Below are 48,775 nucleotides of genomic sequence, written 5' to 3'. Positions count from 1 at the left end.
GACCATAGCGAGCTGGTCCCACCCCTTCCCATCCCGAACAGGACCGTGAAACAGCTCCACGCCGATGATAGTGCGGATTGCCCGTGTGAAAGTAGGTAATCGTCAGGCTCCCTATGCAGTACGTCCAGAACCCCGGTGGCTCCGAAAGAGCGCCGGGGTTCTGGCGTTTACGCGCGTGGGAAATAGCAGGAAAAAACAGCCGTCACATGGACGGCTGCTTTGTATTCGGTATCCGAACAACTGTACCGAACGACGGCGCGTCAATGCACGGCTTTGGCCTGAGGCGCAGCGGTGTCATCTGACGTTGATATCGCGGACGCATCGGCAAGCTGCTCCTGCGTGAGCTCCTCGAGCAACGCCATATCGCGAGCGATCACCTGCGGGAGATGCGCGCGCAGGAATTCCACCCAGGTCTTTGTCTTTGCATCCACGAATTTGCGCGACGGATACAGCGCATACACGTGGTTTTTCTGCAGGATGTGCTGAGGCAGCACGCGCACGAGCGAGCCGTTACGTAGGCCTTCTATAGCCGCATACACCGGCAGCATGCCAATGCCCATTCCCTCACGAATCGCCACCGCAAGCGACTCGGCGATATTTACCTGAACCGGCCCATCTACCTGCATCTCGACGCTGCCCTCCGGGCCTTCGAGCACCCATTCATGCGCCGGCGCGGTCGGCGTCTTGAGAATCAGACAATCGTGGTGCGCGAGATCCGCCGGCGTACGTGGTGCACCGTGCGTATGCACATAAGCGGGCGACGCACACAGGATGCTGCACGACGAACCCAGTTGGTGCGAGACGAGATCGGAGTTCGGCAGCGAAGCCGCGGTCACCACCGACACATCACTGCTACCCTCGAACAGATCGGGCATGCGCTGCGAAAGCGTAAGCTCGACTGTCACTTCAGGATGCAAAGCGCGATAGCGCGAGATCGCGGGCAGCACGTACTGTTGCCCGATGCTCGCGAAACTGTGCATACGCAATGCGCCAGCAGGACGCTCGTGGGCGCAGCTAGCTTCTTCCTCGGCGCTGTCGACGTCCGCGAGAATCTGCGAACAGCGTTTCAGATAGCGTTCGCCGGCGGGAGTGAGGGCGAGTCGGCGCGTCGAGCGGTTCAGCAGACGCGTGCGCAAATGCGCTTCCAGCTCCGAGACCGCGCGCGACATCGCACCGGTGGTCGAATCGAGCGACTGGGCCGCGGCGGTGAAACTGCCGGCTTCGACAACGCGGATAAACACCCGCATATTTTGTAGCGTATCCATCAGACCTTCTTTGAGAACTTCTTGTTCGGCACGAAAACAATATTGTCCGCCTCGCGGACTCCAACATTGTTGAGTGATCTGGAACGGACGTTCCCCGCCCGCACCGTTAATTCGCTCAACTGAGACTCCTACAATCGGCGCCTGCCGACCCGATTCGCGACGGCATTCTTCGTAACAATCCGAGCGTAGCGCGCTGTTTTAAATGAACCGCCAGCCAGCGATACATCGAGCGATTGGCCCGCGTCGTCGCGGCGAAATCATGTGGCGAGCCGCACGGCGCGGCCTGAGAGAGTGGCAGGCTAGCAATGGCGCGATCTGGCTGCATCTGCTGAAAACAGTCATGGCGGGATTGCTTGCCTTGGGCATAGCGATGCGGCTCGATCTGCCCCAACCGCGCATTGCGATGACGACGGTGTTCGTGCTGATGCAACCGCTTTCCGGCATGGTGTTCGCGAAGAGCGTTTACCGCATCGTGGGCACCGCCGTGGGCATGGTCGCGGCAGTGGTGTTGGGGGCCGTCTTTATCCAGCAACCCGAGCTTTACATACTCGGGATGACGGGGTGGGTGGCCGCGTGTACCGCGGCCGCCATGCGAAATCGCCATTTTCGTTGGTACGCTTTCGTGCTGGCTGGCTATACCGCTGCGCTGATCGGCATTCCGCTCGTGACGCAGCCTGATGGGCTCTTTCTCGCCGCGCTCGGGCGCGGGGCCGAAGTGGCCGTGGGGATCCTGTGCTCGGGGGTGGTCAGTGCCGTTATCGTGCCCCGGCAATCGGGCTCGCTGCTCGAGCGCACTTTACGCGCCCGCTATATCGATTTTACTGCGTTCGCTGCGCTTGTGCTGTCCGACAGGCTGGAAAGAGGCGCGTTTGAAGGGCGATTCGCGAAGCTCGTCGATGAGATCGTTGGCTTCGAGGCCACGCGCGCTTTCTCATTTTTCGAGGATCCGACGATGCGCGCGCGCAGCCAGCTGCTTGCGCGCCTGAACGGCGAGTTCATGGACGTCTGCGCGCGCCTGCACGCGCTGCGTCAGTTGAAAAGGCGTCTGCGCAGGCATAACGAAGCCATCGCGCCGCTTGTGCCATATTTCAGCGAGCTTGCGGCGCTGCTCGCGCAACGTCCTCGTCAGAACGAAGCCGATCGGGCGTACGCATTGCGTATCGCGCAAGACCTGGCGTCGTTCATGCGCACACTGCCGCACCGTGTGCGCGAAACGCGCCGGCCGCTCGAAGCGGGCGCACCCGATTCGCTGCAAGACTTCGACACCTCCGCTGAACTGCTCTACCGCTTCACGGCTGAAATAGCGCGTTATAGCGGTACGTGGGCGTCGCTCACGCAGGCGGGGCTGCCGCCCGAGCCGCGCATGACACGCTATGTGCCGCGCACGAGCTGGTACGTGGTGGGGTTCACTTTCATGCGCACGGCCGTGGTGGTGGCTGCGCTCGGCTGGTTCTGGGTGGAGACCGACTGGCCGAGCGGCGGCCTCGCGATGATCGCTGCCGCGCTGACCTGCGCGCTTACCTCGTCCGCGCCACGGGCCACGCGCATGGCGTTTCAGATGGCGGCGGGTGCGGGCTGCGCGGCGCTCGTCGGCTATCTGCTCACCTGCTACGTGTATCCGAACGTCGACGGCTTCCCGCTGCTCTGCGTGGCGCTCGCGCCGTTGCTCGCAATGGGTGCGTTTTTCGCGACGCGTCCACGCATCGCCGGCTTCGGTGTCGGATTCTCGGTGTTTCTCTGCCTGCTCGCTGGCCCCGACAACGTGATCGTCTACACGCCCGATCTACTGATCAATAACGGTATCGCGGTCGTGGTGGCGATGATGGTGGCCGCGCTTGCGTTCGCCGTGGTGTTCCCTCCGCACATGAACTGGCTCGTCGAGCGCATGTGCGTGGCGTTGCGCGCTCAGGTCGAGCTTGCCTGCCGTGGCGAGCCGCAAGGACTCAGCCAGCATTTCCAGTCAGGCACGCACGACCTCATGCACCAACTGCGGTTGCTGCTCAATGGCCGCAAGCAGGCACACCGGCGCGCGTTGCGCTGGATGCTGATCACGCTCGAGGTGGGGCATGCCGTGATCGACTTGCGCCATGAGGCGCAGGCTGCCACGTGGCTTGGCATTGCCGAGCGCGGATGGCTGGCAGGTCTCGATCAGGTGCTCGACGATATCGCGCGGCTTTTCGAGGATCCCGGCGCCGCGCCGCTGGAGCGTGCGCTTGTATCGGTGCGGGCGGCCACCCGGATCGCTCAGGAAGCGCTTCCCGGCGTTCGGCACGACCGTGAGCGCAGGCACGACGTGCAGCGGATCCTGAGCCATCTGCATTTCATTCACAGCGCACTCATCGACCGCGATGCCCCGCTGGCCGCGCTTGCGCGTCGCCCGCGCGAGCGCAGTTCCCGTCGTTCGTGATGCCCGGAAGCCGCCCCGAATCTGCAATCCGGGCTGGCATGTGCGCGATCTTGCTGCGGCCTGGAAATATGCCTTCCATCTCGCCGTCTTAATCGTTCCGGGTCCGGGTCATATAGTCACACCACTGCTTCGCAGTAACCATTAGCACTGGAGAGTGAAATGAAGTCCCTGAAGTTCGCTGTTGTTGCCTGTTCGTTGTTTGCCGCCGCCTCCGCCTTTGCACAGAATGAAGCATCGGAGCCGAGCGTCCCTCAGCAGGTCGCGCAAAGCGCAGCGCAGCCTGTCAATCAGACCGCAAAGCCGGCAAAGAAAGACGAATGCGTCGGCCCGGCCAGCTTTTGCACCCTCTATTTCGGTAGCTGAGATCGAGTGACCGCCCGCCATGAATGAGCGAGGCGCCAGCTTGAATTCCTTGCCGCGGCGCCTTCGCATGAGGCCCCGCGGCTTTGCGCATGATGGCTGCAAAACCGTATTGCAGAAACCGTAATGCAACGCCACCGAAGCGAGACCTGAAAAGGGCATTTGGCATTTCCGGTAGTTAGTGGAGACTTTGATGTACGAAGACCGTATTCGCTGTGCCGCATTGCGCGGGAAAATCACTTCGGCTGCCGAGGCGGCAAAACTCGTGCGCAACGGCATGCGTGTCGGCGCGAGCGGTTTCACGCGCGCGGGCGACACGAAGGCCGTGCCCATCGAACTGGCGCGCCGTGCGCGCGAAGAGCAGGAGCCGCTGCGGATCACGCTGATGACGGGCGCCTCGCTTGGCCATGACGTCGACCGCATGCTGACCGAAGCCGGCGTACTTGAGCGACGCTTGCCGTTCCAGGTGGACACCACGTTGCGCCGCGCCATCAATCGCGGCGAAGTCATGTTCGTCGATCAGCACCTCTCCGAGACCGTCGAGATGTTGCGCGCGAACCTGCTCGGCAAGCTCGACCTCGCGATCATCGAGGCCGCTGCGATCACCGAAACGGGCGGCATCGTTCCCACGACCTCGGTGGGCAATTCGGCGAGCTTCGCGATTCTCGCCGAGAAGGTGATCGTCGAACTCAACCTCGCGCAGCCGCTTGCGCTCGAAGGCCTGCACGACGTGTGGATTCCGGGCCGCCGCCCGCACCGCGACCCGCTGCCCATCCTGCATCCGCACGATCGCGTGGGCACGTCCATCATCGACATCCCGCCCGAGAAGATCGCCGCCATCGTCATCACCAACGAAGCGGACAGCCCTTCGACCGTGCTGCCCGCCGACGAAGAAACCGCGTGCATCGCCGGACACCTCATCGAGTTCCTGCAGCACGAAGTGAAGCACGGTCGCATGAGTGCGCAGTTGCCGCCGCTGCAGGCGGGTATCGGCACGATCGCGAACGCGGTGCTCTCGGGTTTCGTGAATTCGCCATTCGAAGCACTTACGATGTACTCCGAAGTACTTCAGGATTCCACCTTCGACCTGATCGACGCAGGCAAGATGGTGTTCGCCTCGGGGGCATCCATGACGCTCTCCGCCTCACGCCAGGCCCAGGTGCTCGCCGATCTCGACCGCTATCGCGACAAGCTCGTGCTGCGTCCGCAGGAAGTGAGCAACCATCCGGAAGTGATTCGCCGCCTCGGGCTCATCGCGCTGAACACGGCGCTCGAATGCGACATCTACGGCAACGTGAATTCGACACACGTGGGCGGCACGCACATGATGAACGGCATTGGCGGCTCGGGCGATTTCGCGCGCAATGCCTCGTGCGCGATCTTCGCGACCAAGGCCATCGCGAAGGACGGCCGCATCTCCAGCATCGTGCCGATGGTGCCGCACGTCGACCACAATGAGCACGACGTGGACGTGATCGTCACCGAGCAGGGCCTTGCGGACCTGCGCGGCCTCGCGCCGCGCGAGCGCGCGAAGCTGATTATCGATCGCTGCGCGCATCCGCTCTACCGCGACCTGCTGCGCGACTACTATGACGACGCGCTGAAGATCGGCGGCCAGACGCCTCACAATCTCGCCCGGGCGTATGAAATGCATCTGCGTTTCAACGAGACCGGCTCGATGCTTCCTGAGCGCGCGGGCGGCCTCGTGGCCAACGGCGCATAAGCCTCAACGCAAAAAAAAGCGGGAGCACCAGCGATGGTGCTCCCGTTTTTCGTTAACGGCTGCGAATCGCTACGCTCTTCGGAACAGCCTGATGATGAAGAGCAGGATGACCGCGCCGACAATGGCCGTGATGATCGAGCTGATCATGCCGCTGCCGATGTGGATCCCGAGCAGGCCCGCGAGCCAGCCACCGATGAAAGCCCCGACGATCCCGACAATGATATCGACGATCAAACCGAAGCCGCCGCCCTTGACGAGCAGCCCGGCAAGCCAGCCAGCGACTGCGCCGATGATGAGCCACGCGATGATGCCGTGTTGCATATGGAGGACCCCTCTCGTTGGTGTGAACAATTAAACACAACGAACTGGAGCTTAGTCCATGGATGGGGTCGAGTCCATGAAACGTGGCTAGAATTGACAGTTCTTGTCGTCAGCGGGGGGAACGTTTCAAAAACTGCAACGAAGTCGAAATGTATTCGTAAGGAATGCGTGCCGATGGTGCTTCGATGATGTATGCAGCTCACTTACTCGGGGGCGACCTCGGTTTCCGCGGCAGTCCAGCTCACGCTCGAAACGCCTTTTTCCATGCTCAGGCGGCTCGCCATCAATTCGAGCTTGGGCTGATATTTCGGGTGCAGGCGCAAGGTCGCGGTGACGCGCAGGCGCTGCGGCTCGCCAGGCCTCTCCGCGCCGGGCACGTCTTCGCTCGTGAGGCTCTGAAACGAGAGCGGCGTGGAATACATCGAGTTCGAGAGCACGGTGCGAATGTGGATCTCGTCTTCTTCGCGGCACACCACTGTGAGCACGTAGACACTCATGAGGTCGGCGTTGGAAAGCGGCGCCTGATTGATGATGCGGCTCACCTCGCGTAGCAAGGTATTGGTGATCAGCACGACGCCCGTGCCGGCGAGCGCCGGGACGTAGTGACCCGCGCCGCACAGCACGCCCACGGCGGCGGAGCACCACAACGTGGCTGCCGTGTTGATGCCCTGGATGGAGCCCTTGTCGCGCATGATCACGCCGCCGCCGAGAAAGCCCACGCCTGAGACCACATAGGCCGCGATCTGCGTTACGCCGCTGGTGCCGTTGCCCGTGAGCACGCCGAGCGTGACGAACAGGCATGCGCCGCTTGCAACGAGCGTGATGGTGCGCAGGCCAGCAGTGCGCTGGCGCATCTGGCGTTCCAGTCCGATGGCGACGCCGCAGGCGAACGCCGCGAGAAGGCGCAAGGCGAATTCGTAAGTCATCGTTCTGTCATGAAGGCTGCGCGCGCAATGCCTCGCGGCACGCATGCGTGGGGCGCTCCGCAGTGCGGAGGGGGCGCCGTGGATCATACGCGGGACAGCAAGGCTCGCCAAGCTGGCGTGGCTGCCATGTACGGGTCAGCATGGGGTCACGGCCTGGCAGCGAGACTGGCGGTATCGATGATGGAATGGGCCAGGAGCCGCTGATGGATACGCTGCGCAATATGCGGGTCTTCGTGAGGGTGGTGGAATCGGGCAGCTTTACGCGCGCTGCCGTGAGCGAGTCGATGACGACTGCACAGGTTTCGCGCGCCGTCACGGACCTGGAGTCGCGGTTGCGCGCGCGCCTGTTGAACCGCACCACGCGGCGCATGTCGCTGACCGAGGCGGGCGAGCGCTATCTGCAAAGTTGCAAGCGCATTCTTGCCGATATCGAACAAGCGGAATCCGAAGCGGCCGCCGCGCAGGGCAATCCGGTGGGCAAGCTGCGCGTCTATGGCGGCACGAGTTTTGGTCAGCATTATGTAATGCCGTTGATTGCGCGCTATCAGCAGCATTTGCCCGATGTCGCCGTCGATCTGACCATTGCGCAGCAGATGCCCGACATCATCGAAGAAGGCTTCGACGTGGCCGTGGTGGTGGCCGCCGAGCTTGGGGATTCCGCGCTGATTTCGCAGCAACTGGGCAGCACCGCGGCCATTCTCTGCGCGTCGCCGGCGTATTTGCAAATTCGCGGCGAGCCGCGCTCGTTCGACGATCTCGAGGCGCACACCTGCCTGCATCTGACCGATGCGAGCCTGCCCGCGGGCCAATGGGTTTCCGAGGGGCCGCATGGAGAAACATTCCGCCATACCGGCGTGACGCCTTTCCAGGTGAACAATCCCGAAGCGCTCGCGCTCGCCATACGCGAGGGCATGGGCATCGGCCCGCTGCCGGTGCCGGTGGCGCTGCCGGGTCTCGCGGACGGCTCGCTCGTGCGCGTGCTGCCCACGCATCGTCTGCAAACGCTCAACATCTACGCGCTCTATGCTTCGCGCCGCTATCTGGATGCGAAGATCCGCACGTTCGTGGAGTTCCTGCGCGAAAAGGTTCCAGCGGTGCTGGCCGAGCAGGAAGCCTCGCTTGCGGCCTGCGATGTGCCGCAACGACAGCGCGCTACGGCGCGCGCGCGACTGCGCGAAGCGCGCCAGGCCCACGGTGTGCACGAAGGGCATGAAGTCGAACATTTGCGGCTGGTGAACTAGGTACAACGCTCCACTTGAAGAATAAATGAGCCAATCAGAGCAGCATTCGTCCCCCGGCATCTCCGTGAATGGCGAGCACCCCATCGATCTGCCCGGGTATGCGCGGGTCGGCAAGCGTGCGCGCGTCGCGGCGATTGTCGTCGCATTGGTGCTGGGCGTCGGCGCGACCCGCACGATCGTCTCGAACGCGATGGATGCGGTGAACGCACGCCATCTCGCCAGCCTCACGAAGCCGCAACGGCTTGCCAGCGAGCGCGAGGAGGTGCAGATTCATGGTCAGCAGCCTGCCACGGTGGTTTATCTGGCGCGGGTGCCCGGCGGCGCCTGTCGCGCGGGCCCTTGCCGCGAGGCGCCGTCCGGCGCCGCGCGAAGAGGAGGATGACGATGAAAGTATTGGTGATCGAAGATGAGCGCAAGGTCGTGGAGTACCTGCGCAGCGGATTGAGCGAGCAAGGCTGGGTCGTCGACGTGGCGATGGACGGCGAAGAGGGCGCGTGGATGGCGACCGAGTACGACTTCGACGTGATCGTGCTCGACGTGATGCTGCCGAAGCTCGACGGCTTCGGTGTGCTGCGCGCGGTGCGCGCGAAGAAGGACACGCCGGTGATCATGCTGACCGCGCGCGACCGCGTGGACGACCGTGTACATGGCTTGCGCGACGGCGCCGACGACTATCTGACCAAGCCGTTCTCGTTTCTCGAACTCGTCGAGCGCCTGCGCGCGCTTACGCGCCGCGCGCGGGTTCAGGAGTCCACGCTCGTCTCCGTGGGCGATCTTCAGGTCGACCTCATCAGCCGCCGCGCGACGCGCGACGGCGTGCGGCTCGATCTCACCGCGAAGGAGTTTCAACTGCTTTCGGTGCTTGCGCGGCGGCGCGGCGAGATTCTTTCGAAGACGCTCATCACCGAACTCGTGTGGGACGTGAACTTCGAGAGCAATGCCAATGTGGTGGAAACCGCCATCAAGCGGCTGCGTGCGAAGCTCGACGGCCCGCACGCGTCCAAGCTGCTGCACACGATACGCGGCATGGGTTACGTGCTCGAAATGCGCGAGGCGCGCGAGGACGGAGGCCAGCCGTCATGAAGCGCTCGATCTCGCTGCGGCTTTCGGCGATGTTCGCAGCGGTCTCGCTGATCGTGTTCACGCTCACCGGCACGGGGCTGTTCTTGCTGATGCAGCATCAGCTTTTCAACGAGTTGCGCGAAACGCTCGACGCGCGGGCGCGCATCGCGGGTTTGATCGTTGCGCACGCATCGGATGTCAAAAAATGGGCGTTTGTGCAGGAGAAACTGCATGATCTCTCGCCGGCGGACAGCCGCATGCACTACTACGTGGAAGCTGCCGATCCACGCTTTCGCTTCGGCGCGCCCATCGCGGGCAAGATCACCGGAGAGGTCGGGCCGGATTATCGGCTCGTGCGGCCGGCGGGCTACAACTACGACTTGATCGTCACGAGCATGACGCTGCCCGCGAACGGCGAGCGCCCCGAAGTGAAACTCGTGGTGGCGAGCGATTGCATGCGCACCGAAAGCATGTTGCGGCGCTTCGGCATTGCGCTTGGCGTGCTGATCGTGCTTTCGACCATCGCAGTGGCGCTGCTGAGCCGCGCCGTCACGCGCTTCGGCCTTGCGCCGCTTACACGACTCTCGCGCGAGGCGGCGCAACTGAGCCCCTCGAACCGCCGCCAGCGGCTACACGCCGGCGAGCTGCCCGAAGAGCTGCATGAACTGGCGACCTCGTTCAATGGCGCGTTGGAGCGCCTCGACAAGGCCTATGAACGCCTCGAATCGTTCAACGCCGACGTCGCACACGAACTGCGCACGCCCGTGAGCATCCTGATCGGCCAGACCCAGGTGGCGCTCACGCGTGACCGCTCGGTTGTGCAGTTGCAGCAAACGCTGCAATCGAATCTTGAGGAATTCGAACGATTGCGCGTGATCATCAACGACATGTTGTTCCTTTCGCGCAGCGATCGGGGCGAGCGCGCGACCGAGCTTACGGAGGTTTCGCTGCGCGCCGAAGTCGAGCGCATGCTGGAGTTTCTGGAGATCCCGCTGGAAGAGGCGCAGTTGAGCGTGCAGGTGCGCGGCGACGCGCGCGCGTGGGTCAATACCTCGCTGATTGGCCGAGCAATGAGCAATCTGTTCGTGAACGCGATTCAGCACTCGCCGCCCGGAACCGTTTTGCAGTCGACCATTGCGCCGCAGGACGGTCATGTCGAAATCGCCGTGTCGAACCCTGGCGAGCCGCTGGATCCCGTGGTGCGCGAGCATATTTTCGACCGCTTCTACCGTATTCAGGAAGCGCGCTCGAATAGCCACGAGAACCACGGCCTCGGGCTTTCCATCGTCAAGGCGGTGGCCGAGATGCACGGCGGCACGGTATTCGTGCGCAGTGCGAACGGTGTCAATACGGTTGGTTTCTCGGTGGCCGCAGGATTGGGCGAAGCAGTGGGGAGTGCGTTCGTTGCGCCCGACGCCGCGCGCCAGGGGCGCGCGGGGCTGCCGTTGCACGTATCTTCGTGAGCAAGCAAGCGGTGCGCGGTCTTCGCGCCGCCAGCCGCTGGTCGCTGGACGTTAGACCCGATCGTCGTCCGCCGGATGGCTGGCGACGCCGTCGTGATGGTGCTGGTCGCGGCGCAGCAGGTCCCAGCAACTGATGAAGAGCGCGGCAATCAGCGGTCCGATCACGAAGCCGTTGATGCCCATCAGCGAGATACCGCCCAGCGTCGAAATCAGCACGACCCAGTCTGGCAAGCGCGTGTCCTTGCCCACCAGCAGGGGCCGCAGCACATTGTCCACGGTGCCGATCACGAGCGCGCCGAACAGCGTGAGGCCGATGCCCTTGGCGAGCGCGCCCGTCGAGATGAAGTAAAGCGCGATGGGCACCCACACGAGCGCCGCGCCCACCGCGGGCAGCAGCGAAAGCAGCATCATCACGAAGCCCCACAGCAGCGCGCCCTGAATCCCCAGCACCCAGAGCGCGATGCCGCCCAGCGCGCCCTGCACGAACGCTACGGCCACATTGCCCTTCACGGTCGCGCGGATCACGGTCGTGAACTTGCGGATCAGATGCTGCTTGTGCGATTCGTCGAGCGGGATCGCATCGCGCACGAGCCGGGAAATTTCGCGGCCGTCACGCACGAGGAAGAAGAACATGTAGAGCATCACACAGAAGCTCACCATGAACTGAACCGTGATTTGCCCGACACTCAGCGCGCGCGTGGCGATGAACTGGCTGATTTGCGCCGCGCCCGCGGAAAGGCGCTGCTGGAGGCCCGGCAGATCCATCAGGTCATAGCGCGCGAGCAGATTTTGCAGCGACTGCGGCAGCGCATGCACGATCTGGCTGAAGTACGCGCCGAAGTCGAGACTGCCCGAGCGCACTTGTGCGTAGGCGTAGCTCACTTGCTGGATCAGCGTGCCCGCCACGAGCGTGAGCGGGAAGATCACGATCACGAGACAGATCGTCAGCGTGATGAGCGCGGCGAGATTGCGGCGCCGCCCGAGGCGCGCAACGATGCGGCGCTGCACGGGCTGAAAGATCAGCGCGAGTATCGCGCCCCAGAGCACGGTGCTGAAAAATGGCGCGAGCACGAAGCATAGTGCGATGGAGACGACGAAGAGCAGCAGATAGAACGCGGTCTGGTGGAGGTTCTTGTTGCCATCCATGAGCGGTGATTTCCTTTGTGTACCGGCAGGCTCAGCGGGCGCCTACGAGCCGCACGCGCGTGATTTCCGAAGGTGCGCCGAGCCGCTTGGGCGGTCCCCAATAGCCCGTGCCGCGGCTCGTGTAGACCCACAGGCCGCCGAGCTTTTCGAGGCCGGCCGTGAATGGCTGCTGTAGCCGCACGAGAAAATTCCACGGGAAGATTTGCCCCCCATGTGTGTGGCCCGACAACTGCAACGTGTAGCCCGCATCGGCGGCCGCATGCGCGGTGCGCGGCTGATGGGCGAGCAGGACGCGCGTGTTCACTTCGGCCGGCGCGCCGCGCAGGGCGCCTTGCGGATCGCTGCGATGTGCGGGATCGAAGTTGCCGCCGGTGTAGTCAGTCACGCCCGCGAGCACGAGCCGCGCGCCGCCGTGTTCGATCACCACGTGCTGGTTCATCAGCACCGTGAGGCCGATGCGCCGAAACTCGGCAACCCACGCATCGGCGCCCGAGTAGTACTCGTGATTGCCGGTGACGAGATAGACGCCGTGGTTTGCCGCGAGCCGCCCAAGCGGCGCGGTGTGATTCGAAAGATGCTGCACGCTGCCGTCCACGACATCGCCCGTGATGGCCACCACGTCGGCGTCGAGCTGGTTCACGGCGCGCACGATCGCGTCTACGTAATCGTGCTTGATGGTGGGCCCGACGTGGATGTCGCTCAACTGCACGATCGTGAATCCATCGAGCGCGGCGGGAAGCCCGCGGATCGGCACGTCGACGTTGCGCACGCGCGCGCGCCGCCGTGCGTTGAAAAAGCCGAATGCGGTAGAGCAGAACGCGAGCACGACGACGATGGCGGCGCTGCCCGTGCGCCAGCGCGCGAGATCGACGCTGTGCGGCCAGATCGATTCGATGGTCATGAGCGATGCGAGCACGAGATCGCGCGCGAGCGTCAGCATGAGCAGCGACGAGAAAAATCCCATTGCGAGCATGCCGATCCATGCGAGGCGGTCGCCGAGCGGCTGGCGCTTGAAGCGGCGCGCGAGCATGCCGGGCGGAATCGCCGCCACGGAAAGCACGAGCCACAGCGCGGCGAGCCACTTGCCCGTGGTGGGCACGGGCAGGTCGGGAATCAGCCGGAAGCCGACATAGACGTGCAATAGCACGCCTATGGAAATGAAGCGGAGCAGAAACGAAAGTCGGGGCATGTCGGGCCGATGGGTGGCGCGGGTTACCAGCGCAGGTAACCCGCGTTGGCAACCAGGTTGAACAACTCAGTCCCACGGAGCGGGAAGCGCGGACACCGGCTGCGCGGCAGCGCGCGGCTGGCGGAGTGCATCGCATGGCCCGCTACATGGTTTGTGCGGATGCACCGCTCGTGCATTCGCCGCATTTTACCGGCAGCGCACGGTTCGTGCCGGCGCGTGGCGGGGCGCGATGCGACGTATAACAGGGCGCGGCTTCGGCGCGTTGCAGCAACGCGCACCACAGGCGTGCACGGCAATCCGGCGGGGCGAGTGTGGCGCTGCGGCATAACCCTGGATTGCCAACCTCGGGCCGACGTCGCACTATTTTCTCGAGGGCCCGTGAACGCTATTAAACGTTCATTGAAGTGGCCTGATCGATGAACTATGCTCGAATCGAGGCCCGTGCGGTTTCGGGCGCTCTGGGGGGACGGGTCATGAAAATCACCAGGCCAAACGTGCAAGGGCTTCATGGTCGTCATGTGGGTCGCGAGGGTAGCCACGTCATGCTGCCAATGGTCGTGCTGTCGATCATGGCCGTGGCGCTGTATTTCGCGGTGAGGCACGTCGACATCCTCGAACTCGGCCGCAGCGCGTTATTCGACGTCGTGATGCTGTTCGTCGCGCTGGGCATCGCGGGGTTCTTCGGCGTGGCGGGGGCGTGGCTGCGCTCGCGCACGACTGATGAATCGCCCGAAGCCTTTTGTTTCGTCGGCGCGCTCATTGGCGCGGTGGTGTTCTATATCGCGCTACTGACCTGAGGCGATAGCTTCTGTCCCATGCCGGCTGGATCGCCGGATCGCGACGCCGCAGCGAGCGCTGCGCTCCGGCCGCGCGCAATAGGCGCTCGTGCGACACTGCGCGTCTCTCTCCTCGATGCAAGCGCTCCCGATGTTCGACCTCTTCGACGATACCCCGCAACCCGACGTCGACTGGCATCCCGTGTGGCTCGCGCCCACGGCGGCGGCCGAGTGGCTGGCGCGCATCGTCGCCGAAACGGACTGGCGCCAGGAGCGTATTCGCACGCCGGGCGGCTGGGTCGACCAGCCGCGTTTGACCGCATGGCAGGGCGACCCCGGCGCCGTCTATATCTATTCGGGAATCCGCAATGTGCCACAGCCGTGGACGCCGGCCGTGGCCGAACTGCGCGACGCGATTGCCGCGCTTTGCGGTGTCCGCTTCAACAGCGTGCTGCTCAACCGTTACCGCAGCGGCACGGACAGCATGGGCTGGCACGCCGACCACGAACCCGAACTCGGCCCGGAGCCCGTGATTGCCTCGCTGAGCCTCGGCGCAACGCGGCGCTTCGACTTGCGCCACAACGCGACCGGCGTGACGCGCTCATTCCCGCTTTCGGGCGGCAGCCTGCTGGTGATGCGCGGCAAGACGCAGGCGCAGTGGCGTCATCGGGTGCCCAAGGAGCCTGCGGTGAGCGGCGAGCGGGTGAATCTGACGTTTCGCGTGGTGATGCCGGAATTGCGTAAAAAGTAGGGGTGTTGGCGGATTTTGCGGCGAATTGGGTGCTGATTCGCCGAAATTTTGCGCCGTCAGGAGATGTTGCGCTAAAAATCTAATTCAACTTTATGCGCATAAATATTTTATTCGCGGGCTTGCGGTGACAGACAGTCTGATCGCCATTAATCCACGCCGAGACGCCGCCGCACGGTGGCCGCGAGCCGGTCGAGCGGCAGCGTGGCCGCGCTCAATGCCGCGACTTCCGGGTAGTGCTCGCGGGCGATGTCGGTGAGCACCTGGCCGGGCGGCGCTTCGACCAGCACGGTCGCGCCCGACTCGATCATGACCGTGAGCGCGTCGTACCAGCGTACCGTGTAGCGCATGTTGGTGGCGAGGTCGGCGCGAATCGCATCGCCGTCATGGAGCGGGCGGCCGCCGCGATTGTCGATGTAGACGCCTTCGGGTGAGCGAAACGGAATGTCGCGCGACCACGCCACGAGTTGCTCCGTGGCGTCGGTTAATAGTTCGCAATGCGAAGGAACGGAAACCGCTAGCCGCTGCACTTTGCGTGCGCCGGCCGCGAGCGCGCGAGTGGCGAAGGCTTCGAGCGCTGCATCGGCTCCCGCCACGACGATCTGGCGCGGTGCGTTGACGTTGGCCACGTAGACGCGCGCGGCGCCGTCCTGCGTGTGTACGTTTATGTCTGCAAGCGCCTCCACCTGCGTCTCACTGAGCCCAGAGACGGCCGCGAGGCCATAGCCCGATGGCCACGCGGATTCCATCAGCTCGGCGCGCTTTTTCACCATGCGCAGGGCATCGGCGAAGTCGAGCGCGCCGCAGCACACGGCGGCCGGATACGCGCCCACCGAGAGTCCGGCGCTGAACTGCGGCGTCAGCCCCACCTGGGCGAGTGCGCGAGCGTGCGCCACGCCGGCCACCACGAGGCCGATTTGCACCGCAACCGTGGATTGCAGCGCCTGCGCGCTATCGAGCGCGAGAATGTCGATACCGAGCGTTGCCGCGGCTTCGTCGAGCGTAGCGCGCACGACCTCGTGCTCGGGCAGCCGGTGCAGGAAGCCGGGGCTTTGCGCACCCTGGCCGGGAAAAAGGCAGGCGAGACTCATGACGTTTGCCACGGATCGGCGACGAGGCGAGCGCCGTCGCTCGCGCGCGCGAGCACGCGTGTCTTGCCGGTCGCCCACTGTAAGAGTTCGGCGAGCGCGACACTGCCCGCCGGTGTTTCCAGTTGAGCGTCTACCCGCGTGCCAGCGTGCTGGGCGGCACGCGCGAGCGTGGCGGCGAGCGCTTGAATCGTCGTGGCGTGGCTGCGTTGGGGCATGCGGATCAGCAGGTCGAGATCGCTGGATTCCGTGAGCGTGGAGACTTGCGTGGCCAATTCGAACCCCGCGCTGCCGGTTGGTCCCCAGACGAAGTCGCGCAGCGGGCCTGGGCTCTCGCGCAGCGACGCGAGCGCCACGAATGCTGTGAGTGCGGTGCGTCCAGACGAGGGCGCCGTCGCGAGCAGCGATTCGGGCGATGCAGATGATTCGATATCCTCAACATCGATCCACGTGCCGAAGCGCTCGCCGCGCGCGCCGCCGCGCAAGCCCGCCGCCACGAAGCCCGATGCAGCCTGGGCGCGGCGCACGACCGCGAACGGTGCGCGGGCGAAGGCTTCGCGCACCCAGGCGGGCTCGTCTGGCACGGGCGTAAGACGTGCGAGCCGCAGCAGATCGTGCGGGCGCCAGCGCACATCGTCCGTGCGTGGCGCGTCCGGTGCGAACGGCGGGGCGGCGCACACTCGCATCAGCTAGCGTCCCACTGTTGCGCGAGCCGCTCGCGAACCTCGATCGACGCCGCGCGCGTGCGTTGCGCCGCTTCACCCTGAAGACGATGCGCGAGACCACTCCGGTCGTGACGCGCTTCGTGCACCCTTCGCGCAAGCACCTCGCGCACGCGCGCGATTTGCGCGTCGTCCGGCGCATCGGCGTCGACGCCCGCGATCAATTCGTCGAGCAGCCCGAGCTTCGCGAACGAGGCCATCGAGTACGACATCGGCACGATCTTCTCGCCGAGTGCGTCGAGGTCCTCGACGCTGCGCCGCGTGACGCGCGCTGCAGCTTCCTTGCCCATCGCGTGCACCATCGTGCCGGGCGCATCGAGCGCGACGATGCGATTGGCCTGATAGCCATGCGCGAGGAACGCGCCCGACATGGCGGGTCCGACGATCAGCGCCACCACAGGATGCCCCGCGAGGCGCGCGCTCGCATAGGCGTCCACAGCCGCCGCACAGGCGAGGTGGATGCCGAGCATCTCTTCGCGATAGCCGTAAGCCTGGCTCTTCACGTCGACGATCGCGATGATCGGACGGCGCGCGCCGCTGGCGGCGTCTGCGGCGATCGCGCCGCGCACGGCCTGCGCGAGACGCCAACCCTGTTCGAGGCCCACCACGTTGTCGCGCGCGCGGGGGAAGCGGTTATCGGGATCGGGCACGACCGTGATGAAACGCGCCGTCTCGCTGTCGAGCGGCGCATCGGCGTATTGCACGCAGGGCGCACTCGCATCGTCCGGCGTACCCGCGAGTGCGCGCAGCCACAGCGCGCCCCGGCTCGAATTCGTATCGCTCATGCGGGTTCTCCGTGTGTTTGGGACGATGGTGTATCGAACATCGCGCCCATCGTGTCGGGCGCGACGCTGGCGGGATCGACCCGTGCGAGTTTCGCGAGCGTGGCGTCGACCTGCTCGGTGCGGTGCGCTTGCGGTATGCCGCGTACGAACGCGGCGCGCACGGCGGCGCGCACATCGTCGACGGCGTCGTCCACGAGCGCATCGGCGTAACCCGTGCGCGCACGCTGCTCGCCGCCGATCAACTGCCACACGTGGCGGCGGTCGCTCGAATCGAACTCCTCGATGCCGGCCTCCTGCTCGATCACTTCGGGGCCGTTCATGCCGAGTCGCCCTTGCTTCGTCATCACGAGAGATGAGCACAGGGCCGCCGCGAGCGACATGCCGCCGAAGCAGCCCACCATGCCCGCGATCACGCCGACCACCGGCACATGGCGGCGCAGCGCGACGATGGCCGACTGGATCTCGGCGATCACGGCGAGGCCGAGATTGGCTTCCTGCAAACGCACTCCGCCGGTCTCGAACAGCACCACGGGGCGCACGATCTTGCCGCGTTCGCAGTCGGCGAGCGCGAGTTCGAGCGCGGCGGCGATCTTGCTGCCCGACACCTCGCCGATGCTGCCGCCCTGGAACGCCGATTCGATCGCGCACACCACGGCGGGCTCGCCGTCGAGCGTGCCGCGCGCGATCACGGCGCCGTCGTCGGCCTGGCAGACGATGCCCTGCAGCGGCAGCCAGGGCGACTCGATGCGATCGAACGGGCCGAGCAGTTCGCGGAAGCTGCCCTTGTCGAGCACAGCGGCGGCGCGCTCACGCGCGGAGAGTTCGATGAAGCTCTCGCGCAGCAGAGTTGGGATGCCTGCGCTCATGCCTTGCCCCCTTGTGCGCTGTCCTGTGCGGCTTCCACGGCTTCGGCGAGGCGCAGCGCCACGACGCCGGGCGTCGCGCCGAAGTCGTTGATCTCGATGAGCGCCGCGCCGTCGTAGCGCGTGAAGAAGCGGTCGAGCACGCTCTTCCAGATGTGGCTGTAGCCGTCCACGCTGGTGTGCACGACCACGTGCGCCTGCATGTCGCCGGCGGGCTGCAGCAACACTTCGAGATCGCCCGAGCCCACCACGCCCACGTGGGCGCGCGTTGTCACGGCGCGCTGCGCCGGATAGTCGAATGTCAGTTGTTCCATGAAACCGTCCTCCCGCCGATGCGGTGGTGAACCAATTTTTCGATGAAGAGCGTCGCGGCAAGCAGATCGGCCGCGCCGCCCGGCGATGCGTTGAGCGCGAGCAGCGCGCGTTCAAGCGCGTCGAACGCGGCGCGGCCCGCGCGCGTGGCGATGCCGCCCGCGTCGCGCACGCGCTTCGCGCCCGTCTGCGCGGCTTCGCGGCCCGCGAGGCCCGCGCGGTGCAGCACGCAGGTGTCGTCGAGCGAGGCCATGATGGCGAGCAGGGCGTCCACGCGCGCCGCCGCTTCGTCGCGCCCTTGCGCGCGCGCCGCGTGGAGCGCGGGCAGGCCCACGCGAATCACGTGCGGAAAGCCGTCTTGAGCCTCGCGCCGTGCGCCGCCTACGTTGTAGCGCTCGCGCACGCGTTCGCCGTTGCTTTGCGTGGGCTGCCGCATCGCGGGCGCGAGCAGGTCGTCGAAACGCGCGATGTGCGCCGCCGTTTCGGCAATCTGCGCGGCATGGGCAAATGGGCTCGCATCATCGGGTGGCGTGTGCGAAATGGTTGCGCCAGCAACCAACAAGCCAACGATCCAGATCGCGCCGCGATGCGCATTGCTGCCGCCGGTCGCACGCAACATCGCGGCTTCGCCGGCGCGGCCGATGCGTGCGAGATCGGTGCGCAGCGCGTGGCCCGGCGTCGCGCCGCGCGAAGCGCGGGCGAGCGCCTCGAAGGTCGGTTCGAGCGCGTGTGCGGAACACAGCATCGTCGCGAGATCGAGATCGACATGGGCGCCGCTGCCGCGCGCATCCACGAGCGCGGGCTTGGGCGTGAGGCGGGCTTCCTCGATCAGCGCGTCGCGCGCGAAGCGCGCGAGTTGCGCGTCGGGCGTCAACGCGGCGTCGCACGCGCCACGCGGCGTCGCGCTATACGAGGCCGCCGCGCCTTCGGCCGGCCTGTCCAGTAAGAGCGTGCGCATCGTGCTCACCAGCTGCGAAAGCGTGCGGGCGGCGTATAGAGCCCGCCCGACCACGTCACGAGATCGTCGATGCTGCGCGCCGCGAGCAGCGAGCGTTTCGCGTCGCCGCGCCGGATGCCGAGATCTTCGGGGAACTGAACGATGCCGCGCCGGCGCAGTTCCTCGGTCTTTTGCGGCTGCGCGCGCAGGCCGATGGGCGTCACGCCCGCGACCGCCGCGAGCGCGGCGCGCCGTTCGTCGATGCCTTCGGCGCGATGCAGGTGCACGATGCCTTCCTCGGTCACGACATGGCTCACGTCGTCGCCGTAAATCATCACGGGCGCGATGGGCATGCCGCTTTTCTCGCCCACGGCGATGGCGTCGAGCTCGTCCACGAAAGTCGGCTCGCCGCCTTTCTTCCACGTTTCCACGAGCTGCACGACCAGCTTGTGGCCGCGCGCAATCGACGCCTGCGGGCCGTCCGACTTGAGCAGCTTGAGCCACGCGTCGCTCGCGTGGCGTCGCCCGCGCGGATCGTGGCCCATGTTCGGCGCGCCGCCGAAGCCGGCCAGCCGCCCGCGCGTGACGGTGGACGAGTTCGCGTCGGCGTCGATCTGCAGCGTCGAGCCGATAAAGAGGTCGACGCCATACTGGCCCGCAAGCTGGCACAGCACGCGGTTCGAGCGCAGGCTGCCGTCGCTGCCGGTGAAGAACACATCGGGGCGCGCGGCGATATACGCTTCCATGCCCACTTCGCTGCCGAAGCAATGCACGCTCTCGACCCAGCCCGATTCGATGGCGGGAATCAGCGTGGGATGCGGATTGAGTGTCCAGTTGCGGCAGATCTTGCCCTTCAGGCCAAGCGACTCGCCGTAGGTGGGCAGCAGCAGTTCGATCGCGGCGGTGTCGAAGCCAATGCCGTGATTGAGCGAGGTGATGTTGTACGGTGCGTAGATGCCCTTGATGGCCATCATCGCGGTGAGCACCTGCAAGTCGCCGATATGGCGCGGATCGCGCGTGAACAGCGGCTCGACCGCGAAGGGCCGGTCGGCTTGCACGACCACGTCCACCCACGAGCCGGGGATGTCCACGCGCGGCAGTTCGTCGACAATTTCGTTAACCTGAACGATCACGATGCCCTGGCTGAACGCGGCGGCCTCGGCAATCGTGGGCGTGTCCTCGGTGTTCGGGCCCGTATACAGATTGCCGTGACGGTCGGCCTTTTCCGCGCACAGCAGCGCGACCTGCGGAATCAGGTCGACGAACATGCGCGCGTAAAGCTCCACATAGGTGTGGATCGCGCCCACTTCGAGCCGGCCGTCTTCGAGCAGTTGCGCGACGCGCAGGCTCTGCGGTCCCGCGAACGAGAAGTCCACGCGGTGAGCGATGCCGCGCTCGAACAGCGTCAGATGTTCCGGGCGGTTGATGGTCGAAATCAGCAGATGGACGTTGTTGAGCTTCGCGGGATCGGCTTTGGCGAACGAGCGCGAGAGAAAGTCGGCCTGCTTCTGGTTGTCGCCTTCGAGGGCGACGCGGTCGCCAGGGCGGATCAGCAGTTCCAGCGCCTCGGTCGTGCGCGCGGCGGGCAGGATGCCGTCTTCGAGCCAGCCGGCAATGGCGGCGAGGCGGCGGGCCTTTTCATCGCGGCGCGTGGTCCACGAGCGCGGCGCCAGGTTGGCAAGGTCGGGCGAAGTGGGCGTTTCAGCTTGAGGCTTCATCGGGAGTTCGGCTCCGTGAGCGGGGTGTTGCGGGAGAGGCGGAAGAAGCCGCGCCGGCGCGCCTTTTTTTGGCGGCGGGCTGCGCCGCTGCGCGCTCGGTCAGGAAACGGTAGATCAATTCGCCGGTGCCGAGCAGATGCGCGGCCACCAGCGCCTGCGCGGCGGGGATGTCGCGGCGCTGCACGGCGTCGAGGATCTCGGTGTGCTCGGCATCCGATTCGCCTTTGTAGGCGGGAAAGCCGAATTTCAGGCGCAAATAGCGTTCGCCACGGCGATGCAGGGTGGCGAGCATTTCCATCAGTTGAGGGCGGCCGGCGGGCGCGTAGAGGCTCATATGGAAGGCCTCGTTGCGCGCCACATAGAGCGACGGATCGCGCTCACGTGAGGCCGCGGCGGCCAGCGCGCGCACTTCGCGCAGCGTGGCCTCGGTGTGATGCTCAATCGCGAGCCCGAGCGCGAGGCTCTCCAGCGCCGAGCGGATCTCGTAGATCTCGCGCGCTTCGTCGCGCGAGAGCGAGGCGACGCACGCGCCCTTGTTGACCTCGATTCTTGCCCAGCCTTCGCTCGCGAGCTGGCGCAGCGCTTCGCGCACGGGAATCGCGCTCACCGAGAAATGGCGCGCGATCGCGTCCTGGCGCAGCGGCGCGTCGGGCGCGAGCGTGCCTTCGACGATGGCGGTGCGCAAGGCATCCGCGATCATGCGCGAGGTGCTGGTGCGCGGCGCCGCTGCGCCCGGCAGGCCCGGCAATCCTTGCGGGGCGGGCTGTGGGGCGGCATCGGCGCTGCCTTCCAGGGGAAAACCATCCGTTGCGTGGCTCATAAGATCAAATATTATATATAAAACGACGACCTTGAAAGTCTCGGAAACCCGAAACCCGCGCCCCAAGCGGGTCGCTAGCCAATGCGTCATGGTAGTGCGGCGCGTGCAGAAAACTAATGGAGAGAGACGCCTATGAACTCGATAACCGGGGCCGCGCAGCGCGCCCGGAAAACGCCCCTCAACCGCTCGCAGATCGTGGGTTTCTGGGGCGCCTGGGCCGGCTGGACGCTCGACGGCATGGACTCGTTCATCTACGCACTCGTGCTCACGCCGGCGCTCACCGAGTTGCTGCCGCGTTCGGGTTATGCGGCGACGCCCGCGAACATCGGCCTCGCGGGCTCGATCCTGTTCGCGCTGTTTCTGGTGGGGTGGGGCCTCTCGTTCATCTGGGGGCCGATGGCGGACCGTTTCGGCCGCACGCGCGTGCTGGCCGGCACGATTTTCATGTTCGCGATCTTCACGGGTCTCTCGGCCACCGCGCAGAGCGTCTGGGCGCTCGGCATTTACCGCTTTCTCGCGGGCGTGGGCATCGGCGGCGAATGGGCGCTCGCGGGCACTTATGTGGCCGAGTCGTGGCCCGAGGATCGCCGCAAGATGGGCGCGGGTTACTTGCAGACCGGCTATTACGCGGGCTTCTTTATTGCTGCCGCGCTTAATTACACGGTGGGCGTGCACTTCGGCTGGCGCGCGATGTTCCTCACCGGCGCGATTCCCGTGGTGGTCGCCATTCTCGTGCTCACGCGCGTGGAAGAGCCGCAGACATGGAAGCGCTCCGAAGCCAGCCATGTGCATCGCGGCCACCCGCTTCGCGAGATCTTCGGCAGTGCTTATCGCATGCGCACCGTGGTGGCTTGCGCGCTGCTGACCATCGCGATCATCGGCTTGTGGGCTGGTGCCGTGTACGAGCCTTCCGCCGTGATCCAGCTCGCGACGCGCGCGGGCGCGACCAAGGCCGAGGCCATCCGCACGGCTTCCATCGCCACCGGCATTCTCTCCATCGGCACGATTCTCGGCTGCCTCGCGCTGCCGCCGATGGCCGAGCGCATCGGGCGCAAGTGGACGCTCGCGGTGTATTTCGCGGGCATGGCGGTCACGATTGCCTTGAGCTTCGGCTGGGCGTTCTATTTGCAGAACGGACTCGTGCCGTTTATCGCGCTGCTGTTCGTGCTGGGCTTTTTCGGCGGCAACTTCGCGCTGTTCAGCCTGTGGCTGCCCGAGCAGTTCGAAACGCGCGTGCGCGCCACGGCGTTTGCATTCTGCACGTCGTTCGGGCGTTTCGTGGGGGCGGGCGTGAACTTTCTGCTGGGCGCGGCGGTGCTGCGTATGCACACGCTGGGCGTGCCGGTCGCGCTTACGGCGCTCGCGTTCGTGCTCGGGCTGCTCATCATTCCGTTCGCACCGGAGACGAAGGGCGAGACGCTGCCCTCGTAAGGCGGGCAGCGTTCGCTATATCAGCAAGGGCGGCGCGCTTCAGCGCCGCCTGAGCACGAGCCCCGGCGGCACGAGGCGCCAGCCGAGATTCACGCCGAGGCTCGCCAGCACGATCAGCACCATGCCCGCGAGCTGCGGCGCGCTTAGCGCGCGGCCATAGACGATGGCATCGACGGCAATGGCCGTGAGCGGATAGACAAACAGTAGCACCGCGATCACGGGCGTGGTGAGCTTGGGCAGCGCGCCGTAGATCAGCACATAGGACAGCCCCGTGTGCAGCACGCCCATGCCGACGAGCCAGCCCCATTGCGCGGGCGCGATATGCGCGAACTGGAGCGGTGCGACGAAGGGCGCGATCAGCGGCAGGCAGATCGTTCCCACCGCGCATTGGATCAGCGTGAGCAGATGCGGGCGGAAGTCGCGCAGGCTCTTCGCGATCAGCGTGACGCTCGCGTAGAGCACGGAGCCGCCCAGCGCTTCGGCGAGGCCGATCAGATAGCGCGGATGGTCGGCGACATGGCTTTCCGCGAGCACGCCCGAGGCGAGCACGAGCCCCGCGAACGCAATCGCGATCCAGCCGAGCCGGTCCGCGCCCAACCGCTCGTGAAAGAGCGCCGCGCCCATCAGCACGACCCAGAACGGCTGCACATGAAACACCACCGTCGCGACCGCGATGCTCGTGCGGTGAATCGAATCGAAGAAGCCCACCCACTGCGTGACCATCAGCACGCCCGAGATGAACGCGAGCGCGAACGTGCGGCGCGTGAACTGGCGCTTGAGTTGCTCGCGAGTGAGCCAGCCCTTCCACGCGCAATACCCGGCCAGCGCGAGCATGCCGAAGAAGCAGCGGAAGAACACGAGCGTGAGCGCGCCAAGGCGCGCTTCTTCGACGAAGACGCCGATCGTGCCCATCAGGAGCCCGCCGCCCGCGAGCATGACGACGCCTTGGCGGCGGCCAGAGTGGAGTTCGGATTGCATGGCCGGAATCGGTAAATGGAAAGCCGGTTGAAAACCGGGACAGTATTCGCCAGTTGCGGGGTGTCGGCAAACGAATTAAATTGAAGAATTCCATCAACGGGGCTTATGAATCATGAATCCCGAGTTCGATCTCGACCTGCTGCGCACCTTCGCGGCCGTCGCGGATGCGGGCAGCTTCACGAAGGCCGCCGTGTCCGTGCATCGCTCGCAGGCGGCCGTGAGCATGCAGATCAAGAGGCTGGAGCAGATGCTCGGCACTACGCTGTTCACGCGCGACACGCGCAATCTCGCGCTCACGCGGCCAGGCAATACGCTGCTCGAATATGCGCGGCGCGCGCTCGATCTGCAGGAGGAGGCATGGTCGGCGCTGGTGCGGCCCGAGGTGACGGGGCGCGTGGTGCTGGGCGCGCCCGACGACTACATGGCCGCGCTGCTCTCGCCAGTGCTCAAGCGCTTTTCGACGCTCTATCCGCATGTGGAGATCGAGATCGTGTGCGCGCAGAGCGTCGCGCTCGGGCCGATGCTGGCGGACAACAAGATCGACATCGCCTTCGTCACGCGCGATAAAAAGCTGCGCGGCGAATTCGTGCGCAGCGAGGACATGGTGTGGGTGGGCTTGGCCGACGATCCCGCGCCGCTCGCGATGTCGCCGCTGCCGGTGGGCCTATATGAGCACGGCAGCGTGGCGCGCGCGCATACGGTGGCGGCGCTCGATGCGGCGCACATTCGCTATCGCGCGGCCTATAGCAGCGCGAGCCTGATGGGGCTGATGGCGACGGTGGAGGCGGGCATCGCGGTGGTGGCGCTCACGCGCTGCAGCGTGCCGCCGCGCTTCGAGATCCTCGGCGAGGCGCAGGGGCTGCCCAGGATCGAGCCGCTCGACATTGTCGTTGCGCGCAGCGTGAAATCGAATCGGCCTACGTGCGATTATTTCGTAGAGCAGATGGTTCAGGATCTTTCGGTGCGGCGTCCGCCTGCATCGGGCGCCGTTATCGGGGATAGACGCTGACTTCGCCGCCCACGGCGATGCGCACGCGTTCGCCGGGGCGTGGCGTGCGATAGCCCGGCACGCGGGCGCGCAGTGTCGTCGGCATGCCGGCAAGCTCCAGCGTGAGCGCCGCGTCTTGTCCCTGGAAAGTCACTTCGCGCACGAGTGCATCGAGCGTGCCGTCGCCGGCCGCGGCCGGGGGGAGCACGTCGATCTGCTCGGGGCGCAGCATCACGTCGACGTCGCCGCTTTCATGCCGAATGCCGTCGGCCAGCGGCAGTGCGCCGAGCGCGCAATGCGCCGCTCCTCCGGCGACACGGCCTGGCAGGAGCACCGCTTCGCCCACGAACGCGGCAAGCTCGCGTGTGACGGGGCGGCGATAGAGCGTTTGCGGCGGCGCTTGCTGCACGAGACGTCCGCGCCACAGCACGGCCACTTCATGGCCGAGCGAGAGCGCTTCGGCCTGGTCGTGCGTCACCAGCACGGCGGTTGCGCCGGCCGCCGCGAGTGCGCGCGCCACGGCCTCGCGCGTTTCCAAGCGCAGCGCGGCGTCGAGCGACGAGAACGGCTCGTCGAGCATCACGAGACCTGGCGAGGGCGCCAGTGCGCGCGCGAGCGCCACGCGCTGCTGTTGTCCACCCGAGAGCTGGTGTGGCGCACGATTCGCATAGGACTGCGGCAGACCGACGAGCTCCAGCAGTTCGGCCATGCGATGTTGTGCGCGCCGTTGCGTGCGCGGCAGACCAAAAACGATGTTCCCGGCCACGCTCAGATGCGGAAAGAGCGCGCCTTCTTGCGGCACATAGCCGATCCGGCGCTGCTCCGCGGGCAGATGCAGCGACTCGCCGGCCACACGTGCGCCACCGATTTCGATCGTTCCCGCATCGGCGCGCTCGAAGCCGCATAACAGGCGCAGCAGCGTGGTCTTGCCGCTGCCCGAGGGGCCGAGCAGCGCGACCAGCGAGCCCGAGTTCACCGTGAGGTGGACGTCTTGCAGCACGGGATGGCCGTCGAAGGACTTGGAGACGCCGGAAATGCGAAGTGTGCTCATGTGCGCAATGGGTGACGGTCAGTGTGTTGCGGAGCCGGCAGCCGGCGTGTCCGAAGGCGCGGGCAGGGGCGCATGCGCGGCGAGCGCCGACTTGCCCGCGAACGCGAACAGCAGGCCCGAGGCCGCGAGCGAGAGCGCGGTGAGCAGCGCCGCATAGGGCGCGGCGGCCGCGAACGCGAGCGTCGAAGTATCGGACCAGACCTGGGTGGCGAGCGTTTTGGTGCCGATGGGCGCGAGCAGCAGCGTCGCGTTCAGCTCGGTCACGACCGAGATGAAGACCATCGACGCCGCCGCGCCAAGCCCGGGCGCCGCGAGCGGCAGCACGACGCGGCGCAGCGTGGCGAACCAGCCGAGGCCAAGCGAGCGCGCCGTTTCTTCGAGGCGCTGCTGCGCTTGCAGCAACGCCGCGCGCACGCTTACGAGCGCGAGCGGCAGGAACAGGATGGCGTAGGCCGCGATCAGCAGCGTGGTGCCCTGGTAGAGCGGCTCGAGCATGCGCACGGCGAGCGAGACAATGGCGAGTGCGATGACGAGGCCCGGCACGCCCTGCGCGATAAATGCGGTGCGTTCGAGAAAGGTGGCGGCGCGGCCAGGAAAGCGTGCGAGCAGCCACGCGAGCGGCAAAGCGAGCAGGGTCGTGAAAACGGCGGCAATGAGCCCGAGCCGCAGTGACGCAAAGGTGGCCGAAAACAGCAGTTCGGGTGAGACGTCGGCGGGCGTGATCGCAGCGGCGCCGGGCTGCGTGAGCCAATAGACGATCATGCCGAGCGGCACGCCCAGCGTGCCCACGTTGAGCGCGGCGAAGCCGGCTGCGACCGGCCAGCGCCAGCGGCCGAGCGTGTGGCGCACGGCGGCGCGGCGCGCGCCGCGATCGACGCGCTCGTAGCGCGCGCGTCCACGCACGCGGAATTCGAACACGAGGCATACGAGGCACAGCAGGATCAGCACGCACGCGAGCAGCGATGCGCCGCCGCCATCGAAGCTTGTGCGGTATTCCGCGTAAATCTCGGTGGTGAAAGTGCGAAAGCGCAGCAGCGTGAACGCCCCGAATTCCGAGAGCACGCCGAGCGCGACGAGCAGCATCGACCCGAGCAGGGCGGGGCGCAATTGCGGCAGCACGACGCGCGCGAAGGTGGTCCAGCGGTTGCAGCCGAGCGCGCGCGCGCATTCTTCGAGCGCGGGATCGAGCCCGCGCAGCGCCGCGGCCACGGGCAGGTAGACAAGCGGGAAATAGGCGGTCGTGATGACCACCAGCGCACCGAGAAAGTCCTGCAAATCGAGGCTCAGCGAGACCCACGCATAGCTCGTGATGAACGCCGGCATCGCGAGCGGCGCGGCGGCGAGCAAGGCCCACAGGCGGCGCCCCGGCACGTCGGTGCGCTCGACAAACCAGGCGAGCGCGGTGCCGAGCACCGCCGAGGCGAGCGTCGCGCTCACGGTGATGCTCAGCGTGTTGACGAGCAACTCGCCCACGAGCGGCCTGAACAGGAGCTCGCTTGCATCGGCCAAGCCGAATGAGAGCGCGCGCCAGAACGTTAGCGCAAGCGGCAACAGCACGAGCACGGGGCCGAGCGCCGCAGCCAGAAAAAGCGCGCGCGGCGCCCGCCGGCGTACCGGCTTGCTGGTTGCATCGTCCGTGCTTTGCAGTGGCATGATTTGCGCCGGCGTAGTGGCTTCACTCACGATTTATTCAGTCATCCATATCGAATTACAGCAACCCGGCCTGGCGCAGCAGACGGCCTGCCTGGCTGTCGTCGCCGAGCTGCTGGATGGTCAGCGCCGGCGGCTTCAACTGATCGAACGGCTTGTTGATCGGATCGCCCGCCACGCCGGGACGCAGCGGATATTCGAAGCTGATATGGCCTTGCGCAATAAGCTTCTGCGCTCGCTCGCTCACGAGATAGGCGAGAAACTTCTGTGCGCCGTCCGGGTTGTGTGCGGCCTTCATCGCCGCCGCGCCCGAGACGTTCACGAGCGCGCCCACGTCGCCGTCGGCGAATTGGGCGACGGCGCTGCGGGTCTGCTTGTCGCCGAGTTCCGCGTGCAGACGGTCCCAATAGTAGTTGTTGATGATGCCGGTTACGACAGCGCCGCGGTTGACCGCTGCCGTCACGCCTTCGTCGTCGTCGAAGACCTGCGCGTTGTTCTTCAGTCCCTTGAGCCAGGCGAGCGTCGCGGCTTCGCCCTTGGCGGCGCGTACGGCCTCTACGAGCGGCAGGAAGTCGGCGTCGCTCGGCGCGATCCCTACCTTGCCCTTCCACTCGGGCTTGGCGAGGTCGAAGATCGACTGCGGCAGTTGCGAGGGCTGGAGCTTCGTCGTGTTGTAGACGAGCACGTTCTCGCGCGCGGTCACGCCCACCCACTGGCTGGCCGGCGAGTTATAGCGGGCGGGAACCTGCGCGAGCGTCGCGCTCTGCACGGGCGCAAGCAAGCCCTTTTCCTCGAGCAGCATCAGCTCGGGGGAGTTCTCGGTGAAGTAGACGTCGGCGGGCGTCTTCTCGCCTTCAGCCACGAGTTGCGCGGCGAGCGCCGGGCCTTCGCCGCTGCGGATCTTCACGTCGATGCCGGTCTGCTTCTCGAAGTCCTTGGCGAGCTGGTTCACCACCTGCTCGTGCTGGGCGCTATAGAGCGTGATCGAGGCGGCGTGCGCGGCGAGTGGCAATGCACTTGCGAGCGCGATGGCGAGTACGCGTGCACGGATAAACGTCGTGTTCATGATCTGTCTTGGTCCGTTCTTGTCGATTGAATCCGGAATGAATCTGCAATAGGGCTTTTTTCAGGCGTCGAACAGCTCGGCGCCCACGAACGAACCGGCCTTCGCGCCCGGCGGACACGCGAAGATCGCACTGCCCACGTGGGTGGTGAACTGGTTCATCATGTCGAACTTCGCGAGCTTCTCGTTGATCGGAATGAAGCCCGTGCGCGGGTCGGCCTGGTGGGCGATGAAGATGAGACCCGCGTCATATTCGGTTTCCTGGCGCCATGGCGGCCAGCGTTCGATGTAGAAGTTCGTGCTGTCGTTATACGAGTACGAACGGCGCAGGATCTGCGCACCGTTGTTCGAAGCGCGGTTCGAGAGGCGCACGTGCGAGTTGTCGGGAATCAGCGCATTGCCGTCCTTGTCCTGGGCGTTCAGGTCGACGGCATCGAATTCCTTGTCTTTGCCGATGGGCGCGCCGCTGTATTTGCGGCGGCCAAACACCTGCTCCTGGAAGCCCAATTCCATCTGGTCCCAGTGCTCGAGCGTGATGCGAATGCGGCGCACCACCGTATAGGTGCCGCCCTGCATCCATGGCGCGTCGGAGGCGGTGGCCCAGACGAACTGGTTCATCGCCGCCCGGTCGCCGGTAGGCGGATTGTTGGTGCCGTCCTTGAAGCCCATGAGATTGCGCGGCGTTTGCCCGCGCGGGCCGGAGAGAAAGCCGGCCTGGCCCCAGCGCATGCGCAGCTTGCCGTAGCCCTGGCGCGCGAGTTGGCGCACCGCGTGAAAGGCCACTTGTGCGTCGTGCGCGCAGGCCTGCACGTAGAGGTCGCCGCCGGTTTTTTCGGCAATCAGCTGGTCGCCATTGAAGCGCGGCAAGTCGACGAGCGCGGCGGGCCGCAGGTGCGCTAGCCCATAGCGGTCCTTGCCTTCCGAGGTGAACAGACCCGGGCCAAAGCCGAATGTCACCGTGAGGCCGGCCGGCCCGAGACCGAGGACGTCGCCGGAATCCGGCGCGGGACTGTCGTTGCCTGCGCCGTCGAGTGCCGCCGCGCTATGGCCCTGCGTCATGCGCGCAGCGGACTCGGTCCACTCGCGCAGCAGCTTGATCACGTCGTCGCGCGACGTAGTCGTAAGGTCGAACGCCGCCACGTAAGTGTGCGCCTGCTGCGCCGTGACGATGCCGCCCTGGTGCTCGCCGTAGAACGGCTCGACAGCATGTATCGGATCGGCGGCCATGGCGTGTTGCTTGCCTTCGGCGGCTTGCGCCTGGCCCGGCACAGCAAGCCCCGCGCCAAGCGAAGCGCCGGCTGCAATCGCGGCGCCGCCGGCCTTCAGGAAACCGCGCCGCGCGAGACGCGCCGGACGGTCTTGGGAGTCTTCGGAGGACATGTTATTTCGCCAGCACAAGAGTGTTCACGTCGTCTTCGACGTAGTAGAAGCCATCGCCCGCCGGAGTGAGCGCGATGCCGAAGAGGTCGCCGCTGCCCGGCGGCGACTGAGCCTTGTCGGTGTCGATCCAGCGTGCGTAAAGCTGCTTGCCCGTTGCCGGGTCGATCTCGACAACCTGGCCATTGAGCGCGTTGGTCACGAGCAGGTGGCCCTGGGGCGTCGCGATCATCGCAAGCGGGCGGTGCAGCAGGCCATCGGCGGTGAGCTGGCGGCCCACGCCCGCGCTCGTGTCGCGCGTGAGCGGATCTTCGATCACGTTGATGCGATTGCCGATCGCGTCCGACACGTAGAGCTGCTTGTTGTCGGGCGAAAGGGCGAGCCCGGTCGGGCCGACGAGAAACACGCCTTTGTCGGCCTGCGCGCCGAAGCCGCTCGCCACCACCGTCTCGCTCTTTACGACCGGCGCCTGGCCGTGCGCGATATCGAGGTCGAGGCGCAGCACCGTGGATTGCTTGAACACGGGTGGATTGCCGTCCGCGCCGCCCACGCCGAAGCCCGCGTTGCTCACGAACAGCGTGGCGTGGTCGCCGTTGTCGACCACGGCCATGTTGCCCCACGGGTCGTTTATGTTCGGCGTACTGATCGCTTTGGCAATCTTGCCGCTGCTGTCGAGCACGATCAGGCAGCCCGCACCCTTGGTGTTGGTCGTACCGTCGTTGCTCGGCGTGCTGCCGACGATCACCCAGCCCGACTTCAGCATCGTCATCGCGGTGGACAGTCCCACGCCGCCCGGGCACTCCTTGAGATCGCGCGGAATGGTCGCGAACAGCGTCATCTGCTTCGTGTCGGGGTGATAGTCGACGATGGTGCTGCCGGTGCCCTGCAGGTTCGCGGCGTTGTTGAAATTGTCGACCAGCACGTCGCCCTGCTTCACGGTCCCGGCGCTCACCGGCGCGACATAAATCGCATACGGGTTCTGGTCGCCGTTGTCGGGTACCGTGTTGATGAGCGTGGTGTGATGGTGGACCGTTTCGAGCAGGCCCTGCGGGTCCGCGTGCGCGGCGAGCGGCGTGCCGCCGAAAAGGGCGGCAAGGCCGAGCGCGAGTGCGGCGCGCGTGGCATGGGCAGAGCACAGCAGGAGCTTGCGCGTGGCGTGGTTCATCGTATTGCTCCGTACGGCGCTTGGGGCATGCGTGAACGATGCGGCTTCGATCGCCGGCGTGCTTGAGGGCCTGGGGTTGAACATGATGCTCAGGATCAGAAAGTAATGTTGGTGCGCACGCCCACCACGAAGGTGTTGCGCAGCGCCTGGGTCGGGTCGCTCGGGTTCTGCCCGGCGCCGGCGTTGAAGGTGTACTGCGCGTCGGCCTGCAACAGCCACCACGGCGTAACCTGATATTGGTACGTCGCTTCGAGCGTGGTCTCCTGGGTGCGCACACCGTATGGCCCCGTGTTGAAGGCGCGATAGTCCAGATCGAGGTCGTGCACGTTATTGCCGACCTTGATATAGGTGAGCGCGAGGCCGACGCTATCGTTGTCGCGGCCCTTGAACGGTGCCTTCATCACGATGCCGGCATTGGCGGAGAAGTCGACGAGATTGCGGTCGCCCGGCGCGCCCATCACGCGCGCGAACACGCCGATGCTGCGCGCCTCGTCGGGGTCGGGGCGCCAGATCATCTGGTCGGCCACGGCGTAGATGCTGAAGTTGCCGTGATGCTGTGCGGCGATGCCGGTTGTGGCAGGGTTGTTGAGCGAGAGCCCGGTGTTGTCGTAGCGCTGGTCGGCAAACGCGTTGTTGTTGTACCAGAAGCCGAGCTTGTAGGTGCCGGGCAGCGCGTGGCTGCTATCCGCGCTCTCGAGTTGGCCCTCGGACGGTTGGTTGATCGCGTACTGCAACTCGCCGATCACCATCGTGCCGTTGTGCAAGTTGAAGTTCGTGCCGCTCAAGTTGCTCGGGTCGTTGCCGAGCGGGTCGCCGTCGAACACGCCAAGCAGGCCGGTGAGCGCGGGCGCGATCTGGCCGCGCACGCGCACGCCGAGCCCCGCGAGCGGATAAGCCGGCCCGCCCGACGGCATGTCGTACGAGGGCAGTGCGGGCCAGCCGAACATCGTGTTGACGAACAGCGCGGCATACTGGCTCGTGATGAATTCCTGGTCGATGCTTTGCTGACCGATCTTCACGTCGACTTTCTTGTCGAGGAACGACTGCTGGTACCACATTTCCCACAGGCGCGTGGAGGCTTGCGCTTCGATACCGCTTGCCGTGTTCAGCGTGCCCAGATTCCGCGCGCTCAGGTTGGTGCCGTGAATCTGCAGTGCGCTGACGTTGAAGAGGCCGCCGGGAATGCCGAGCGCCTTGCTCGTGTCGACCTGGACCGTCGCGGTGGTGAGGCCGTCATAGGTGCCGCCGCGATTGAGGCCGCCGCGCAGGTTCGCGAGGTATTCGCTCGTTTCGGTTAACTGAAACGTCACGCCATACTTGCCGAGCCAGGGGCGCAGGCCGCCCATGTCGCCGAGCAGGTTCTGGCGGGTCCAGATGCCGGTCCAGAAGTTCGACGGTTGCGCCTGGATCGAGAGATCGGCTTCGGGAGCCTCGGGCGCCGCGTCGGGGTTGCTGCTGGTCTGCGCCTGGGCGCTGCCGCATGTGAACGCAGCGCACGCCGCCCAGATCGCGAGCCTGTGCGTCGCGGGGGGGCGTCGTGAAAATGAGCGGGCTGACCTGGTGAACTTCATCGTAGTCCTTACTTTTTGCTTTCTTCCCTGACCGGACCGCATCGGTGTGCGCTATTCGCAGCTGGCGTGAATCATTTACGTTAATGGCGGCGCCATCGTACTCATTGTGAATGGGATCGTCAACACGAATGAGAATGATTATCAAAACAATTACGTGGTGTAAGCGCGGGTATTACTGAAGCCTTTCAGAAGTGGCTCTGGTGATAGCAATTAGCCAGCTTCGACGGTATTCGGTATGAAGAAAGAAACCGAATATCATCACGGCATTGGGCCGGTTTCCGGGCCATTTGGATTCCTTCGAATAGCGAGTCGCCTTCATGTCCGACCTCGATTTCCATTTCGACCTCGATCGTTATTTCGCGCGTATCGGCTACCGCGGCGAGCGCCGCGCATCGCTCGACGTGCTGCGTGAACTGCATCGCCTGCATCCGCGTGTGATTGCGTTCGAGAACCTCGATCCGTTTGCCGCGCGCCGCGTGTCGGTCGCGCCGCCCGATGTGTTTGCCAAGCTCGTGGCGTCGCGGCGCGGCGGCTACTGTTTCGAGCACAACACGGTGCTCGCGCACGCACTCATGCAGCTGGGTTTTCGCATCGAGCCGCTGGCCGCGCGCGTGCTGTTCGGCCGTCCGGCTGGCACGATCACGCCGCGCACGCACATGCTGTTGCGCGTGCATGTGGACGGCGCGGCCTGGCTGGTGGACGTGGGTTTCGGCAGCGCCTCGCTGTGCGCGCCGCTGGCGTTCGCCGAGCGCGGCGCGCAGGAGACGCTGCTCGAACCCGCGCGGCTCACGCCGCTCGGCGATCGCGAGTGGAAGCTCGAGCAGTACGACGGCAATGAATGGATCGACGTCTACCGCTTCGACGACGCGCCCGCGCAATGGGTCGATTACGAATTGGCGAACTGGTACACATCGGCGTCGCCGCAATCGTTTTTCACCGAGAGCCTGATCGCCTGCATCGCGCGCGAAGACAGCCGCGCGATTCTCTTTAACGACCGCTATACGGAGCGCGACGCGAAAGGCCAGCGCACGACGGAGCGCACCATCGAGAATGCAGCGGAACTCGCGCGCTGCCTGAACGAGCAGTTCGGCCTGGATACCGCGGGCTTCGACATGGACGCGCTGTTCGCGCGCGTGCAAGGGCGGGGCGCGAGTCGCTAGCGAGCTTTGCATGGGATCGGAGTAGGTGCTGAAGCACCCACTCCGATCGACAACTGAAGCGCTAACTCTGGCCGACAGGAGGACACGTTGGACAACGCTCTCGTCAAGCGTCTGCTCGTGCAGACGTTCATCTGGCTGGTGTTTCAGGGCGCGCTGCTGTTCGTCGCGGCCGGCACGCTCGCGTGGGGTGCGGCATGGCTGTGGCTGCTCGAATGGGGTGTGCTGGGCTCGTGGATCGGACTGTGGCTCGCGCGCACCGACCCCGGCCTGCTTGCCGAACGCCTCGCGCCGCTCACCCAGCGTGAGCAGGCGGTCTGGGACCGCATCTTCATGATGGCGGTCTCGGTGGGCTGGTGCGCGTGGCTGTGCCTGATCGGCATCGACGCCATGCGCTTTCACTGGTCACACGTGCCGTTCTGGCTCGGCATGTGTGGCGCGGCGGGGATCTTCGTGAGCCTGTACGCCATGCGCGCGGTGTTCACGGCCAACCGCTACGCCGCGCCCGTCGTGAAGATCCAGCGCGACCGCGGCCACACGGTGACCGATAGCGGCCCCTATGCCTACGTGCGCCATCCCATGTATGCGTTCGCGATTCCGCTGCTGGCGGGCACGCCGCTCATGCTCGGCTCGTGGTGGGGCTTTGCGTGTGTGCCGTTGATGGTGGCCGGGATCGGCTGGCGCGCAGTGCGGGAAGAGCGCGTGCTCGCCGCGGAACTGACTGGCTACCGCGAGTATCTGGAGCGGGTGAAGTATCGGTTCGTGCCCGGCGTCTGGTGAATCGCGCGCGGGCAGGGCACGCTGGCGCCGCTAAAGTGCGGCGCGCCAGGCACACTCAGCGGCTGCGGGCGGCATTCGCGCCGCCGCCATTTGCCAGTTCGTTCGCGTAGCGCCGATAAAGCCAGGCGAGCGCCGTGCTCGTGAGCAGCGCGAAGGTGACATTGACGACGCTCTGCCCGATGGCGAGCACGGTAATCCACGCGGGCGTTTCCACGTCCTCGGGCGTGACGCCGGCGACGCCCAGGCCAATCAGCGCGAGCACGCCGCAGACGAGCAGCGGCAGCGCCGCTACGCACGAAACGCCCAGCACGCTCCAGAAGTGTCCACGGCTGTCACGCCACGCAGCGCCCAGAGCGAAGCGCCCGCCGATTGCGAGCGACGGATAGAGCAGGCTGAGCCGCACGCCGATGAACACCCAGATCGCGCCGACGATCAGCGAAAGAAAGGCCACGCCGCCCTCGTGACGCGGGCGCAGCACCAGCCACAACGCAGCCGCGATGCCCACCAGCGCAAGCATCATGACGAGGCCCAGCGCCACGATGCGCAAGAGCGGTCTCGCTCCGGATGCGACGAGCGGCGTCGTGGGCTCGTCGAGCAGCACGAAGCGGTAGACCTTCAGCGTGAACCAGACATAGACGAGTGCATTGAGCAGCGAGGCCAGGTTGGCCAGCAGCACGAGACCCGTGGACGGCCCCTCGCCGTCGCCTGGCAAGGGCCGGCCGGCCAGCGCCAGCCCGCCGAGCACGGCATAGGCGACGAAGGTGCCGAGCACGAGCGCCGGCATGCGCGTGAACGCGTCCCGTGTGCTGCACCACGCGTGTTTCACGCATTCCATGAAGGTCATCTGCTGCATGGCTTTTATCGCTGAAGTTACAGATGGCCTACAGTATAGGGCCTGTTATTAGTGGGAACAGGCCCTAACGCGGCGCGCTTTATTTAACGGCGAAGAGCGTGAGGTTCATGAAGACCTTGAACGCGAAGCCGAGCGAGATGGCCGCGCCCACGCCGCCGCACCAGAGCAGCACGAACCAGAGCCAGCCGGGCAGCGCGCGCGTTCGCGGCTTAGTGGTAGTGATGGATGTCGCCATGACGGAGCTTGCCTCGGAAGACCCAGTAGCTCATCGCTGTGTACGCGACGATGATGGGCAGGATGAACGACGCGCCGATCAGCGTGAAGGTCTGGCTCTCGCGCGGCGCGGCCGCTTGCCAGAGCGTGAGCTGCTGCGGAATCGCATAGGGCCACAGGCTCACGAGCAGCCCCACGTAGCCGAGCAGCACGAGGGCGAGCGCGGCGGCGAACGGCGTCTTGTGGCGGCGCGACTGCACGGCCCAGCGCATCCAGATGGCGCTCGCGAGCACCAGCAGCGGCACTGGCGCGAGCCGCCAGAACAGACCCGAACCGAACCAGCGTTGCGCAATGACCGGGTCTTGCAGCGGCGTCCACACGCTCACGAGCGCGATGAAGCCGAGCAGCATGACCGTGAGCGGCCACACCAGCTTGTGCAGGCGGCGCTGCAGATCGCCCTCGGTTTTGGCGACGAGCCAGCAGCTGCCAAGCAGCGCATAGGTCGCCACGAGCCCGAAGCCCGAGAGCAGGCTGAACGGCGTGAGCCAGCCGAACGCGTCGCCGGCGAAGCGCCCGTCGGTCATCGGAATGCCCTGCAGGAAGGCGCCCAGTGCGATGCCCTGGAAGAACGCCGCGCCCGTCGAGCCGCCGATGAACGCGAGATCCCACAGATGCTTCGTGCGCTTGGCCTTCGCGCGAATCTCGAAGGCCACGCCGCGGAAGATCAGGCACACGAGCATGAACACGAGCGGCAGATAGAGCGCCGAGAGCACCGTCGAATAGACGATGGGGAACACGGCGAACAGCCCCGCGCCGCCTAGCACCAGCCAGGTCTCGTTGCCGTCCCAGACGGGCGCGACCGTGTTCATCATGAGGTCGCGCTCGTCTTCGTCGGGGAACAGCGGAAACACGATGCCGATGCCCAGATCGAAGCCGTCCAGCACCACGTAGAGTAAAAGGCCGAGCGCGATGATCGCGGCCCAGATGATGGTGACGTCCATGTTTGCGTTGCCTCTTTTCGATTGCGGTTCGTGCGGGGTCGTGTGGGTCCGGGCATCACGCGTCGATCAACTGATCGGCGGCGCGCGTCGGGCGGCGCGCGGGTTGGCTCGCGGGTTGGCTCGCGATACGCGGGGCGGGCGCGATGGGGGCGGCAGGTGCCGCGGGCGCGCTCCGCGCGCGCTCGCCGGGCAGCGCGGGGCCGCTGCGCATGAGCTTGAGCATGTAGTAGATGCCCGTGCCGAACACGAGGAAGTACACGACGACAAAGGTCATCAGCGAGACGCTGACCTGCTGCGTCGTGAGCGGCGAGACCGCTTGCGAAGTGCGCATCACGTCGTAGACCACCCACGGCTGGCGGCCCGCTTCGGTGGTGATCCAGCCCGCGAGCAGCGTGACGAAACCGGTGGGGCCCATCGCCAGCGCGAAGCGCTGGAACGCGCGCGACTCGTAGAGCGTGCCGCGCCGGTGCAGCCACCAGCCGGCCACGCCCAGCACAATCATCAGGATGCCTAATCCAACCATCACGCGGAAGGTCCAGAACAGGAGCGTCGAGTTCGGGCGCTCCTCGGCCGGGAACGATTTGAGGCCCTTGATTTCGCCGTCCCAGCTATGCGTGAGGATCAGGCTGCCCAGATGCGGAATCTTCACGGCGTAGCGCGTGGTTTCCGCTTCCATGTCGGGCAGGCCGAACAGGTTGAGCGCGGTGCCGCCCTGCTCGGTGTCCCAGATGCCTTCGATCGCGGCGATCTTGGCGGGCTGGTATTCGCGCGTGTTCAGGCCGTGTGCATCGCCCACGATGGCCTGCAACGGCGCGAGCACGAGCAGCAGGCCGAGCGCCATCGCGAACATCTTTTTCACGGCGGCGTCGCGCCGGCCTTTGAGCAGATGCCACGCGCCGGTCGCGGCGACCACGAGCGCGGCCACGATGAAGGCGGCAATCGCCATGTGCGCGAGGCGGTACGGGAACGAGGGGTTGAAGATGACCTTGAACCAGTCGGTGGGCACGACATGGCCGTCCACCACCTTGAAGCCTTGCGGCGTCTGCATCCAGCTATTCGACGCGAGAATCCAGAAGGTGGAAATGAGCGTGCCGATGGCGACCATCAGCGTTGCGCCGAAGTGCGCGCGCGGGCTCACGCGGTTCCAGCCGAACAGCATGATGCCGAGGAAGCCCGCTTCGAGAAAGAACGCGGTCATCACCTCGTACATGAGAAGCGGTCCGGTGACCGGGCCCGCGAACGAGGAGAAACCGGCCCAGTTGGTGCCGAACTGGTAGCTCATGACCACGCCCGAGACAACGCCCATGCCGAAGGCCACGGCGAAGATTTTCGACCAGAACAGGCACAGGTCCTTGTAGAACGGTTTGCGGGTCTTGAGCCAGCAGGCTTCGAGCACCGCGATAAAGCTCGCGAGGCCGATGGAGAGCGCCGGAAAGACGATGTGAAAGGAGACGGTGAAGGCGAATTGCAGCCGGGCCAGATCGAATGCCGAGAGTGACGATTGCATGTGCGTGCCTGCTAGTTGCTTGCGTAGCGGAAAGCGTTTTCGCGCGCGTGATGCGCCGTGCGAATGGACGTAAGCGTAGGGGAACAGGCTGAGGTTTGCTGCACTGCGACGTGCGCCAGCGTGTCGCAGTAGTCAATCGTCAAGCGACGAAGTTGTGCGCTAAATCGTTGATATGGATCAGTTTAGATTAAGGATTCACTGCAAATCGATTGGGCGGCGTGGGGTGCGCACTGCGTCAATTTGTGTCAAATCGGGCGCGATTCGTGTTGTAGGCGCCTGTGGTGCGTCAATTCGCCCAGGTGCGGGAATTCGAGACCTTCGAATCGGGAGGGCGAGGCAGGAGCGAGGCCGCGGCGCGGCCTCGCGATGGAGCATCAAGATCGTCAGGACGACGATCTATTCAATCGGGCTAACTCAGCGCGGATCGCTCCACAGCTTGCCGCCCGTCGCCCAGTCTTCGGTCTTCACGTCGGTGAAGATGATGTCGACCGATTGGGCGTCCACGCCCAGCACCTTGCAGGTGGTCTCGGTGAGCGCGGCGGCGAGTTCGCGCTTTTTCTCGACGCTGCGGCCCTCGAACATCTCGATGTGGAAAGTCGGCATAGGGATCTCCTTGTTTGCAGGGGTAATGAAACGGGTTGAGTCGCGACCAGTTGCAATCAGTCGCGATATGACGTGTCGATGCGGTCGAGCTTGCGCAGCAGTGCGGGCCATTCGAGCACGCCTTCGATCGCGCCGCCGTCGCGCAGTTGCTCTGCCGTGTGCGCGCAGACTTCGGGCGTGGGCAGCACGAGCGGCACGCCGCCCGCCTGGGCCTGCAACTGGATCTCGCAGGCCTTGATGAGCGTCGCCATCAGCACGAATGCTTCGGCGATGGTGCGGCCCGTGGTGAGCGTGCCGTGGTTGCGCAGCAGCATCGCGGGATGCGCGCCCAGGCTCGCCGTGAGGCGCGTGCCTTCGGCAGGCGAGAACGAGAGCCCTTCGTAGTCGTGCCAGCCAAGCTGGCCGTAGAAGCGCAGCGCATGCTGCGAGGCGGGCAGCAGGCCGTCGCGCTGGATCGAGACGGCGATGCCCGCCGTATTGTGCAGATGCATCACGCACACGGCGTCGGGGCGCGCGAGGTGCACGGCCGCGTGCAGCGCGAAACCGGTTGCGTTGACCGGATGCACGCTGTTGCCGACGATGCGCCCTTCGGTGTCGATCTTCACCAGATTCGAGGCGCACACCTCGTCGAAGGCGAGGCCGAACGGGTTGATCAGGAAGCGGCCGGGCTCGCCGGGCACGGCGGCGGAGACGTGCGTGTAGATCAGGTCGTCCCAGCCGTAGAGCGCGATGAGCCGGTAGGCGGCGGCAAGGTCCACGCGCAGCTGCTGCTCCTCGGCGGAGGGCGGGGCGGCGTCGGCGGCAATGCTGGCCGGACGATGGGCGAATGACATGGACTGCTCTCCTTCAGCGAATTTCGGTGAACTTCAGCGGACTTCGGGACGGGTGCCGGGCTCGATTTGCGTCCCGATGTGCAGCGTGGCGAATTTGCCCGTTTCATCGGGCAGCGCGCCGTGCGCGGTGTCGGCGCCGATTTCGGGTGATTTTGCCACCGCGCCCGGCGCAGGCGCCTGGCGCGACCGTGGCCCGCCCGGCGTGATCAGGCGCCACGCGCTGTGGGCGGTCCATCCGGCGAGCGCGAACGGAGCGGTCATGCCGGGCATGCCCAAACGCATGGCGCTCAGATGCAGCGCCGCGGCAAGCATCGTCGCACAGATTGCGGCGCGCGGGCCGAGCGAGCTGGCCGCAAGCGCCGCGAGCGCGCCGTTGAAACCGCACAGGCCTGCCGTGAAGCTCGCGGGCGGCACACCGACGGCGTATTCGATGACGGTCGCGAGCGCCGCGCCGCCGAGCGCGTAGGCCGCGGCCCGGCGCGACGACCAGACGAGGCCCGCGAGCAGCACGAGGCCCGGTAGCGCGCCCGTGGCGAAGGTGGTTTGCGCGACGCCGCTCAATACGCCCGCCGCCGCATCGAGCCAGGACGGGGCCAGATGGGCCGACGCGATGGCGCTGGCCATCGTGGTGCGCTGGTTGCCGAAGCCCAGCGCCATCCAGGGCCAGGTCGCGAGGAGGCAGGGCGCCGAATAGACGGACAGGCCCACGCGGCGCAGCCAGCGCACGAGCTGCGCGCCGATCCACGCGGTGGCCGCCGCCGCGAGCACGGCGAGCACCGCGGCCGTGACGTTCTCGCCCGCGAACGTGATGGCCGCCAGTCCGGCAAGCGCGCCATTGAAGCCTACGAGGCCGTCGCGGATCTCCGCGTACGGGTGGCCGGCCCTTCGCGCGCAGAGATTGGCCGTCGCCGCGCCGATTACCGCCGCGCACGCGAGCCACAGGTCGCACAGCGCGAGCGCCGCGAGCAGGCAGACGCCGGTGCCGGCATGCCGCTGCAGGACGATCTGGCCGAGGCTGCGCAGCAGCGTGCGCACGTGCTCGGTGAAGCCTGGCGGGGCGTCCGTGGCCGCAGCGTTGGCGGTTGGGCTGGCGAAAGCGGCGTCCGGATTGGCTTGAGCGGGCGCTGGGGTGGACATGATGGGCGAACGGGAACGAGGAAGGCGCGGCCTGGGAAATGCGGATTCGAGCGGGTCGGGGCCAGAGTGGACCACAAGGCGGACCAAAACAAAAGCGGCGGGCCGGAAACCGCGCCCGGTCGGCCCGCAGCGCGAGGATAGGCGAAGCGGCCCATCTTGCGCATGCGCGGGCGTTGATAGTCGCTATTTGCCGGTAGTATTCCTGGTGGTATGCCCACTGGGATGGCCGCTGCTGCGGCCTGCAAGGAGACGAGCCATGCGTGAGCTACGTTGGGTGTCGGAAGAGGGCGAAGGCATCGAGCATCTGGCCTTCGATTCGAGCGGCGGCGCGATCCGCGTGGAAAGCGTGGTGGTCGGGCAGCGCTACGGCCAGGCCTATGGCCTTTGCTACACGGTGCATTGCGACGCACATTGGCGCGCGACTTACGCGGCGTTCCGCGTGATGGGCGGCAAGGCATTCGCGATGCACGGCGATGGCCACGGGCACTGGCGCGATGGCGAAGGCCGCGTGCTCGAGGCGATCGAAGGCTGCATCGATATCGACATCGCGGCCACGCCGTTCACGAATTCGCTGCCGATCCGGCGCCTGAATCTCGCGCGCGGCGAACGCCGGCCGATCGAGGTCGCCTATATCGCGGCGCCGGGGCTCGAGCCCAAACGCGTCGAGCAGGCCTATGTCTGCATCGAGCCCGATCGCGAATACCGCTACGAAGGCATCTTCCGCGACTTCACCGCGAACCTGCGCGTCGATGAAGACGGCCTCGTGATCGACTATCCCACGCTGTTTCGCCGCCTGCCGCCTGCTAAGCGCTGAAGCGGCGCAGCGCTGTGTTGAGAAAAAAGCCGTCGGCAGCGGCGAATCCTACTTGTGCTGTGACAGCGCTCCGGAGTCCCATTTGCCGTTGAGCAACGCCGCATGAAGCATCCCGACTGTTAGCGGTTCTCTTTTCAAAGTGTGATTTCGTCTCATCAGATATTTGGAGAGAAGGTGATAAAGAACGCCTTCTCCTTCCATCAAGAAATATCGATGGAAGTCATAGTCTCCACGATCTACGTCGAAAGCTTCGAAGAATCGTTGCATGAAAAGATCGGCGTCGTCGCCTTGCTGCCCTAAATCGTCCTCGACGGACGTAACGGGCGTAATCGATTTTTTCGATGAAATGCAAGCTTCCTGTCTAACGAACGACTCCAGACTTTCCCATGAACGGCTTTTCATCAAAACACCCTGTCTTCAGGCGCAACGTTTCGATTGTATTTAATGATCGTATGGAACGTGATTTGGCAAACGTCATTTGCCAGCATGATCCAGCCAACGCCCGGGATGGTTCGGCCGACAAAGACGCTTAGCCTGTGCGTCAGAATCCACCGGAATCGCTTGATGCTATTCAGTGTGAAGGTCGGTAACACTTTGTGCTTGAGTTCGTATCTGAACAACGATCTAGACATGACAGAGGCGACGGATGTACCTTTCGTTGCCCCCATCGGTTTGGCCCTCGTAGGTAGTAACGGAAGTCCGGACAAAATTAATAGGACAGCTTCAACGTCGTCGATGCCAAGCTGCTCGCATGTTTCACCTACTGCGATAAATAAGAAAAATTCGGCGGGCGTCAGATTTCTATGACTTCCGTAGTTGTATGCGTTACTCATTCGATCAGCGCTCCTCTCATCTCTACCTGTGCGACCGGCAGATCATAAAGGGAGTTAGAGTTCCGAAATTTGAGAGGGATCGTTTAAGTCGATTTTCTCTCGTCACTCCGTCGCATCACGACGTCTCGCCCGCCTGCGCCTTGCCGAACAGCAGATGCTCGACGAGCGTGTTGTCGATGGTCTCGTTGTTGAGCGTGCGCGCGAGCAACTCGCCCGCGAGCAACTGCGGCGAGAACACCATGTCGGGCTGCAGCAGGCGCAGGCGCTGCAGGTTGCGGCTGTCGTTCACGAGCGCCACGGTGCGCACCTTCGGCGCGAGCTCCTTGATCGCGAGGATCACGAAGGCGTTCTCGGCGTCGTCCATGCGCAGCGCGAGCACCGAGAGCGCGGTTTCCGCGCCCGCATGATGCAGCGTGGCCGTGTCGCTCGCATCGCCTTCCACGAGATCGGCTTCGGGCGGATAGTTGTGCTGCGTGCCCGGCGACACGATCACCGTGACGGCGTAGCCGCGCTTCTTCAGGCCCGCGTACACGCTGTGCGCGAGCGGCGAAGCGCCGACGATCAAATAATGGTTTTTGCGGGTCACGTTGGAGATGCCTCCGGTCACAATGCGTTTGAGCTTGCCGCCAATCACCGGCCCGAGCACGGCGCTGATCGACGTGGCGAACACGGTGATGCCGAGCACGATGATCGAGGCCGTGAAGAGCCGCGCGGTGTCCGAGTGCGGCACGATATCGCCGTAGCCCACGGTCGACATCGACACGATCGAGAAGTAGAACGCCGTCACCATGGTGCGGATGGGCGGCGCGAACTGGTCGCCGAGATAGAGCGCGCCGAACATCGCGTAGATGAGCAACGAGCCAATGCTCAGGACCGCGAACAATGTGCTGGCGGCGAAGCTCGAGCGGTCGAAGCGCCGCCAGTAAACGAGCAGTGCGACGGCCAGCGCGAGCGTGAAGGCGAACATCACGCCGCTGCGATAGTCGCCCCACCGGCTGATGCCCGCCGCCGCCGCGAGCAGCAACAGCGAAATCACCCACGCCACGCGGGCGCGCAGCGCGATGCCGATCGCCATGGTCGTGAGGCCCGCCGCGATCACGGCCTGCGGCAGCGCGAGCACGCCGAACGCATTGATGAGCGTGATCCAGTCCTCGTACCATGAGCCGCGCGACTGGCGCAGCGCGTTTTCGGCGACGGGGCGCAGCAGCATCAGCCCGTCGATGACGAGCAGCAGCGCGAGATACCCGTGCGGCACGAGCTGGGTGGCGAACGTGCGCAGGCGGCGTGCGAAGGCTTTCATGCGGGCTTGGTGGATTCGGCGGCTCGGTGATTCCACGTCGTGCGGATCATGCGCTGCCCTGCGCGGCCGATTGCGTCGATGGCGCCTGCACGATATGCAGCTCGCGCGTGCGCAGCGGCAGTGCGCACTGTGCGTCGGTGAGCGCCTGGCGCACCTTGCGCGCGAGGCTCCAGCGCATGTCCCAGAACGTGTCGATGGTGGACCAGACGCGGATATTCAGCACGGCGGTGCTATCGTCGAAGCGGCTCACCATCACTTGCGGAGCCGGCGATTCCAGCACGTGCGGCTCGGCGGTGGCCAGCTTGCGCAGCACCTCGAGGGCGCGGTTCACATCGTCGCTTACGGAGATTTCCACTTCGAGGTCGAGGCGGCGCGTGGGATTGCGGCTGTAATTGCGGATCGAATTGCTCCACAGGCCGCTGTTGGGCACGTATTCGCAAATGCCGTCGGGCTTCGTGAGGCGCGTCGTGAAGAGATTCACTTCTTCCACGGTGCCGGCGACGCTCGCGCCGCTGCCGCCGTCGATATAGTCGCCCACCTTGAAGGGGCGCAGCAGCAGCAACATGATGCCGGCAGCGATGTTCTGCAGCGTGCCTTGCAGCGCGAGGCCGATGGCGAGACCCGCGGCGCCGAGCACGGCCACGATGCTCGCGGTCTGCACGCCGACCTGCGAGAGCGCGCCGACGATCGCGATGAGGCGCACGCCCCACAGCGACGAATCGCGCACGATGGGGCGCAGCGTGGCGTCGATGCTTTCCTGGCGCGAGAACCAGTTACCGACGCGCCGCGCAATCCACCAGCCGATCCAGAGAATCGCAATGGCCGCGCAAAGCCGCAGCGCGAAGCCGGTGAGCGCGTCCCACAGGAAATTCCAGTTGGACGGTTGAATGTGATTGAACAGGGATGCCATAAGCGCGAAGTCCTCGAAGTCTGCCGGACCGGCGCGCGGCCGGTCTGCCTGTCTGTATAGAGGACGTATTGTAAAGGCGCACGCGGTCGCGAGCCGCCTGGTGCGCAATTCGTGCGCTAGCTGGCGTGCGCTGAACGGTGCGGCAAGGTGCGTGCGCCGTCGCCTAGCGCGCGCTGCATGAGCGTCGTGTCGCGCCACGCGCCGTGCTTGAAGCCGACAGCGCGCAGCGTGCCCACGAGCTCGAAGCCGAGGCTCTCGTGCAGCGCGAGCGAGCCGCCTTTCGGGTCGGCGACCACGGCGATCATCTGCCGCCACGGGCCGGCCTCGCAGCGCGCGATCAGCGCTTCGAGGAGCGTGCGGCCGAGACCACGTCCGCGAAAGGCTTCGTCGATATAGATCGAATCTTCGACGGTGTAGCGGTACGCCGCGCGGGGACGATAGGGTGTGGCGTAGCAGTAGCCGGCCACCCGGCCGTCGATTTCGGCAACGAGCCACGGCAAGCCTTGCTCACGCACGGCGGCGTGGCGGCGCAGCAGTTCGTCCTGCGAGGGCGGGTGCTCTTCGAACGAGGCCGCGCCGTGCAGCACGTGATGCGCGTAGATCGCCGCGATGGCGGGAAAGTCGGCGGGCGTGGCGTCGCGCAGCATGGGCGCGTCGATGTGAGGGGTGTTCCGGGAAGCATTCATGGGGCGGGCGCGGGTTCGTGTGCGCCGCGCGGGCACATAGGTGCAACAGGCCTGTTGAACAGCGCGGCAACGCTGTTCACTATGCCTCGGGCCGACTTCGAAATGAAGCGCGTCAAAAATCGCGAAGCCCGGCGGCAACGTCACCCGCGCTGCGCCTGCGGCGCACGGGTCGACGCCGCAGCGCCACGCCCGAAGCGGCGCGCCCCGGCCACGCAGCCGATCACCACGACGGTCACGGCGATCATCGCGGGCGGCACTGCCTCGTGCAGCAGCAGTGCGGCAAGCACGAAACCGAAGAACGGCTGCAGCAATTGCAGCTGGCCCACGCCCGCAATGCCGCCGAGCGCGAGGCCGCGATACCAGAACACAAAGCCGATCAGCATGCTGAAGAGCGACACATAGGCGAGCCCCCACCACGAAGCCGCGCCCACCGCCGCGAACGAAGCGGGCAGGAACGCCCACGCGAGCGGCGCCATCACCGGCAGCGAGATCACGAGCGCCCAGCAGATCACCTGCCAGCCGCCGAGACGCCGCGAGAGCCGCGCGCCTTCCGCATAGCCCAGCCCGCAGGCGACGATGGCGGCCAGCATCAGCGCGTCGCCGATGGGCGAGGCGTCCACGCCGTGACGCAGCGCGAATGCAACCACGGCGCCGCTGCCGATCGCCGAGAAGACCCAGAACGCGGGCTGCGGACGCTCGCCGGCGCGCAGCACGCCGAAGATCGCGGTGGCGAGCGGCAACAGGCCGACGAACACGATCGCATGCGCCGAGCTCACATGGCGCAGCGCAAGCGCGGTGAGCAGCGGAAACCCCACCACCACGCCGAGCGCCACGATCACGAGCGGCCAGACCTCGTGCCGCTCGGGCCGGGGCGCGCGCAGGACGAGCAGCAGCAGCGCGCCGAGCGCGCCCGCGAGCGTGGCGCGCGCGCCGGTGAGAAAGAGCGGATCGAGGCCGAGCACGGCCAGCCGCGTGGCGGGCAGCGAGCCGCTGAAGATCAGCACGCCCGCGAGGCCGCAGAGCCAGCCGTCGGTGGTGGAGTCGAGAGGTTTGCGCATGAGTCGTGGTCGAAAGGGAGCGATGTCAGTCGATGCATCATGCGCGCGCGGCAGCAAACCGGTAAGCCAAGGATCAGTACAATACGGACAAACTGTATTGAACACGGAGCAGTACAGATGGAAGACACCCGGCAGACAGGAAACCTGGCGCTCACCCGCGTCGAGCAGGTGATGCAGGCATTGCGCGAGCGCATCGCCTCGCGCGCGCTGGCGGCGGGGGCGCGCGTGCCGTCGATCCGCATGACGAGCGAGCAGCTCGGCGTGTCGAAATCGACGGTGGTGGAGGCGTACGAGCGGCTGGTGGCCGAGGGCACGCTGATTGCGCGGCGCGGCTCCGGCTTTTTCGTGGCGGCGCACGCGCTGCCGGGCGCGCTCGGGGCTTGGGGTGCGCCTGGCGCATTCGCGGCGCGCGGGCCCTTGGCCTCGGTCGGCGCGGCGGGCCCGCGCCTCGACCGCGAGATCGACCCGCTATGGCTTACACGCCAGTCACTCGAAACCGATGCGCGCGCGCTGCGGCCGGGCTGCGGCTGGCTGCCCGCATCGTGGCTACCGCAGGAGGCGGTGCGGCGCGCGCTGCGCGCGATCGCACGCGACCCGCACGCCCAGCTCACCGACTATGCGTCGCCGCTCGGCTTGCCGGCGCTGCGCCAGCAACTCGCGTGGCGGCTCGCGCAACACGGCGTGGAGGCCGCGCCCGAGCAGATCGTGCTCACCGACGGCGGCAGCCAGGCGCTCGACCTGCTGTGCCGCTTCCTGCTCGAACCCGGCGACACCGTGGTCGTCGACGACCCGTGCTATTTCAACTTCCAGGCGCTGCTGCGCGTGCATCGCGTGAAGGTCGTGAGCGTGCCGTACACGCCCTCGGGCCCCGATCTCGCGGCGTTCGAGCGCGTGCTGGCCGAGCATCGTCCGCGCCTTTACGTGACTAACTCGGCGATCCACAACCCCACCGGCGCGACGCTCGCGCCCGCTGTTGCGCATCGGCTGCTTAAGCTCGCCGAGGAGCACGACCTGCTGATCGTCGAGGACGACATCTTCGCCGACTTCGAAACCGATCCCGCGCCGCGTCTCGCCGCGTTCGACGGACTCGGGCGCGTGGTGGCCATCGGCAGCTTTTCGAAGACGATGACGGCGGCGGCGCGCTGCGGCTATATCGCGGCGCGCGCGGACTGGATCGAGCCGCTCGTCGACCTGAAGCTGTCGGTGTCGTTCGGCAATGGGGAGCTGGCCGCGGATCTCGTGCAGCGGCTGCTGGTGGACGGCACGTACCGGCGCTATCTGGACGGCTTGCGCGCGAAGCTCGCCGACGCGATGGGCGAGACGCTGCGGCGGCTGGCGGCGGTGGGCGTCACGGCGTGGACGCGCCCGCAGGCGGGCATGCTGATATGGGCGCAATTGCCCGGCGGGCTCGACGCCGCGCGGGTCGCGCGCGAGGCGCTCGCGCACGGCGTGGTGCTCGCGCCGGGCAACGTCTTCAGCGTGTCGCGCAGCGCGGGCGGGTTCTTGCGCTTCAACGTTTCGCAGTGCAATCGGCCGAAGGTCTACGAAACGCTGCAGCGTGCAATGGAGCGGGCCACGGAGACGAAGACCGAGCCCGCTTGAGCTTGCATGAACCGATCAAGGCTCGTGGCGCAGATACCCTTCCTTGCTCGGGTCGCGCATGCGCCACGACACGATCAGCGAGATCGCGCACAGCGCCGTCACGTACCAGTAGAACGTCGACTCGCTGCCGACCGACTTGAACCACAGCGCCACATACTCGGCCGAGCCGCCGAAGATCGCGTTGGCCACCGCGTACGAGAGGCCCACGCCCATCGCGCGCACTTCGGGCGGGAACATCTCCGCCTTGATGAGGCCGCTGATCGACGTATAGAAGCTCACGATCGCGAGCGCGATCACGATGAGCCCGAACGCCGCGTACGGGTTCGACACGTCCTTGAGCGC

At 66.0% G+C, this 48,775-nt stretch carries 48 protein-coding genes, 1 rRNA gene and 1 pseudogene (1 of these 50 running past the window's edge); 16 read left to right on the top strand and 34 right to left on the bottom strand.

Annotated elements, in window-relative coordinates; genetic code table 11:
• A 5S ribosomal RNA gene (gene rrf / locus HV773_RS22870) occupies positions 1-108 on the top strand; the annotation flags it as partial.
• 152 nt (positions 109-260) lie between these two features.
• Here rrf and HV773_RS22865 read toward each other — a convergent pair.
• A complete protein-coding gene (locus HV773_RS22865; protein ID WP_175196810.1) occupies positions 261-1,265 on the bottom strand; it encodes a LysR family transcriptional regulator in 1,005 nt (334 codons plus the stop codon).
• 202 nt (positions 1,266-1,467) lie between these two features.
• Between HV773_RS22865 and HV773_RS22860 the strand changes: the two genes are divergently transcribed.
• The 3 genes from HV773_RS22860 to scpC all read left to right on the top strand — a co-directional run bounded on the left by HV773_RS22860 (position 1,468) and on the right by scpC (position 5,755).
• Complete coding sequence (locus HV773_RS22860; protein WP_175196809.1) at positions 1,468-3,672, top strand: FUSC family protein; 2,205 nt, start codon at positions 1,468-1,470, stop codon at positions 3,670-3,672.
• A gap of 159 nt (positions 3,673-3,831) precedes the next feature.
• A complete protein-coding gene (locus HV773_RS22855; protein ID WP_035533037.1) occupies positions 3,832-4,035 on the top strand; it encodes a hypothetical protein in 204 nt (67 codons plus the stop codon).
• 190 nt (positions 4,036-4,225) lie between these two features.
• Positions 4,226-5,755, top strand: a complete 1,530-nt coding sequence (gene scpC / locus HV773_RS22850) for a succinyl-CoA:acetate CoA-transferase ScpC (RefSeq protein ID WP_175196808.1) — start codon at positions 4,226-4,228, stop codon at positions 5,753-5,755.
• Positions 5,756-5,824: 69 nt separating this feature from the next.
• Here scpC and HV773_RS22845 read toward each other — a convergent pair whose 3' ends face one another.
• Both HV773_RS22845 and HV773_RS22840 read right to left on the bottom strand, forming a co-directional pair.
• Positions 5,825-6,076 (bottom strand): GlsB/YeaQ/YmgE family stress response membrane protein, encoded by a 252-nt coding sequence (locus HV773_RS22845; protein WP_175196807.1) that lies wholly within the window; start codon positions 6,074-6,076, stop codon positions 5,825-5,827.
• Positions 6,077-6,279: 203 nt separating this feature from the next.
• Positions 6,280-7,002, bottom strand: coding sequence for an MgtC/SapB family protein (locus HV773_RS22840; protein ID WP_175196806.1), 723 nt, complete (start codon positions 7,000-7,002; stop codon positions 6,280-6,282).
• 203 nt (positions 7,003-7,205) lie between these two features.
• On the opposite strand from HV773_RS22840, the gene HV773_RS22835 reads away from it, so the two are divergent.
• From HV773_RS22835 to HV773_RS22820, 4 genes are read left to right on the top strand one after another with little or no spacing between them, the layout of a single operon-like run.
• Positions 7,206-8,243, top strand: a complete 1,038-nt coding sequence (locus HV773_RS22835; protein WP_175196805.1) for a LysR family transcriptional regulator — start codon at positions 7,206-7,208, stop codon at positions 8,241-8,243.
• Between the two features lie 25 nt (positions 8,244-8,268).
• On the top strand, positions 8,269-8,625 hold the full coding sequence (locus HV773_RS22830; protein WP_175196804.1) for a hypothetical protein: 357 nt from the start codon (positions 8,269-8,271) through the stop codon (positions 8,623-8,625).
• 2 nt (positions 8,626-8,627) lie between these two features.
• Entirely contained in the window at positions 8,628-9,326 is a 699-nt protein-coding gene (locus HV773_RS22825; RefSeq protein WP_175196803.1) for a heavy metal response regulator transcription factor, read from the top strand.
• Entirely contained in the window at positions 9,323-10,768 is a 1,446-nt protein-coding gene (locus tag HV773_RS22820; RefSeq protein WP_175196802.1) for a heavy metal sensor histidine kinase, read from the top strand. The genes HV773_RS22825 and HV773_RS22820 overlap by 4 nt, the downstream gene beginning before the upstream one ends.
• A 51-nt stretch (positions 10,769-10,819) precedes the next feature.
• On the opposite strand, the gene HV773_RS22815 is transcribed toward HV773_RS22820, so the two are convergent.
• Both HV773_RS22815 and HV773_RS22810 read right to left on the bottom strand, forming a co-directional pair.
• Positions 10,820-11,914 (bottom strand): AI-2E family transporter, encoded by a 1,095-nt coding sequence (locus tag HV773_RS22815; protein WP_175196801.1) that lies wholly within the window; start codon positions 11,912-11,914, stop codon positions 10,820-10,822.
• A 31-nt stretch (positions 11,915-11,945) separates the two neighbouring features.
• Positions 11,946-13,103 carry a metallophosphoesterase gene (locus tag HV773_RS22810; protein ID WP_175196800.1) on the bottom strand — a complete coding sequence of 386 codons (1,158 nt, stop codon included), beginning with the start codon at positions 13,101-13,103 and terminating at the stop codon, positions 11,946-11,948.
• A gap of 473 nt (positions 13,104-13,576) precedes the next feature.
• Here HV773_RS22810 and HV773_RS22805 point away from each other — a divergent pair, with 473 nt between their 5' ends.
• On the top strand, positions 13,577-13,900 hold the full coding sequence (locus HV773_RS22805; protein ID WP_175196799.1) for a hypothetical protein: 324 nt from the start codon (positions 13,577-13,579) through the stop codon (positions 13,898-13,900).
• A 130-nt stretch (positions 13,901-14,030) separates the two neighbouring features.
• A complete protein-coding gene (locus tag HV773_RS22800) occupies positions 14,031-14,630 on the top strand; it encodes an alpha-ketoglutarate-dependent dioxygenase AlkB family protein (protein WP_175196798.1) in 600 nt (199 codons plus the stop codon).
• A 146-nt stretch (positions 14,631-14,776) separates the two neighbouring features.
• Here the strand turns inward: HV773_RS22800 and mdcH are convergent, their stop codons facing one another.
• The 8 genes from mdcH to HV773_RS22760 are packed head-to-tail and all read right to left on the bottom strand — an operon-like array spanning position 14,777 to position 21,872.
• A complete protein-coding gene (gene mdcH, locus HV773_RS22795; RefSeq protein ID WP_175196797.1) occupies positions 14,777-15,718 on the bottom strand; it encodes a malonate decarboxylase subunit epsilon in 942 nt (313 codons plus the stop codon).
• The gene (locus HV773_RS22790) at positions 15,715-16,401 is read right to left on the bottom strand and encodes a malonate decarboxylase holo-ACP synthase (RefSeq protein ID WP_175196796.1); all 687 of its coding nucleotides are present in this window, start codon (positions 16,399-16,401) and stop codon (positions 15,715-15,717) included. The genes mdcH and HV773_RS22790 overlap by 4 nt, the downstream gene beginning before the upstream one ends.
• Positions 16,401-17,222, bottom strand: coding sequence for a biotin-independent malonate decarboxylase subunit gamma (gene mdcE, locus HV773_RS22785; protein ID WP_175196795.1), 822 nt, complete (start codon positions 17,220-17,222; stop codon positions 16,401-16,403). Before mdcE ends, HV773_RS22790 begins: the two co-directional genes overlap by 1 nt.
• Positions 17,219-18,088: a biotin-independent malonate decarboxylase subunit beta gene (locus tag HV773_RS22780; protein ID WP_175196794.1), complete on the bottom strand. Its 870-nt coding sequence runs from the start codon at positions 18,086-18,088 to the stop codon at positions 17,219-17,221. Before HV773_RS22780 ends, mdcE begins: the two co-directional genes overlap by 4 nt.
• Positions 18,085-18,399 carry a malonate decarboxylase subunit delta gene (locus HV773_RS22775; RefSeq protein ID WP_175196793.1) on the bottom strand — a complete coding sequence of 105 codons (315 nt, stop codon included), beginning with the start codon at positions 18,397-18,399 and terminating at the stop codon, positions 18,085-18,087. The genes HV773_RS22780 and HV773_RS22775 overlap by 4 nt, the downstream gene beginning before the upstream one ends.
• A complete protein-coding gene (locus HV773_RS22770; protein WP_175196792.1) occupies positions 18,387-19,355 on the bottom strand; it encodes a triphosphoribosyl-dephospho-CoA synthase in 969 nt (322 codons plus the stop codon). The genes HV773_RS22775 and HV773_RS22770 overlap by 13 nt, the downstream gene beginning before the upstream one ends.
• A 5-nt stretch (positions 19,356-19,360) precedes the next feature.
• A complete protein-coding gene (gene mdcA, locus HV773_RS22765) occupies positions 19,361-21,052 on the bottom strand; it encodes a malonate decarboxylase subunit alpha (RefSeq protein WP_175196791.1) in 1,692 nt (563 codons plus the stop codon).
• Entirely contained in the window at positions 21,036-21,872 is an 837-nt protein-coding gene (locus tag HV773_RS22760) for a GntR family transcriptional regulator (RefSeq protein WP_175196790.1), read from the bottom strand. Before HV773_RS22760 ends, mdcA begins: the two co-directional genes overlap by 17 nt.
• Positions 21,873-22,004: 132 nt before the next feature.
• On the opposite strand from HV773_RS22760, the gene HV773_RS22755 reads away from it, so the two are divergent.
• The gene (locus HV773_RS22755) at positions 22,005-23,303 is read left to right on the top strand and encodes an MFS transporter (protein WP_175196789.1); all 1,299 of its coding nucleotides are present in this window, start codon (positions 22,005-22,007) and stop codon (positions 23,301-23,303) included.
• 39 nt (positions 23,304-23,342) lie between these two features.
• On the opposite strand, the gene HV773_RS22750 is transcribed toward HV773_RS22755, so the two are convergent.
• Positions 23,343-24,281: a DMT family transporter gene (locus HV773_RS22750; RefSeq protein ID WP_175196788.1), complete on the bottom strand. Its 939-nt coding sequence runs from the start codon at positions 24,279-24,281 to the stop codon at positions 23,343-23,345.
• Between the two features lie 112 nt (positions 24,282-24,393).
• Here HV773_RS22750 and HV773_RS22745 point away from each other — a divergent pair, with 112 nt between their 5' ends.
• On the top strand, positions 24,394-25,290 hold the full coding sequence (locus HV773_RS22745; protein WP_175196787.1) for a LysR family transcriptional regulator: 897 nt from the start codon (positions 24,394-24,396) through the stop codon (positions 25,288-25,290).
• Here HV773_RS22745 and HV773_RS22740 read toward each other — a convergent pair.
• From HV773_RS22740 to HV773_RS22715, 6 genes are all read right to left on the bottom strand, one after another.
• The gene (locus HV773_RS22740) at positions 25,271-26,320 is read right to left on the bottom strand and encodes an ABC transporter ATP-binding protein (RefSeq protein ID WP_175196786.1); all 1,050 of its coding nucleotides are present in this window, start codon (positions 26,318-26,320) and stop codon (positions 25,271-25,273) included. The genes HV773_RS22745 and HV773_RS22740 overlap by 20 nt on opposite strands.
• An 18-nt stretch (positions 26,321-26,338) precedes the next feature.
• On the bottom strand, positions 26,339-27,973 hold the full coding sequence (locus HV773_RS22735) for an ABC transporter permease (protein ID WP_175196817.1): 1,635 nt from the start codon (positions 27,971-27,973) through the stop codon (positions 26,339-26,341).
• Between the two features lie 55 nt (positions 27,974-28,028).
• A complete protein-coding gene (locus tag HV773_RS22730; RefSeq protein ID WP_175196785.1) occupies positions 28,029-29,036 on the bottom strand; it encodes an iron ABC transporter substrate-binding protein in 1,008 nt (335 codons plus the stop codon).
• Positions 29,037-29,096: 60 nt separating this feature from the next.
• On the bottom strand, positions 29,097-30,413 hold the full coding sequence (gene efeB / locus HV773_RS22725; protein WP_175196784.1) for an iron uptake transporter deferrochelatase/peroxidase subunit: 1,317 nt from the start codon (positions 30,411-30,413) through the stop codon (positions 29,097-29,099).
• A 1-nt stretch (position 30,414) separates the two neighbouring features.
• Positions 30,415-31,575 carry an NHL repeat-containing protein gene (locus HV773_RS22720; protein WP_175196783.1) on the bottom strand — a complete coding sequence of 387 codons (1,161 nt, stop codon included), beginning with the start codon at positions 31,573-31,575 and terminating at the stop codon, positions 30,415-30,417.
• A gap of 95 nt (positions 31,576-31,670) precedes the next feature.
• Entirely contained in the window at positions 31,671-33,146 is a 1,476-nt protein-coding gene (locus tag HV773_RS22715; RefSeq protein WP_175196782.1) for a carbohydrate porin, read from the bottom strand.
• A gap of 317 nt (positions 33,147-33,463) precedes the next feature.
• Between HV773_RS22715 and HV773_RS22710 the strand changes: the two genes are divergently transcribed.
• Positions 33,464-34,306: an arylamine N-acetyltransferase family protein gene (locus tag HV773_RS22710; protein ID WP_175196781.1), complete on the top strand. Its 843-nt coding sequence runs from the start codon at positions 33,464-33,466 to the stop codon at positions 34,304-34,306.
• An 87-nt stretch (positions 34,307-34,393) separates the two neighbouring features.
• Entirely contained in the window at positions 34,394-35,083 is a 690-nt protein-coding gene (locus HV773_RS22705) for a methyltransferase family protein (RefSeq protein ID WP_175196780.1), read from the top strand.
• A gap of 55 nt (positions 35,084-35,138) precedes the next feature.
• On the opposite strand, the gene HV773_RS22700 is transcribed toward HV773_RS22705, so the two are convergent.
• From HV773_RS22700 to HV773_RS22670, 7 genes and pseudogenes are all read right to left on the bottom strand, one after another.
• Positions 35,139-35,936, bottom strand: coding sequence for a hypothetical protein (locus HV773_RS22700; RefSeq protein ID WP_175196779.1), 798 nt, complete (start codon positions 35,934-35,936; stop codon positions 35,139-35,141).
• 79 nt (positions 35,937-36,015) lie between these two features.
• A complete protein-coding gene (locus HV773_RS22695) occupies positions 36,016-36,171 on the bottom strand; it encodes a hypothetical protein (protein ID WP_175196778.1) in 156 nt (51 codons plus the stop codon).
• Complete coding sequence (gene cydB, locus HV773_RS22690) at positions 36,146-37,150, bottom strand: cytochrome d ubiquinol oxidase subunit II (protein ID WP_175196777.1); 1,005 nt, start codon at positions 37,148-37,150, stop codon at positions 36,146-36,148. Before cydB ends, HV773_RS22695 begins: the two co-directional genes overlap by 26 nt.
• 181 nt (positions 37,151-37,331) lie before the next feature.
• Positions 37,332-38,657, bottom strand: a pseudogene (locus tag HV773_RS22685) (cytochrome ubiquinol oxidase subunit I); the annotation flags it as partial.
• 414 nt (positions 38,658-39,071) lie between these two features.
• Positions 39,072-39,260 (bottom strand): 4-oxalocrotonate tautomerase, encoded by a 189-nt coding sequence (locus HV773_RS22680; RefSeq protein ID WP_175196775.1) that lies wholly within the window; start codon positions 39,258-39,260, stop codon positions 39,072-39,074.
• Positions 39,261-39,316: 56 nt separating this feature from the next.
• Complete coding sequence (locus HV773_RS22675) at positions 39,317-40,093, bottom strand: class II aldolase/adducin family protein (RefSeq protein WP_175196774.1); 777 nt, start codon at positions 40,091-40,093, stop codon at positions 39,317-39,319.
• A 33-nt stretch (positions 40,094-40,126) separates the two neighbouring features.
• Positions 40,127-41,230: an urea transporter gene (locus tag HV773_RS22670; protein WP_175196773.1), complete on the bottom strand. Its 1,104-nt coding sequence runs from the start codon at positions 41,228-41,230 to the stop codon at positions 40,127-40,129.
• Positions 41,231-41,486: 256 nt separating this feature from the next.
• On the opposite strand from HV773_RS22670, the gene HV773_RS22665 reads away from it, so the two are divergent.
• On the top strand, positions 41,487-42,044 hold the full coding sequence (locus tag HV773_RS22665; protein ID WP_175196772.1) for a putative glycolipid-binding domain-containing protein: 558 nt from the start codon (positions 41,487-41,489) through the stop codon (positions 42,042-42,044).
• Between the two features lie 48 nt (positions 42,045-42,092).
• Here HV773_RS22665 and HV773_RS22660 read toward each other — a convergent pair whose 3' ends face one another.
• The 6 genes from HV773_RS22660 to HV773_RS22635 form a co-directional block, all read right to left on the bottom strand.
• On the bottom strand, positions 42,093-42,446 hold the full coding sequence (locus tag HV773_RS22660) for a DUF1493 family protein (protein ID WP_175196771.1): 354 nt from the start codon (positions 42,444-42,446) through the stop codon (positions 42,093-42,095).
• Positions 42,446-42,877 carry an STM2901 family protein gene (locus tag HV773_RS22655; RefSeq protein ID WP_175196770.1) on the bottom strand — a complete coding sequence of 144 codons (432 nt, stop codon included), beginning with the start codon at positions 42,875-42,877 and terminating at the stop codon, positions 42,446-42,448. Before HV773_RS22655 ends, HV773_RS22660 begins: the two co-directional genes overlap by 1 nt.
• 115 nt (positions 42,878-42,992) lie before the next feature.
• A complete protein-coding gene (gene kch, locus HV773_RS22650) occupies positions 42,993-44,177 on the bottom strand; it encodes a voltage-gated potassium channel protein (RefSeq protein ID WP_175196769.1) in 1,185 nt (394 codons plus the stop codon).
• Positions 44,178-44,223: 46 nt separating this feature from the next.
• The gene (locus HV773_RS22645) at positions 44,224-45,087 is read right to left on the bottom strand and encodes a mechanosensitive ion channel family protein (RefSeq protein WP_175196768.1); all 864 of its coding nucleotides are present in this window, start codon (positions 45,085-45,087) and stop codon (positions 44,224-44,226) included.
• Between the two features lie 116 nt (positions 45,088-45,203).
• A complete protein-coding gene (locus HV773_RS22640) occupies positions 45,204-45,773 on the bottom strand; it encodes a GNAT family N-acetyltransferase (RefSeq protein ID WP_175196767.1) in 570 nt (189 codons plus the stop codon).
• 140 nt (positions 45,774-45,913) lie between these two features.
• Positions 45,914-46,831, bottom strand: a complete 918-nt coding sequence (locus HV773_RS22635; RefSeq protein WP_175196766.1) for a DMT family transporter — start codon at positions 46,829-46,831, stop codon at positions 45,914-45,916.
• A gap of 117 nt (positions 46,832-46,948) precedes the next feature.
• Here HV773_RS22635 and HV773_RS22630 point away from each other — a divergent pair, with 117 nt between their 5' ends.
• Positions 46,949-48,433: an aminotransferase-like domain-containing protein gene (locus HV773_RS22630; RefSeq protein ID WP_175196765.1), complete on the top strand. Its 1,485-nt coding sequence runs from the start codon at positions 46,949-46,951 to the stop codon at positions 48,431-48,433.
• A gap of 15 nt (positions 48,434-48,448) precedes the next feature.
• On the opposite strand, the gene HV773_RS22625 is transcribed toward HV773_RS22630, so the two are convergent.
• A protein-coding gene (locus HV773_RS22625) for an MFS family transporter (RefSeq protein WP_175196764.1) crosses the window boundary here: on the bottom strand, positions 48,449-48,775 show its 3' end. 978 nt of this gene lie beyond the right edge of the window; only the last 327 of its 1,305 coding nucleotides appear in the window; its start codon lies off the right edge, out of view; the stop codon is at positions 48,449-48,451.

Source organism: Paraburkholderia caffeinitolerans, from assembly GCF_902859945.1.
GTDB lineage: Bacteria > Pseudomonadota > Gammaproteobacteria > Burkholderiales > Burkholderiaceae > Paraburkholderia > Paraburkholderia caffeinitolerans.
Note: the sequence above shows the minus strand (reverse complement) of the source record. Positions and strands in the feature narration are given on the sequence as shown.

Coding starts and splice junctions, on each gene's coding strand:
- HV773_RS22670 (WP_175196773.1), bottom strand. CDS start 41,230: ATGTCCACCCCAGCGCCCGCTCAAGCCAATCCGGACGCCGCTTTCGCC.
- HV773_RS22665 (WP_175196772.1), top strand. CDS start 41,487: ATGCGTGAGCTACGTTGGGTGTCGGAAGAGGGCGAAGGCATCGAGCAT.
- HV773_RS22640 (WP_175196767.1), bottom strand. CDS start 45,773: ATGAATGCTTCCCGGAACACCCCTCACATCGACGCGCCCATGCTGCGC.
- HV773_RS22845 (WP_175196807.1), bottom strand. CDS start 6,076: ATGCAACACGGCATCATCGCGTGGCTCATCATCGGCGCAGTCGCTGGC.
- HV773_RS22830 (WP_175196804.1), top strand. CDS start 8,269: ATGAGCCAATCAGAGCAGCATTCGTCCCCCGGCATCTCCGTGAATGGC.
- HV773_RS22835 (WP_175196805.1), top strand. CDS start 7,206: ATGGATACGCTGCGCAATATGCGGGTCTTCGTGAGGGTGGTGGAATCG.
- HV773_RS22790 (WP_175196796.1), bottom strand. CDS start 16,401: ATGCGAGTGTGCGCCGCCCCGCCGTTCGCACCGGACGCGCCACGCACG.
- HV773_RS22645 (WP_175196768.1), bottom strand. CDS start 45,087: ATGGCATCCCTGTTCAATCACATTCAACCGTCCAACTGGAATTTCCTG.
- kch (WP_175196769.1), bottom strand. CDS start 44,177: ATGAAAGCCTTCGCACGCCGCCTGCGCACGTTCGCCACCCAGCTCGTG.
- HV773_RS22715 (WP_175196782.1), bottom strand. CDS start 33,146: ATGAAGTTCACCAGGTCAGCCCGCTCATTTTCACGACGCCCCCCCGCG.
- HV773_RS22630 (WP_175196765.1), top strand. CDS start 46,949: ATGGAAGACACCCGGCAGACAGGAAACCTGGCGCTCACCCGCGTCGAG.
- HV773_RS22655 (WP_175196770.1), bottom strand. CDS start 42,877: ATGAGTAACGCATACAACTACGGAAGTCATAGAAATCTGACGCCCGCC.
- scpC (WP_175196808.1), top strand. CDS start 4,226: ATGTACGAAGACCGTATTCGCTGTGCCGCATTGCGCGGGAAAATCACT.
- mdcH (WP_175196797.1), bottom strand. CDS start 15,718: ATGAGTCTCGCCTGCCTTTTTCCCGGCCAGGGTGCGCAAAGCCCCGGC.
- HV773_RS22680 (WP_175196775.1), bottom strand. CDS start 39,260: ATGCCGACTTTCCACATCGAGATGTTCGAGGGCCGCAGCGTCGAGAAA.
- HV773_RS22815 (WP_175196801.1), bottom strand. CDS start 11,914: ATGGATGGCAACAAGAACCTCCACCAGACCGCGTTCTATCTGCTGCTC.
- HV773_RS22810 (WP_175196800.1), bottom strand. CDS start 13,103: ATGCCCCGACTTTCGTTTCTGCTCCGCTTCATTTCCATAGGCGTGCTA.
- HV773_RS22750 (WP_175196788.1), bottom strand. CDS start 24,281: ATGCAATCCGAACTCCACTCTGGCCGCCGCCAAGGCGTCGTCATGCTC.
- HV773_RS22865 (WP_175196810.1), bottom strand. CDS start 1,265: ATGGATACGCTACAAAATATGCGGGTGTTTATCCGCGTTGTCGAAGCC.
- HV773_RS22675 (WP_175196774.1), bottom strand. CDS start 40,093: ATGTCATTCGCCCATCGTCCGGCCAGCATTGCCGCCGACGCCGCCCCG.
- HV773_RS22660 (WP_175196771.1), bottom strand. CDS start 42,446: ATGAAAAGCCGTTCATGGGAAAGTCTGGAGTCGTTCGTTAGACAGGAA.
- HV773_RS22800 (WP_175196798.1), top strand. CDS start 14,031: ATGTTCGACCTCTTCGACGATACCCCGCAACCCGACGTCGACTGGCAT.
- HV773_RS22635 (WP_175196766.1), bottom strand. CDS start 46,831: ATGCGCAAACCTCTCGACTCCACCACCGACGGCTGGCTCTGCGGCCTC.
- HV773_RS22745 (WP_175196787.1), top strand. CDS start 24,394: ATGAATCCCGAGTTCGATCTCGACCTGCTGCGCACCTTCGCGGCCGTC.
- HV773_RS22820 (WP_175196802.1), top strand. CDS start 9,323: ATGAAGCGCTCGATCTCGCTGCGGCTTTCGGCGATGTTCGCAGCGGTC.
- mdcE (WP_175196795.1), bottom strand. CDS start 17,222: ATGAGCGATACGAATTCGAGCCGGGGCGCGCTGTGGCTGCGCGCACTC.
- cydB (WP_175196777.1), bottom strand. CDS start 37,150: ATGGACGTCACCATCATCTGGGCCGCGATCATCGCGCTCGGCCTTTTA.
- HV773_RS22825 (WP_175196803.1), top strand. CDS start 8,628: ATGAAAGTATTGGTGATCGAAGATGAGCGCAAGGTCGTGGAGTACCTG.
- HV773_RS22770 (WP_175196792.1), bottom strand. CDS start 19,355: ATGCGCACGCTCTTACTGGACAGGCCGGCCGAAGGCGCGGCGGCCTCG.
- HV773_RS22840 (WP_175196806.1), bottom strand. CDS start 7,002: ATGACTTACGAATTCGCCTTGCGCCTTCTCGCGGCGTTCGCCTGCGGC.
- mdcA (WP_175196791.1), bottom strand. CDS start 21,052: ATGAAGCCTCAAGCTGAAACGCCCACTTCGCCCGACCTTGCCAACCTG.
- HV773_RS22805 (WP_175196799.1), top strand. CDS start 13,577: ATGAAAATCACCAGGCCAAACGTGCAAGGGCTTCATGGTCGTCATGTG.
- HV773_RS22720 (WP_175196783.1), bottom strand. CDS start 31,575: ATGAACCACGCCACGCGCAAGCTCCTGCTGTGCTCTGCCCATGCCACG.
- HV773_RS22695 (WP_175196778.1), bottom strand. CDS start 36,171: ATGGCGACATCCATCACTACCACTAAGCCGCGAACGCGCGCGCTGCCC.
- HV773_RS22775 (WP_175196793.1), bottom strand. CDS start 18,399: ATGGAACAACTGACATTCGACTATCCGGCGCAGCGCGCCGTGACAACG.
- HV773_RS22700 (WP_175196779.1), bottom strand. CDS start 35,936: ATGCAGCAGATGACCTTCATGGAATGCGTGAAACACGCGTGGTGCAGC.
- HV773_RS22760 (WP_175196790.1), bottom strand. CDS start 21,872: ATGAGCCACGCAACGGATGGTTTTCCCCTGGAAGGCAGCGCCGATGCC.
- HV773_RS22855 (WP_035533037.1), top strand. CDS start 3,832: ATGAAGTCCCTGAAGTTCGCTGTTGTTGCCTGTTCGTTGTTTGCCGCC.
- HV773_RS22740 (WP_175196786.1), bottom strand. CDS start 26,320: ATGAGCACACTTCGCATTTCCGGCGTCTCCAAGTCCTTCGACGGCCAT.
- HV773_RS22780 (WP_175196794.1), bottom strand. CDS start 18,088: ATGAGCGCAGGCATCCCAACTCTGCTGCGCGAGAGCTTCATCGAACTC.
- HV773_RS22730 (WP_175196785.1), bottom strand. CDS start 29,036: ATGAACACGACGTTTATCCGTGCACGCGTACTCGCCATCGCGCTCGCA.
- HV773_RS22755 (WP_175196789.1), top strand. CDS start 22,005: ATGAACTCGATAACCGGGGCCGCGCAGCGCGCCCGGAAAACGCCCCTC.
- HV773_RS22735 (WP_175196817.1), bottom strand. CDS start 27,973: ATGCCACTGCAAAGCACGGACGATGCAACCAGCAAGCCGGTACGCCGG.
- HV773_RS22860 (WP_175196809.1), top strand. CDS start 1,468: ATGAACCGCCAGCCAGCGATACATCGAGCGATTGGCCCGCGTCGTCGC.
- efeB (WP_175196784.1), bottom strand. CDS start 30,413: ATGTCCTCCGAAGACTCCCAAGACCGTCCGGCGCGTCTCGCGCGGCGC.
- HV773_RS22710 (WP_175196781.1), top strand. CDS start 33,464: ATGTCCGACCTCGATTTCCATTTCGACCTCGATCGTTATTTCGCGCGT.